Here is a 55823-nt window from a genome sequence, read left to right as displayed (position 1 = left end):
GGTCAGGAGTACGATCAGCGCTACGCCGACGCCACGGTGCACTACGAAGCGCTGGGCCGCATGGCCGATTTCTTTGGGCGCAACATGCCGGTGCATCATCATGACCGCTTCTTCCAGGTGCACTACGTCAAAAGCGGCATGCTGAGGGTCTACCTGGACGACCGGCAGTTTCATCAGCAGGGGCCGATGTTCTTTCTGACGCCCCCGACCGTGCCGCACGCGTTCACCACGGAGGAGGGCAGCGACGGGCATGTGCTGACGGTACGCCAGCAACTGGTGTGGTCGCTGCTCGAGGAGAGCGCGGATCTTGGCAACGTGCAGCACGTGGCCCCCGTTTGCGTAGCGACCGGGCATGTCACCGAGGAAGCGCGCAGTGAGGTGGCGCGTGTCGAACGGCTGTTCGACGAGCTGCGGCTGGAATTCGAGGCCGCTCGTCCGGGACGCGAAGTGGCGTTGACCACGCTGACACGCTTGATCTTCATCGGCCTGTTTCGCTTGTCGGCCAATTCGCTCAAGTCGCAGCACGTTCGTCACGACGAGCTGACGCTGTTTCATCGTTTCAATCGGGAAATCGAAGCGCACTACACGGCGCACTGGACGCTGTCGGAGTACGCGGCGGTCCTCAACGTGACCGAGGCGCGGCTCAACAGCGTGTGTCGTCGTATCGCCGGCGTACCCAGCAAGCGGCTGGTGCACGACCGGCTGGCGCAGGAAGCCCGGCGCCTGCTGACCTTCACGCGGCTGACCATCAACGAGATCGGCTACCGGCTCGGTTTCCAGGATCCGGGCTATTTTTGTCGCTTCTTTGCGCGTCATGCCGGCACCACTCCGTCACGTTACCGCCGTCGCCAGTTCGGTCAGGCCTGACCGGAGCGGGGCAGTCGATCAATCGAACCGCAGCGTCACCTTCCCGAACGGACCGTAGTCCGCCTCGATATCGCTGCCGGACGGACATTCGATCGGGCCGATGAAGGAGCCGGACAGCACGACCTGACCGGCCTCGATCCGCTGGCCATAGGTGGCCATGCGCCGCGCCAGCCACACCAGGCCGACGACCGGGTCGTCGAGCACGCCGGCGCCCAGGCCGGTGGCCACGACATCGGCGTTCTTCTTGACGATCGAGCCGACCCAGCGCAGGTCGAAGGTCTCCGGGGCGTGGCGTTCGCTGCCCAGCACGATACCGGCATTGGCGGCGTTGTCGGACACGGTATCGACGATGGTGCGCTTGCGGCCGCTCCCGGTGTCCTGCCGCACGATGCGGGTATCGAGAATCTCGACAGCCGGTGCCACGTAATCGGTGGCCGCCAGCACATCGTCCCGCGTGACCTCGCCCTCCAGCGGCGCCTTCATGACGAAGGCGATCTCGGCTTCGATGCGTGGCTGAATGAAGTGATTGCCGGGAATGACCACACCGCTGTCGAAGCGCATGTAATCGTAGAGCACGCCGCTGTCGGGCGTGTCGATACCCAGCGCCTCCTGCATGACCTTCGAGGTCAGGCCGATCTTCCAGCCGAGGATGGCGTGGTGGCGCTTCTTCTTGTCGAGCTGCGCGGCCTGGATCGCGTAGGCGTCATCCAGCGTCATGTCCGGGTACCGGAGCGACAGCAGGCCGATCTGCTCGCGGTTTTCTTCCGCTGCAAGCAGGGCATCGGCGGCGTCGGATATCTGGGCATCGGTCAACGGCATTTCTCGTCCTCCACGCCATTGACCAAGGTGCCGATGCCGTCGGCCTCGACTTCGATGACATCGCCCGGCTCGAGCCAGATCGGCGGGTCGAACCGGGCCCCGGCGCCGGTGGGCGTGCCGCAGACGATGACGTCGCCCGGCACCAGGGTGGTGAAGGTCGAGACGTAGTTCACGATGTAGCGGAAGTCGAACATCATCCGCGAGGTCCGGTCCTGCTGGCGTACCTCGCCGTTGACCCGGGTGGTCAGCGCGATGTCGTCGAGCTGGGAGGCCTCGCGAAACGGTACCAGCCAGGGGCCGATGGCGCCGCTGGCGTCGAAGTTCTTGCCCTGGGTGACGTTGAACTTGGCGTGGCGTACCCAGTCGCGGATGGTGCCTTCGTTGCACAGCGTCAGCGCGGCGATGTGCTCGTAGGCCTTCTCGCGCGAAATCCGCCGGCCGCCCTTGCCGATGACGATGGTCACTTCACCTTCGTAGTCGAGCTGCTCGCTCTCCGGCGGGCGTACCAGATTCTGGCGATGGCCGACGAAGCTGCGGGGAAAGCGAATGAACAGCGAGGGTTTGCTCGGTGCCGCCTGACCGTCCTTGTACTCTTCGTTGCGCGACGGGAAGTTGACGCCGACGCAGATCAGTTTCTCGGGGTTGGCGACCGGAATCAGGAAGGTGACGTCCTCCTCGCGGTAGCTCGGGCGGCGCTGCTCGGCGGCACGCATCACCTCGTCGATGGCACCGGCCTCGATCACTTCCTTGAGCCCCTTGAAGCGCGACCCGAATTCCGGCGTCAGGTCGATGAGGCCTTCGTCGGTGACGACGCCGTAGCGGTCGGCGCCGTTGGCGTGGAAGGACGCCAGGCGGGGGGGCAGGGCAGTACTCATGCGATTTCTCCTGAAGGACCCGGTCGTCGCCGGGCCATGTTCGGGTTCCCGAAAGCCGGGGGCTCAAGGGGCGACGATGGGCGTGGCCTTCAATTGCGAGACCCGGGTCGCGACGCCCTCGAACATCGAGCCATGCTCGAACCAGGAGCGCGGTGCCGGCGCCCCCCACAGGGTCTGGCGCTGCGGGTCCTTCAGGTCCCACTTGATCGGCTCCAGGTCGGGATCGACGGTCTGGTAGTCGGAGCAGTAGATCTCGATGCGGTGGCCGTCCGGGTCGAGCACGTAGAGGAAGAAGGCGTTGGAGATGCCATGCCGTCCCGGGCCGCGCTCGATGTTGCCGACATAGCCGGTGGTGGCCATCAGGTCGCAGAGATCGATGATGTTGAGCGGGGTCGGTACCCAGAAGGCGGTGTGGTGCAGGCGAGGGCCTTCGCCATTGGTGAAGGCGATGTCGTGAACGCCGCCCTTGCGATGCATCCAGGCCGCCCACAGATTGCCGCTCTCTTCATCCTCGGTGTACTCGGTGACGCGGAAGCCGATGCGGTTGTAGAACTCGACCGCCTGGTCGACGTTTGCCGAGAACAGGTTGAAGTGATCGATGCGCAACGGCTTGACGCCGTGGTACAGGGCATACTGCTGATGGATCGGCGCCAGGCGCTCCATCCTGAAATAGAACTCGATCGGCGTGTCGAAGCAGTCGAGCGTGCGCAGCGTGCGCCCCTGATAGGGCCGTTCGACCCACTCGACCGGATGACCCTGATCCTTGAACCAGTCGTGGGCCTTGTCCAGCTCCTGCTCGTCGAAGACCTTGAACGACAGCGCCTGGACCGCGGCGGTGTCGCTCTGCTCGAGCACCAGGCAGTGATGGCCGCGCTCTTCCATCGCGCGCAGGTAGATGCGCCGGTCGTCCTCGTCGGTGACCTGCAGGCCCAGCGTGTCGACATAGAAGTGCCGACTCCTGGCGAGCTCGGTCACGCCGAACACGACATGGCTCAGGCGGAGCACATTGAACGGCGGATAAAGCGTGGGAGTGGGTATGGGCATGATGCGGCTCCTTGATTCTTCGGGCGGGGTGGCCTGTCGGCCACCCCTGCGACAATGGTGTCAACCGAGCTTCGGCACCTGATGGACCTTGCGCGGGAAGGCGACGTTGACGGTCTCCATGTAGAAGTCGAACGACCAGTCGCCGCCGTCACGGCCGATGCCCGATGCCTTGACGCCACCGAACGGCGCCGGCAGGTGACGCACGTTCTCGGAGTTGACCCACATCATGCCCGCCTCCAGCTCGTCGGTCAGACGCATGGCCCGGTCGAGGTCGTTGGTCCACAGATAGGCGGACAGACCGTACTGGGTGTCGTTGGCGATCTTCAGCGCCTCGTCCTCGTCCTTGAACGCAATGGCGGTCAGTACCGGGCCGAAGATCTCCTCCTGGGCGATGGCCATGTCGTTGGTGGCCTGGGTGAACAGCGTCGGCCGCACGAAACAGCCGCCGCCTCCGACCTTTTCGCCGCCGGCGGCGATGGTCGCGCCCTGCTCGCGGGCCTTGTCGAAATAGGAGAGCACCTTCTGCTCGTGCTCGGGATGGATCAGCGGCCCGACGACGGTGTCGGGGTCGAGCGGGTGGCCGACCTTGACGTTGTCGGCGATCTCGGCCACGCGGCGGGTGAATTCTTCGTAGATGGTGTCCTGCACCAGCAGGCGGGAGGAGGAGGTGCAGCGCTCGCCATTGAGCGAGTAGATCATGAAGCTCGCGGCGTCGACGGCGCGGTCGATGTCGGCGTCGTCGAAGACGATCACCGGGTTCTTGCCGCCCAGCTCGAAATGGAAACGCTTCAGGGTCGGTGCCGCCTGGGCCATGATCATCTGGCCGGTGCGGCTTTCGCCGACGAAGGCGACCGCCTTGATGCCGGGGTGTTCGGTCAGGGCCTTGCCGGCGTCCTCGCCGAAGCCGTTGACCAGGTTCAGCACCCCCTTGGGCAGCCCGGCTTCCTCGGCGATCTCGACCAGCAGCTTGGCGGTCATCGGCGAGAACTCGGCCGGCTTGTGGACCACGGTACAGCCGGAAGCCAGCGCCGGGGCGATCTTCCAGGTCGACAGCATGAACGGCGTGTTCCACGGCGTGATGACACCCACCGGACCCAACGGGCGCCTGGAGGTGACGTTCATCTGGGTCTCGTTGCGCAGGGCCTGGCCGTCCTCGGCTTGCGGGGCCTTGTCGGCGAAGAAACGGAAGTTGGCCGCGCCGCGGATCGCCGCCTTGGACATGAAGCGCAGCGCCTGGCCGGTATCCATGCACTCGGTGAAGGCGATCTCCTCGGCGCGCGCCTCGATGGCTTCCGCCACCTTGATCAGGATGGCGCGGCGCTCCTTGCCCGGTGTCCTGCTCCAGGTCTTGAAGGCTTCCCGGGCCGCCCCGACGGCACGATCGATGTCGCTGGCGCCGCCCCGGGCAACCCTGGCCAATGGCTCGAGATCGATCGGCGATAGGGATTCGAAGGTCTCGCCCGAGTCGGCGGGCATCGACTCGCCGTTGATGTGGTTCATCACGCCCTGCTCGCGGAACCGCCGCATGTACGCCTGCGCGCGGGCGATGTTCTCGTCCAGAGTGCTCATCGGGAATCTCCTGTAGGTCGGCAAGTCCGTTGTTGCGGAAGGTTCAGTGTTGCGAAAGACGGGTGTGAATCGGGGTGTCCTTCCAGCTCAGCGCGGCATCGATCTCGCGAATCTCCAGCGAGAGCGCGAAGTGGGGGGTGGCCAGCGGCACGGCGAGCGCGTCCCGGACCGCCGCGAAGAGGCGCTCCCCCGCCGCCTCGAGGGCCGCCGTCTCGCGGCCGGCGCCCACGGAGAGCGTCATCGCGACGAAGTCGTTGTCGGGGTGGTCGTCGGCGACGATGCAATGGTCGGCGGCGAAGGCGCGCACGCGGATCCCGGCGAGCGGAAAGAGATCGCTCTCCTTCATGACCGCCCAGGCGGCCCGGCAGACAGCGGCCATGTCCACATGCCGCTCGACGCCGGGTGAATACTCGATATGCAGATGTGGCACGTCGTTCTCCTTGGTGTGGCGGCGTGATGCTGGGCAAGCGCCCCCTCCGTGACATGACCGCGCCATTGCTTCCGGGCGGAGGCATCGGAAAAGCGTCGATTACGTTAACATATTAATGAATTATCTGGCGCAGTCTGTCAAGGGTGTTTCCATCCGCGGTGTATTTTCCCGATCTCCCTGGGGAATGGCGGCAAGGACCAATAACGGTGCCGGCCGGGTGTCCTTGATGAGCTGTCGCTGAACGTATTGTTTATAGATTAATGAGTTTTAAAGGCGAGGGAATGGGGTGTCGACCAAGGTAGGGGTGAAGATTGCGAAAAGTACAATCAAGTCTGTGTAAAACACATCCTCAAGTGCTCGGGGTTTCATCAGCATGGAAAAAACCAACTCGCCCGGTTCGCCGGCATGCTAACGAGGTAATGATCATGCAGTTCCATCACCACGGATACGTCTCTCATAACCCGCGCATCCAGCCCGCGGCCGGGGTGGGTCTGGATCGCTCCGAAACGCTGCCCGAGAGCGTCGATGTGCTGATCGTCGGTTCCGGGCCTGCCGGCATGATCACGGCGGCGCAACTCGCTCAGTTCCCCGGCGTCAGCACGCGTATCGTCGAGCGGCGTGCGGGGCGGCTCGAGGTCGGCCAGGCCGATGGCATTCAGGCACGCAGCGTCGAGACCTTTCAGGCGTTGGGGTTCGCCGGCCGCATCATCGACGAGGCGTACCGGATCACCGAGATGGCATTCTGGAAGCCGGATTCCGAGAACCCGGACCGCATCGTGCGCACGGCGTGCACGCCCGACGACCCCGGAGGTATCAGTGAGTTCCCCCATCTGATCGTGAATCAGGCCCGGGTGCTCGACTATCTCACCGAGGCGGCCGCCAACGGCCCGGCCCGCGTGCGACCCGATTACGGCTTCGAGTTCGAGGGCCTCGAGGTCGATGCCGAGGGCGAGTACCCGGTGACTGTCACGCTCAAGCACACCTCGGGGGGGCAGGAGGGGCAGACGCGTACCGTGCGTGCCAAGTACGTGGTCGGCTGCGACGGCGCGCGCAGCAGGGTGCGCGATGCCATCGGTTGCACGCTCGCCGGTGACCGGGCGAATCACGCCTGGGGGGTCATGGATGTACTGGCCGTGACCGACTTCCCCGATATCCGCACCAAGTGCGCGATCCAGTCGGGTACGGGTGGCAGCATCCTACTCATCCCCCGCGAGGGCGGCTACCTGTTCCGCATGTACGTGGATCTTGGCGAGGTTCCCGCGGAAGGCAGCAATGCCGTGCGCGAGACGTCGATCGAGGAGATCATCGCCAAGGCGAACGAGATCATGCATCCCTACACAGTCGAGGTGCGCAACGTCGCCTGGCATAGCGTCTATGAGGTGGGGCATCGCCTCAGCGACCGTTTCGACGATGTCGAGGATCCCGGGGCGGGCCGGCTGCCGCATGTGTTCATCACCGGGGATGCCTGTCACACCCACAGTGCCAAGGCCGGGCAAGGCATGAACGTGTCGATGCAGGACGGTTTCAACCTCGGCTGGAAGCTGGGGCATGTGTTGTCGGGACGCAGTCCGGCGAGTCTGCTCTCCAGTTACTCGGCCGAGCGGCAAGTCGTCGCCAAGAACCTGATCGATTTCGACAAGCAATGGTCGACGTTGATGGCCAAGCGCCCCGAGGAGTTCGAGGATCCGTCCGAGCTCGAGGACTTCTATATGGGAACCATCGAATTCCTGGCGGGCTTCATGACCGAGTACGCGCCGTCGCTCATCACGGCCGAGGCGCATCATCAGCAACTCGCCACCGGCTTTCCGGTGGGCAAGCGCTTCAAGTCGGCCCGGGTCTCGCGGGTGTGTGACGGCAACCCGCTTCATCTTGGCCACCAGGCGACGGCCGATGGACGCTGGCGTCTCTATGTGTTTGCCGATTCGGCCCCGTCCCATGAATCATCGGCCGTCGACACCTTCGGCGAATGGCTCGCCACGGCGGCAGACTCCCCGCTGAACGTCGGTCCGCGGGATTTCGATCCCAGTGCCTGGTTCGACATCAAGGTGATCTATCAGCAGCCACACGCAGCAGTTGCCATCGCGAGCGTGCCCCAGGTGTTCATGCCGCGGGTGGGCCCGTTCGAGCTCGTCAATTACGAGAACGTTTTCGCGGTCCTGCCCGATGACGATATTTTCGAGGCGCGGGGCATCGACCGCCGTGGCGCCGTCATCGTGGTGCGTCCCGACCAGTATGTGGCCCATGTCCTGCCGCTGTCGGCGACCGACGAACTGGGCGGTTTCTTTCGGCCGATCCTGGCCCCGTAATCGTTTCAAAATTGAAAGTTCGCGGGCAAGCTGCCGGGACTCCCCGGCAGCGCTTCTTGTCGATTCTATCCGGTTCCCTGTCGCGAGGGGTGGCGAGATTCAGACTTCACGCGTGACTTTCTCTGTCTAAAGTCTAATCGTTAATTTATTAACAAATGGCTAGCTTGGTTCGTGATCAGGCGGCTCGTGCTTCGAGCACATGTCCGCCCATGGCATCCGAAACGCACGGGCGACCCCGACACTTCAGCGGTCAAGGCGGTGGCCTGCATGCCACGCAGCGATTGCCCGGCCTGCTGCGCCTTAACCCATGAGCGAGCGGGTGATGCGCACATAAACGCCCACGATGTGGGGCCAGTCATACCGATGGACACCCGTGGAGTTCGCACATGAACAAGTCGTTGACACCCCGCTCCGCCCCCGTGGCGGACTGGGTCGATCTCGAGACGCTCTATCATGACCCGTTTCCGATCTACGAACGCCTTCGCCGCGAGGGTGGTGTTCACTGGGTGCCGAGTGTCAATCGCTACCTGATCACCAGCTACGAGGCCGTGATCACGACCGAGCACGACCAGGAAACCTATTCCGCCAACGAAAAGGACTCGCTGCAGATCCGCGCCATGGGGCATTCGATGCTGCGCCGCGACGACCCGGAGCACTACCGGGAACGCCGGCAGTGGCAGAGCGTTTTCAAGCCCAATACGGTCAAAAACGTCTGGACCCGGACCTTTCACGAGAAGGGGCGGGAACAACTGGCCCGGTTCATCGACAAGGGGCCGGGGGCGGATCTGATCTGGGACTTCTCGGCGCCGTTCGCCGCCGAATGCCTGAAGATGATGCTCGGGCTCTATAACGCCGAGGCCGATGACCTGCAGCGCTGGTCGCAGACGTTGATGGACGCTATCGGCAACTACGGCGACGACCCCGAGGTCTGGGCGGCGGGCAAGCGCTCCTTTGATGAGATCGATGTTGCGCTGGACGAGATGCTCGAGTGGCACCTCCATCATCGCGACAGCTCCCTGATCTCCTCGCTGTTGTCCACGCCCGACGACCGGATGCCGCTGGAAAAGATCCGCGCCAACATCAAGATGACCATCGGCGGTGGCCTCAACGAGCCCCGGGATGCGCTGGGCGGGGCCGCCTGGGCACTGTTGACCCACCCCGAGCAGCGCCGCGCGGTCGAGCGTGACCCCGGGCTCTGGTCGACGGTCTTCGACGAAACCATTCGCTGGGTGGCGCCGATCGGGTTGTACTCGCGTCAGACCACGAAAAACACCGTGCTGGCCGGGGTCGAACTGCCTGCCGGGGCCCGCCTGGGCATCTGCATTCTCTCGGCCAACCGCGACGAGTCGGTGTGGGATCGTGCGGACGAATTCGATATTTACCGCGAGGTCAAGCCGCACCTGGCCTTCAGCAAGGGCACGCATGTCTGCCTGGGCGCCCGGGCGGCGCGGGCGGAGGTGGCCGATGTGGCGCTGCCGCTGCTGTTCGATCACCTGAAGGGGCTCGACCTTCACCCCGACCGCGATCCCTCCGTCGGTGGCTGGGTCTTTCGCGGCATGCTCTCGTTGCCGGTGACCTGGCGCGACGTGCGTCCGCTCGAAGGCAGCGGTGCGTCCGTGTCGGTCAGTGGCCAGGTGGGGTCTGCCGCCGAATCCGAGGCGACTCCGCATGTGGCCATCGTGGGCTCGGGGCCGGCCGGGTGTTTCACCGCCAAGGAAATCCAGCGCCGCATGCCCGGCGCCCGAATCGATCTCATCGACCGCCTGCCGGTGCCCTACGGGCTGCTGCGCTACGGCGTCGCCGGCGACCACCAGGGCACGAAAGCCGTGTCGCGCCAGTTCGATCGCCTGTTCGATTCATCCAATGTGCGCTTTATCGGCAACACCACCATCGGCCAGCACGTCACCGTCGATGACCTGCGGGCTGGCTACGACGCGGTGGTGCTCGCCTCCGGCGTACACGCGGATCGCCGGCTGGAGATCCCGGGCAATGCCCTGGCCCGGGTGTACGGCGCGGGCTGCATTACCCGGCGGCTGAATGGCCACCCGGACGAGACGGCAACGCCGTCGCTCGGGCGGCGTGTGGCGATCGTCGGGCAGGGCAACGTCGCCATCGACGTGCTGCGGCTGTTGTCGATCCGCCCGACGGAACTCGAGGGCAGCGACATCGATGATGCCGTGCACGGCGCGCTGACCCGCGAGATCGACACCCTTCATATCATCGGGCGCTCCCCCGCGCAGCAGGCCCGCTTTGATCCGGTGATGATCCGCGAGCTGGGCCGGTTCAGCGGCATCATCCACCGCCTTCACGGCGTCGATCTCGGCAGTATGCCGGAGGGCAAGGACGCCCGGCTGGACGCGCTGCGTACGCTGCCGGGCGTGGGCCGGGTCGAGGTCGAAGGGACGCCACGCATGACGGTCGAGTGGTGGTTCGAGGCGGTACCCGAGCGCATCGACGGGCAGACGCAGGTCGAGGGGCTGACGCTCGATCACGAGGGGGGCGCCGTGTCACTGGACGTGGACTCGGTGATTACCGCCATCGGCTTCGTGCCCGATCCGAGTGACGCCATTTCCAACGCGCTTTCGGCGCTGCCGAGCGTTACCGAGACCGGGCGTGTTGAGGCCGGGCTCTATCTGGCCGGCTGGCTGCGGCGCGGCGCCCGGGGCACGATCCCCGATCAGCGCACCGACGCCCGGGCGCTTGCCGGCGTGATCGGGGCCGATATCGCCGCCGGCGAGGTGCGCTGCCAGCGCGATGGGCTCGTGCCCCACTCGGAGGCGACCGACATCGACGGCTGGCGCCGGATCGATCATCTGGAGCGCACCGAAACCACGCCGGGGCGGGTGCGCACCAAGCTCTGCACGCTCGAGGCGCTGCTCGCGTCGGCGCGGGACGCGTCGATCGCGATCGAGCGTGACACCCAGGGCGCGGCCGATGAGGGCGAACACCTGGGGGATCTGTCGGTCGGCATCCTGTTCGGCACCGAGTCCGGCAACGCCGAGCTCATGGCCGAAGAGCTCGAGCAGGCACTCGACGGGCGCTGCGCGGTAAGCGTCGCGGATCTCGCCGACACCGACCCGCATTCGCTCGACCCGGAACGGTTCTACCTCATCCTCTGCTCGACCTACGGCGATGGCGAGGTGCCCAGCGGTGCACGCGGATTCTACGAGGCGCTGCGCGATGACGCTCCGGATCTCGCTGGCATTCGCTTCGCCAGCCTTGGGCTGGGGGACAGCAGCTACGCCAAGACCTATTCCCGCGGCAGCGAACTGCTCACCGAGGCGCTGATGGCCTGCGACGCAACGCGGGTGGGGGAATATGGCCGCCACGATGCCAGCGGCGCGCTGGCGGCCTCGGACATTGCCCTGGACTGGGCGGAGGGCGTGCTGGCCCTGCTCGCGGCCGAGGAAAAACTGCCGGCCTGAGGACGCCGGCGTCATACCGGAGGGGCAGGGGCACGACTGGCACCTGCCCGAAGGCCCTATCAACGTCTGATCATTAATTTATTAAAGATCACAATAGCATGCTCGCTCGGAGTTCGGAGGAAACCCAATGCCAATGAAAAGAGCCGGAACCATGATGCACTGCCTGGCACGGGTGTGGGGGCTCTGTCTGGTCCTCGGCTTGACCAGCCAGGCGGCGTCGGCGGCGACCACCCTGCGCATTTCGCATTTCCTGCCGGCGATGTCCAACGCCCAGCAGCACGTCATCGAGCCCTGGTGCGAGGATCTCGAAACGCAATCCGAGGGGGAGCTGCGCTGCCAGATATACCCGTCCATGCAACTGGGCGGCACCCCGGCGCAGCTCGCCGACATGGTGCGCAACGGTGTCGTCGATGTCGCCTGGACGGCACTGGGTTATTCGGCGGGTCGCTTCCCGCGCAGCGAGGCGCTGGAACTGCCCTTCATGCTGCCTGCCGGTGGCGTCGAGGGCAGTCGTATCGCCTGGGAATTCACCCAGGGACCCGCCGCGGCGGATTTCGCCGACTACCATGTGCTTGCCGTGCATAGCGATGGCGGCAGCGTCTTCCATACCCGGGAAACCCCGGTCCACGATCGCGCCGACATGCAGGGGCTGCGACTGCGCGCGCCCACGCGCATGGCCTCGAACTTGATCGACACGCTTGGCGCCTCGGCGGTGAGCATGCCACCGGCCCAGATCGCCGACACGCTGGCCAAGGGCGTCATCGATGGCGCCTCGGCCGGCTGGGAGGTCGTGCCGCCGACCAAGCTCGACGAGGTTACCCGCTACCACATCGAGACGGCGGCCGATCAGGCGACACCGACGGTGACGGTGCTGGCGCTGCTGATGAACCAGCGCAGCTATGACCGGCTACCCGAGAAGGCGCGTCAGGTACTCGATTCGCTGAGCGGAGAGACGCTGTCGGTTCGCTTCGGCCGGGCCTGGGACGAGGCGATCGCCAAGGTCAGGACACGACTGGAAGGCGACCCCGATCAGACGGTGATCACGCTCGACGCCGCCGCCTATGACGACATGCGCGACGCCACCCGCGGCATCGTCGAGGACTGGATCGCCGCCGGCGACGGCGACGGCGATACAGACCGTGGTGCACTGGTCGAGCAACTCGCGTCGGTCGTCGACGAGCATGCCCCCGAACTGCGCCGCGCGGAGTGAATCGATGACCGGATTCATCGCATGGCGTGAAGAAGACGCACGGAGGCCGGCATGACGGGGATCGTGTTGAAACGCGCGGCAATGGCGCTGGCCATGGTCGGTGGCGTGCTGTTGCTGACGGCGATCGGCATGTCGCTGGTCTCGATGATCGGCCGCCGGCTCTTCTCCGCGCCCATCACGGGGGACATCGAGCTGCTGCAGATGCTGGTCGCGGTCGCCGTGGTCTGCTTCCTGCCGCTGTGCGAGGTCAACGACCGTCACATCCGGGTCGATATCGTTGCCACGCTCTTTCCGGCCGGGCTCAATCGCGCCCTGCTGGCGATCTCGCACCTGATGCTGGCGCTGGTCAGCGCGTTGCTGGTATGGCGAACGGCGCTGTTGGCCGTCGACAGCCTCGACTACGGCGCCCAGAGCGTGCAACTGGGCATTCCGCAATGGATCCCCCAGGTCGCCATGCTGCCGGGCCTGGCCCTGCTCGGGGTCTGCGCGCTCCATCAGAGCGTTCTCCGGCTGATCGGGGGCGGCCGAGAAGCGGCAACGGGAGGAGAGAGTCCATGATCGGTGGCCTGGAAGTGGGCGCCATCGCGCTCGGTGTCCTGCTGGTGATGCTGGGCTGTCGCTGGCATGTGGGGGTCGCCATGTTGCTGGCGGGGGCACTCTGCTACTGGCTGGTCAACGACGGCGATACCAGGGCGTTGCTGTTTACCCTCAACAATCTCGTTTACGCCCGATTCTCGAGCTACGACCTGGCGGTCATTCCCATTTTCGTGCTGATGGGGCAGTTCGCGATCCACGGCGGGCTATCGAAGGCGCTGTTCCGCGCCAGTGCCAGCTGGATCGGTCACTGGCGGGGCGGGTTGGCGATGTCGGCGGCGGGGGCCTGCGCCGGTTTCGGTGCCATCTGCGGCTCCTCGCTGGCCACGGCGACCACCATGAGTCAGGTGGCCCTGCCGGAACTGGAGCGTTACCACTACGGCAAGCGCCTGGCCACGGGCACCATCGCCGCGGCGGGGACCCTGGGGATTCTGATTCCGCCCTCGGTACCGCTGATCGTCTACGCCGTGCTGACCCAGGAGTCGATCGCCGCGCTCTTCATGGCGGCGATCCTGCCGGGGTTGCTGGCGGTGGCGGGCTATCTGGTGGTGATCCGCATCGTGGCGACGCGGACCATGCGCGACGTCGAGCGGGCGCCACGCCACGGCTGGGCCGAGCGGCTGGCGAGCCTGGGCGATATCGCGCCGATACTGGTGATCTTCGCCGTGGTCATCTACGGGCTCTACGGCGGCTGGGCCAACCTGACCGAGGCCGCCTCGATCGGCGCCGCTGCCTGCGGTCTCTACGCCGTCTGGCGCGGCGGCATGCGCTGGCAGGGCGTCTACCGCAGTCTGGCGGGCACCGCGGAGGCGACCGCCATGATCTACCTGGTGGTGATCGGCGCCGACCTGCTGAACAGCGGCCTGGCGCTGGGACAACTGCCCACGGCGCTGGCGGAGTGGATCATGGGCAGCGGCCTGGCGCCGCTGACGGTGCTGCTGATCATCCTGCTGATCTATCTGCTGCTGGGCTGCGTGATGGATTCGTTGTCGATGATTCTGCTCACCATTCCGATCTTCTATCCGATCATCCTCGAGCTCGACCTGTTCGGGCTCGACGCCACCGCCAAGTCGATCTGGTTCGGCATCGTCGCGCTGATGGTGGTGGAGATCGGCCTGATCACACCGCCCATGGGCATGAACCTGTTCATCGTGCAGAAGTACAGCCACGGCACCTCGCTTGCCACCGTAAGCCGCGGCATCCTGCCGTTCATCGGCGCGGACATGGTGCGTATCGCCATCGTGGTGTTGGTGCCGGCGCTGTCGCTGGTATGGCTTTGAGACCGCGGTAGCGTATTCCTCCTTTTCCTTCTTGCGGTGACGAAACCGGCCATTGCGCCGGTTTTTCGCGTACGTGGCGTCCAGGACACGCCGGTCGGGCAGGCGCGTCCAGATTTCCGTCAGGCCGAGACAAGCGCGTCTCCGTGCAGCCGGATAGCGTGGCGTATGTCACCCGGCGCATTCCCGGGAAATGCCATAACAACAAGGGACTTTCAGCATGACGTCACGTTATCCACATCTGCTGCCCACGCTGTCCATCGCGGCCGTCGTCACGCTTTCGGCGTCCGGCGGGGCCCGCGCCACGGAACTGTTCGACGATGGCACGACCCGTGTCGACGTCAATATCGAGGGCGTGCTGGGAGCCTTTCACAGCCAGAAGGGCTACGCCCAATCCGCAACCGCCGAATCGGGCAGCCGCGACTGGCAGGAGGGGTTCGTCAAGTACGGGCTCGATGTCACGCACGCGCTGGGCGGTGACAGTGGTTCGCTCTACGCCAACGTGGCCGGGGTCTCGGGCGGAACGTTCGGCCAGGGCGACGCCGCCGGCTTCACCACCGGCGATGAACGGCGCACCCATCTCGAGAATCTCTACGTCGGCTGGAAGTCCGGCGCGCTGTTCCCGGTGCTGGGCCAGGATGGTGTCGACCTGTCCGCGGGGCGTCAGCGCGTCCAGGTCGGCGACGGCTTTTTGATCTCGGGCGATGCGCTCAATTTCGGCGAGGGGGTGCTGGGCGGCGATCTCGACCGTGGCGGCGCCTACTATCTGGCGGCGCGCCAGTCCTTCGAGAATACCGCGGTGCTGCGCCTCGGCGGCGATCGGGGGTGGCGGGGGGACCTGATGTGGCTGAAGTCGGGCAACCCCGCCCAGGCCGAGCCTGAACTCAGCGTCGCCACGCTGGAGCACGTCTCCGACGCGGGAACGCTGGGGGCGACCTACATCGACGTCCTCGACGTCGATGACGACTACGCCTTTCTCTACCCCGAGCGCGAGGATACCCGGGTCTACAGCCTGCGCGGCCAGGGCAACGCCGGCGTCGAGAACCTGTTTCTCGCCGGCCAGTACGCCTGGCAGGAAAACGGCAGCGACGACCACGAGAACGCCTGGTATCTGGAGGCGGGCTGGACCTTCGCCGAGCTGCCCGGCTCGCCTGCCGTGAGCTACCGGTTCAGCCGCTTTTCCGAGCAGTACGATCCGCTGTTCTACGGTAACGGACGCGCGCTCGGTACCTGGTTCCAGGGCGAGGTCGCCGCCAACTACGCCGGCCCCTTCAATACCAATGCCCGGGTGCAGCAGATCAACCTGACGCTGACGCCGTCGGCGAGCGTGAGCCTGGGCGCGATGCTCTACGACTTCGACACCCTCTCCACGGAGGCGGGACCGAATCTCAGCGGCAACGAGATCGATCTGTATGCCGTGTGGGCGCCGAGCGAGCGCTGGTGGGTCATGCCGCTGCTGGGTCGCTACAGCCCCGACGTTTCCGCGAGCGATGGCGGGACCCAGCTTGGCGACAGCGACAGCAACTATTACAGCCAGTTGCTGGTCGGCTTCAACTTTTGAGAAGCCGGCAGCGAGCGTCATGTGGCTGGCAGCAGGGTTCAAGCGGAGCCGGCTCGGAAAGCGCTAGCCTGCGGCCATCGGCGGTGCCGATCGGTACGCATCGAGCCGTGTTCCGCGTCTCGCGGTGCCGCTTCCCGTATCCCAATCAAAGGAGTTTGCGATGAGCTACGACAAGATGTCGGCATCCGAGCCGGTCCAGGCGTTTCTCGAGCGCGCCACCGGCTCTTTCATCGACGGTCGCTTCAGGGCCCAGGGCAATGCCCGCGATGTGCTCGACCCCGCCACCGGCGGGCGGCTGGCGACGCTGGCCGAGGGCGACGGTGCCCTGGCGGACGAAGCCGTCGCGCTGACCAAGGCAAGCTTCGATGACCGCCGCTGGCGCGATCTATCGCCGGCGGTGCGCGAACGGATCCTGTTGCGCTTCGCTGATTTGATCGAGCGGCATGGCGAGGAGCTGGCGCAGATCGAGACCCTGAACCAGGGCAAGTCGATTCATATCGCCCGGGCGGTCGACGTGGGGTTTTCGGTGGATTTCGTGCGCTACATGGCGGGCTGGACCACCAAGCTGGAAGGCAGCACCCGCGAGATGTCGATCGGCATGCCCGAGGGCGCGCAGTTCAACGCCTATACCCTGCGCCAGCCGCTGGGCGTGGTGGCGGCGATCGTGCCCTGGAACTTTCCACTGATGATCGCGTTGTGGAAGGTCGTGCCGGCGCTGGCCGCCGGCTGCTCGGTGGTGCTCAAGCCCGCCTCGGAAACGCCGTTGAGCGTGCTGCGACTGGCGGAGCTGGCGATCGAGGCAGGGGTCCCCCGGGGCGTGTTCAACGTGGTGCTGGGGTCCGGTTCGGTGGTCGGGACGCGGCTGGCCGAACATCCGGACGTACACAAGGTCACCTTCACCGGCAGTACCGCGGTCGGCAAGCAGATCGGCCACGCCGCCGTCGAGCACATGGCGCACTTCTCCCTGGAGCTGGGCGGCAAGAACCCGATGCTGGTGCTCGAGGACGCCGACCTCGACAAGGCGGTCGGCGGCGCGCTGATGGGCGGGTTGCTCAACCAGGGGCAGGTATGCGCGGCGGCGTCGCGCTTCTACGTCCATCGCAGCCTGCACGACGAATTCTGCCGGCGTCTCGCCGAGGCGGTGGACGGCATGGCGGCGGGCCCGGGCATGGATCCGCAGGCCCAGGTCACGCCGCTGGTCTCGCAGCGCCAGCAACGCAGCGTGCTCGACTACATCGACCGCGCCCGCGCCCAGGGTGCCGATATCCATGTCGGCGGGGCGGTACCCAAGGAGGGGTTCTATGTGTCGCCGGTGGTGATCAGCGGCGCCGACCATGGGATGGAGGTCGCCCGGGAGGAGGTGTTCGGCCCCGTGCTGACGGTGATTCCCTTCGATGACGTGGAGGAGGCGATCGCCCTGGTCAACGACAGCGATCTGGGACTTGCGGCCAGTCTCTGGACCGAAAGCCTGTCGCAGGCGATGCGGCTGACACCGCGCATCGAGGCCGGCACCGTCTGGGTCAATACCCATGTCACCCTGGACGCGAGCCTGCCCTTCGGCGGCTTCAAGATGTCCGGCCTGGGCAAGGAGTTCGGCCCCGAGGCGGTCAACGCCTATACCGAGCTGAAATCGGTGTGCATCGCCTATTGAACCATCGCCACGCTCCCGGCGGCGAAGTGAGCCCGGCGGGAGCGCTTCGATGGATGCCCTCTTGTCAGGCGGCCTTCGCGAGCTGCGAGCGACGGTAGTCCCGCGGGGAGCTGGAGAACTCGCGCTTGAACGCACGACTGAAGTGAGCCGAGTCGGTGAATCCCCACTTGTAGGCGATCTGGGTAATCGAACGATCGGCCAGCATCGGGTTGGCGAGCTCTTCGCCGCAGCGCGCGAGGCGCCGGCGTTGGACATAACGGCAGACGGTTTCGTCATGCCGCTCGAAAAGGCGGTAGAGCTGACGAATGGAGACGTGGAACTGCGACGCCAGTCGCTCCGGCCCGAGTTCGTCTTCGTGGAGATGCTGATCGATGAACTGTTGAATGCACAAGTAGAGCGTACTGCCGGCTTGATCGAACAGGGACGGCGTCGCGGCCTGGTGCTGGTAAATGGCGGGCAACAGTGCGATCAAGGAGTTCGCTACGCCGCTCTCCTGCTCCTGGGCGTCTGCGGCGAGTGGCCCCGATACCATGCGGTTGACGATCAACTGCATGATCTGGCCGCTGGTACAGCCGGCGACGATCTTCATGAAGGGTACCGGCTGGCGGCCGAATTGCCGTGCCACCTCGCCACGCGGCAGATGAAAGGACTCGTGCTCGATCAGCCCATGGGGAAATATCTCGCATGCCCTGGCGGAATCCATGAGCAACATCTCGCCTGGCCGCATCGCGATGCTGACGCCGTTCTGCACCAGGGTGGCATGGCCCTGTTTCTGGACGATCAGAAAGCAGTGACGGTCGTCGTCATGTTGGTGAGGCCGGCTGCGCACGACTCTCTCGGCATTGGTGGTGATATCGGCGATCTCGATGCCGCCGACCGATCGTCTCGAGACATCCCCTCGAAAGCTTTGTCGATCCAGCGGGATGGAATCGAAGTTACCGCATACGTCGCGTAGAGCGCTCAACCAAGCATCGAACGACAGTGTCATCGTATCCGTGGATTGCATGGGACCTCCGCGAGAATCTTATTCTATTAATATGTTAATGTTTGTAGGGACAGCTTAGATGAAGGTGCCGATGTATACTACCCTCCGTTAGTCAAGGGGAAGGGGCGCCATCTTTTGCCATAACGATAACAATGCATTCTGGAGGCTTCTCTCATGAGCGTCGCGCTCCATCACTGCGAGGATGTCACCGACCATGCCCAATGGCTGGAGGGCTGGCAGCAGGAATTCGATCAGATCGAGGAGGGGCGTTTCTCGGGCGATATCGTCGATGTCACCGGGTGGGGCGTGAGGCTTTTCCGCGAACGCGCCAACCTCGGCATCTCGCAGTCGATGCACTGGCCGGAGGATCAATGGCACCTGGTCATGCCGCTTCACTGGCCGAACGATGCGCTGTTCGACACCGACGCCATCACGGTGCTGCCGCGCTGCGAGCAGTTCTGGAGCGTGGCGCCCGGACACTACGACCTGCTGGTCATGTCGATCGACCGCAGCCGCCATGCATGGCTGGAGCGAGACGCGTGCCGACTGCGCACGCTGGCGGTGCCGGCGGCATTGCTGGCCGGTGTCAGGGCGCAGTGGCGGGCCATGACGGACTATCTGCTGGCATCGCCGTCACAGGACGACCCCTCGGCGGCGCTGCAGAGCGTGTTCTCGCGGCAGCTCGAGGAGGGTGTCGAGCTGCTGCTGAGCGGCTGCTCGAGGTCGCCGAAGCTCGACGGCGCCTGCTACCGTACCCGGCGCTACATCGTCGATCGCTGCCACGCGCTGACCCGGGCGCGGCCGGACGACCCCCCTTCGCTGATGGAGCTGTGTCGGCAATTGAGGATCTCGCGCCGCACCCTGCAGTACAGTTTCCAGGTGGAAACCGGACAGGCGCCGGTCCATTACCTGCGCGCGCTGCGGCTCAACGCGGTACGTCGCAGCCTGTTGCAGGATCCCTCCCAGCACATCGCCGACGCCGCCGCTCTGCAAGGCTTCTTCCACCAGAGCTATTTCAGCCGTGAGTACCGGCGTCTGTTTCAGGAGCCGCCCTCCACCACCCTGCGACGCGTCCAGCCGTCATAGCCTTCTTCCTGGAGTGCGAGACGGCGCCATCAAGGACTGGCAGCCAGATAACGTTCCGCCTGCTCGCAGGCGCGACGGATCAGGTCGGGGGCCAGCTCGCGCGCAGTATGGGTTTCCTGTCGGCTGCGGATCCAGCCCAGGTAGGTACAGGCTCTCGCGGTCAGGAACAGCTCCAGGCGATCCAGATCGCCGTCCGACAGGGCGCGCCGCTGTCGATAGCCGTCGATCAGCGCCTGCCGGGCGACCGGATAGCAGGGCTCTTCCTGAATGAAGTAGAGGGCCGTGGCCAGCTCGAACATGTGCCACCCGAACCCGGCGTCGTCGAAGTCGATCAGGCGCAGGCGACCGTTATCGGCCATCAGGTTTTCCGGCACGAAGTCGGCGTGAATCAGGCTATAGCGCTGGGGCGAGCGGTCGTACTCCGACAGCTCACGGCTGATGCGGTCACGCGCCGTTTCCAGCAGCCGCCGCTGAGAGTCATCCAGCAGCTCCAGTTCCCAGAAGCGCCCCCAGAAGGGGGCTTCGCCGACCAGGCCCTCGTGGTCCCAGGCGTGTCGCTCGAACCCTTCGGGCAACTCCCACTGGCTCGCCTGGTTGTGCAGCTCGGCGGCGGTCCGACCCAGTTCGGCATACAGCTTGTCGACATGCTCGGCGTTGTCGCCCAGGCCTTCTTCCTCGGATCCCAGGGGCGACCCGTCAATCCAGGCAAACAGATCGACATGGCGAGGCGCCATGATGACCTCGGTGGACTCGCTGACCAGCAGGCGGCCGTCGGTCGTCGGCAGGACCTCGGGGACGGCGATGCCGCTGTCGTTCAGCGCCGCCATCCACTGCAGCTCGGATTGCAGTGCGGCGAGGCTGTGATAGCCGTGACGATGGATGCGCAGGGCGTAGCGCTCACCGTCCCCGGCGGACACCTGGTAGACCGCATTCTCGCGGTATTTCACCAGCGACAGATCGCTGCCTTCCAGCCCCCAGTGACGCAGGGAACGTTGCGCCAGCTCCTTCAGATGAACGCCCTGATGCTCCGGGGACAGGTTGTCGAACGTGCTCATGCGGTCACCTCCTCGGTCAGTTGCGTCAGGGCCTCATCCAGGGTGTGCAGCAGGATATCCGCGTGCTCGGTCTGGAACGGCATGGGGGGGCGCAGCTTCAGGATGGCGTCATGGACACCGATCTTGCTGATCAGCACGCCCTTGTCGCGCATCAGGTTGATGAGGCGACGCGTTTCGGCCTGAGCCGGCGCCTTGCTCGCGCGATCCTTGACCAGCTCCACCCCGAAGAACAGGCCCAGATCGCGGACATCACCGATCAGCTCGTGCTTCTGCTGCAACCTGCGCAGGCCCTCGGCCACATAGGCGCCGGTGGTGACCGCGTTGTGCATCAGGCCGTCTTCTTCCAGGGCATCGAGCACCGCCATGCCGACGGCACAGGCAACCGGCGTGCCGCCGAAGGTGTTGAAGTACATCGCTTCCTTGCTGAACGCCTCGATCATGTCGGGGCGTGCCACCACGCCGGCCAGCGGGTAGCCGTTACCCATGGGTTTGCCCATGGCGACGATATCGGGCGTGACGTCGTACCACTGGTGCGCCCAGAAATGCCGGCCGCTGCGTCCGAAGCCCGCCTGCACCTCGTCGGCGATGAACACGCCGCCGGCCTGGCGGACCTTCGCCACGGCCTTCTCCAGGAAGCCCGGGGGGACGTCGAGCAGGCCTTCGTTGGCGAAGTCGGGGCACACCAGGATGCCGGCCACCTTGATCCCTTCGGCATGGAATTCATCGATCGCCTGCTGGACCCGGTCGGCATAGGCCTGGGCCAGCGCCTCGCCCGCGAGTCCGTCGAGGGGGCGATAGGTGTCCGGGATGGGGAAGGACTTGACGCGCCTGGTGGTCCGGGCTTCGGGCATGAAACCGGTGCCCATCTCGGCCACCGCTTCCGTGTTGCCGTGGTAGGCGAAGTCGCTGACGATGATCCCCTGGGCGCCGGTACAGAAGCGCGCCATGCGCAGCGCCAGCTCGTTGGCTTCGCTGCCGGTGCAGGTCAGCATGGCCATCTGCAGCCCGTCGTCGAAGGTGCCGGTCAGGCGCTCCAGGTAATCGACGATGTTGTCGTGCAGGTAGCGGGTGTGGATGTTGAGGGTGGCGGCCTGACGGCTCATCGCCTCGACGACACGGGGGTTGCAGTGCCCCACGTGGGGAACGTTGTTGTACACGTCCAGGTAGCGGTTACCTTCGCTGTCCCACAGCCAGACGCCCTCGCCGCGCACCAGGTGCAGCGGCTCGTCGTAGAACAGCGGCGTATGGTGCCCCATGACGCGATATCTTCTGGCGAGAAGATCCTGGGTCTGCTTGTCGGCCATATCGATGCTTGCCTCCCTTGCTGGAAACGATCGACGGATTCAGCGGCCAGTATTCGGTTTCAAGCCGCGGGGTGGCATCCATCGAAGGATGGAGATCACCGGTTCAGGTCGCTCATCAACTTGGCGATCAGTTCGCTGCGCCGACCCGCCCCGGTCTTCCGGAAGATATGGTGGAGATGGGTCTTGACCGTCGCCAGCCCCAGCGACAGCTGGCTGGCGATCTCCTTGTTGCCGCTCCCGCGCAGCACGCACTCCAGCACATCCAGCTCGCGATCGGTCAGGGCGTATTTTGCGGCCATCCCCTTGCGCTCCCGGTCGCGCTGCGGCAGGTAGCTCGCATTCAGGGAGAATTCGATGAACGGCTGTACCTTACGCAGCAGAGCCAGTTCCTCCGGCAGAAAATCCCCCATCGATGCTTCGCGCAGGACCGTGAGGCCCGCGATGATCCGGCCCTCGCGACGAAAGAACATGTCTGCCACATAGCGATGGTTATGCGGCACCATGAATTCCTGGTAGTACAGCGTCTGTCGCAGGAAGTGAGGGGCCATGCGCGAGTCCAGCGTCACCACGGTTTCATCGCTGTCGGCGAAGCGCTCGGGGTTGAGCGGATCCAGGGCGCCGTATTCGGTGCGATACGCCCGCTCGGCATTCGGAGCCAGGTTATACAGCAGGGCGCCGCCGTGCTGCATATCCGGATTCACCAGGAAGAACGCTGAGCCGCTCAGGGGCACCAGGCGGCCGATCAAGGCCAGGGTTTCGCGCTGAAAGGGGCTTGCATCCTGGTCTTTATGCATGGTGGCGAGCCCTTGGCGGTCATTCCGCCAGCAGATGGAACCTTCGACTAGAACCTTCCGAACCGGTAAGGCCCTGGGTCGATGATCGGCGTCTTGTTCATGATCAGGTCGGCGGCGAGCTGGCCGGCCGCCGGCGAGGTGCCAAAGCCGTGCCCGGAGAAACCGGTGGCGAGGGTCAGTCCCGGCACGCCGGGCACCGCATCGATGACCGGGTTGGAATCCGGTGTGATGTCGATCATGCCTGCCCAGGACGCTTCGACGGTGGCGTTCTCGAACACCGGCCAGGCCGCGGACAGATTGCGGTGGGCTTGCTCATTGAGCCCCTGGTTGATCGGCGGGTCAATGGTGCGCTCGCGCTCGAAGGGGGAGCGACCGTTTTTCCAGCGCCGTGGCAGCGACAGATCCCGCCAGAAATGCTTGCCCAGCGATATCCGCAAAAGTCCTCGCTGTGAACGCAACGCGCTCAGGTATTTGGAACCGACCAGCAGATGATCCAGCGTCAGCGGCGCGTCGAGGGCGCCGCGCTGGGTCACGATGAAGCCCCCATCCTTGTGCTTTCTGAAGGAGAAATCCGGCCCGCCGACGGCGGCATCGGTAGGGCCTTCCATGGCCCCGGTGCGAAACACCGACAGAATCAGTGGCAGCGTCGGCAGCGAGATGCCGATGTTGCCCAGAAAGCGCCGCGACCCCATGCCGCCGGCCAGCAGCACCTGGTCGCAGCGAATCTCGCCGCGCTCGGTCACCACGCCGCTGACCCGGCCCGCCGAGCGCGTTATGGTACGCACCGCGCAGTGCTCGACGATCACGGCACCCCTGGCCATGGCCGCCCTGGCGATGGCGCTGGAGGCCAGCGTCGGCTCGGCGTAGCCATCGGAGGGGGTATGGATGGCCCCGGCCCAATCGCCGCGACCGCCCGGTACCCGTGCGTCGATCTCCCGCGCACTCAGGATCCGTGAATCCAGCGACAGGTCCGCGACCGACTCGAGCCAGGCTTCGTGCACGGCGAGCTGGTCGGACGTACGCGACAGAAACATGATGCCCGGCTGACGGTAACCCACCTCACTGCCGGTACGCTCGGCCATTTCGGCCCAGAGGCGGTCGGAGGCCAGGGCCAGCGGCACGTCCTCGCCGTGGCGGCTGGTCTTGCGGATCCAGCCCAGGTTGCGCGAGGACTGCTCCCCCGCGAGGCGGCCTTTCTCCAGCACGACCACGGGGATATCGCGTTCCGCCAGGGCCAGCGCCGCCGTCAGGCCGATGATGCCGCCACCGATGATCACCACGGTGGTCGAGGCGGGAAAGTCGCTGGACGTCTGGACGGGCGCTATTGTCGGTGCCATGGCGGTAAATCCTGAAGGAGTCGGGGGTGTCGACGAACCGGGGGCGAGCGGTCCGCCTTACCGGGCGGAGGTGTCGATCCGCACCACCTCGGCGCTGCCGGCACCGCGGTAGGCGGTCACTTCCAGCTCCACCTTGTAGACCTCGGCGCCCAGCGGTGGGCAGGTCACGGTGATGACCGGGTCGACGCCGCGCATGGTTTCGCCGAACTGGGTCATGACCGTTTCGGTATCGGCCGGGTTCTGGATGAAGATCCTCGCCGACACGATGTCGGACAGGCCGCTTTCGACCGCGCCGAGGGCGCCTTCGATGTTGGCAAAAACCTGTTTCAGCTGTTCGCTGACGTCGTCCGGAATCTCCTTGGTCGCCGGGTTGCGCCCGGCGGTGTTGGAGACAAGGATCCAGTCGTCGACGGCCACCACGCGCGAATAGCTAGCGTGTTCCTCGAATCTGGAGCCGGTTTTGACCTTGGTGATCGTAGTCATCGTAGAACGCTCGCTTTTAAGTCGATGAGAGAGCGGGCACCGGTTCGAGATGCGATGCCCGCGGGCAGGGTAGGCGGTCGGCGCTTACTTGAGCGCGGGCTCGTCCCACAGGTTCAGCTTGACGCCGATGCCCTGTTCGACCGCCTTGCGATAGACCACGGTGGCCCAGGCCACGTCCTCGACCGGCATGCCGCCGACCGACATCATGATGATCTCGTCGTCGCTTTTTCGGCCCGGGCTGTCGCCGGAGACGATGGCGCCCAGATCCTCCAGTGCCTCGGCCTCGAGCTTGCCGGCGTGGATCATGTCCATGAACTTGACGCCGACCAGCGGAATCACGTTATGGGCAGGCTTGGGCACTTCCTCGTACCAGGCCTCGTACAGGCCGGTATCATCGAGCACCTTGCGAACGTCGGGCGCTTCCATGCCGGCATCGAAGTTGCAGGGCGCGGGCATCGCCAGAAACGCGCCGGGTTTGACCCATTCACGTTTGACCATCGGGTAGATGTCCGGGTTGCCGACTTCGCCGGAGGCGCAGTAGGTCACGATGTCCGAATCGCGTACCACGGCTTCCTCGGAGTCGACGACCTCGATGTTGGTGACTTGCGGGTAATGCGCTTTCACCCACTCGACAAAGCCGTTGATGTTCTTCTCGCTGCGACCCTTGATCTTGATGGTGTCGATCTCGGGGCAGACCGCCATGAACGCCGCCACGCTGGTGCGTCCCATCACGCCCGGGCCGAGAAGGCCGATGACACGGGAATCCTTGCGCGCCAGATGGCGAGCACCGACCCCCGGTACGGCGCCGGTGCGGTAGGCCGACAGCAGGTTGGCCGACATGTACGCCAACGGCGCGGCGGTGTCCGGGTCGGTCAGCGTGAACATCAGGATGGAACGGGGCAGATCCTTTTCCCGGTTGGCGATGTTGGAGCCGTACCACTTCACGCCGGAGGTGCAGAAGCTGCCGCCCAGGTAGGCGGGCATCGCCATCATGCGGCGGTCGGCGGTCGGTTTCGGCATGGTCGGAAAGGGCGACTCCTCCGGAAACATGATCATCGCGCCGTGGGAGTCGTTGTTGGGCCCGGCCATGCGGTAATCGCCGATGTGCAGCAGGTGGAAGACCTCTTCCATGGTGTCCACGCAGGCCGCCATGTCGGTGACACCGGCACGAATCATGTCCTGTTCGGAGAGATAGATGAAGTCGATTCTTGTATCGTTGGTCATTTCCGAATTCCGGCTTGTTGTTAGGAGTGAATAGCGAGCGTCCTCCATGGTGCGTGCCGGTGGACGCCAGCGTTAGCACAAATCGGCAACCCCGTTGGTGGTGAGTGGTCGATAACGGGTCCAGAAATAATCTTGAGGCGCATATGGGGCGTTTGAATTTCCGGTATACCCGTGGCGGGCTCGCTCTCATGCTGCTGACTCTATTGGTGTCGCCACCGGCCGCCGCCCACCCGCATGGCTGGGTGGATTATCGGGTCACGCTGCATTTCGACGATCGGGAGCGCGTCGTCGCCCTGGAACAGGCCTGGAAGATGGACCCGTTCTACAGCCTGACCCTGACCGAGGAACTGGCCCGCGCCGAAGGCGAGGAGAGCATGGACGAACGGCTGGACATGCTCGGCCAGGAGATCGCCCGGAATCTGAGTCGCTCGAACTACCTGACCCACGTCATGCATGACGGCGAAGATGTCGCCCTGGGGGAGTTGCGCGACTACACCACGCGGCTCGACGAGCAACGGCTGGAATTCACCTTCGTCGTGCCCCTTGCCGAGCCGCTGGCGCTCGACGAGTCCCCCGTGGCCTGGAAGGTCTACGACGACACCTACTATATCGAGTTTCTCTACGACGAGGACGTCGCCGAGCCGATCGTCCTGCGCAATGCGCCCGACGGCTGCACGAGCCGGGTCATCGCCGCCGACCCCGACCCGCAGAAGGTGGCCGAAGCGGCGGCGCTGGACACCGATGCCGACGCCCCGGGCGGTCTCGGTCGATTCTTCGCCGAAACCGGAGAGGCGACATGTCCCGCACGCTAAGCTTGCTGATCGCGCTGTTGCCGCTGCTGGCCCTTGCCGTACTCGCCATGACCGACTGGGGGCAGGCCCTGGCGCAGATCGTCATGGCCGAGGCCCACGACTGGCAGCGCTCGCTGCAGCGCGGCCTGACCCTGTCGACGATGGCCCTGTCGCGGCATCCATCGCTCGATACCAGTCTCAGCCTGATGGCGTTGAGCCTGGGCTATGGCATCTTTCATGCCCTGGGGCCGGGGCACGGCAAGGCGGTGATCACCGCCTACCTGCTGTCGCACCCCACCGCCCTGCGGCGCGGGCTGTCACTGACCGTGGCCGCGGCGCTGCTCCAGGGACTGGTGGCGATTGCGCTGGTGGGTGCGCTGGTCTGGGGCATGGGGCTGCTGACCCGCGATGCCATGGCGCAGACCGGTCAGCTCGAGCGGCTCAGCTTCATCGTCCTGACCGGGCTCGGCGTCTGGCTGACCCTGCGTGCCCTGGCCCGGCTCAGGCAGGCGCTGGGCCCGTTGTCGCGGGAAACCCCGACCGCTGACGCCAGTGCTGCCTCCGTGGCGTTCAAGGGCCTGGCCTTCGAGGCCGTGCCGAGCCATTCGCAGCGGCCCGACGCGGCGGCATGCGATCACTGCGGCGGCCACCACCACGTCGGCCCCGACGCCGCGGGCACGATGCGGGAGAGCCTGGGCGCCCTGCTGGCTATCGGCCTGCGGCCCTGCAGCGGCGCCGTCATGGTGCTGGGCGTCGCCAGCCTGCTGGGTTACTGGTGGGCCGGTGTCCTGGCGGTGCTGGCCATGTCGGTGGGCACCGCGGTGACCACCTCCTGCCTGGCCCTCTTCACCGTCTTCGCCCGGCAGCGCGCGTCGCGCCTGCTGGCGCGCACCACGCCCCATTGGCAGCGCCTGGCCGGCCACGGCATCGCCCTGTGCGGCGGCGTGCTGATTCTGGCGCTGGGGATAGGGTTGCTGATCAGCGTTCCCGGCACCTCGGGCATGACCCTACCGGGTATTCGCTGAGGTGGGTGTCAGCGTGAAGTTGGGTCGTCGAAGAGGAGCAAAGTTAAAATAATGGGCTCGCTATTTTAATTTATGATCAAAAATGAAATAGTGTGGCGGCTTATTTTAACTTCGTGAGAGACACCCATGCACCGTGGGCTGACCGGTCATCATGTTCCCAGCATCGCCGGCGGCGTGAATTGTCAGGCCTTTGTGCCTGCGGCACTACCGCCCGAGCCGCCTTTGTCGCTCGACGACAAGCTCCAGGCGCGTCTGTCACAGGCACATGTCGCCCTGGGGCGACTGGATGGCATCTCGGTTCTGCTCCCCGATGCGCAGCTGTTTCTCTACAGCTATGTGCGAAAAGAAGCGGTGATGTCCTCGCAGATCGAGGGCACGCAGTCGTCACTCAGCGATCTCATGATCTACGAGATGGACGGCATTCCCGGCGTGCCCATGGACGACGTACAGGAAGTCTCCTGCTATGTGCGGGCGCTCAACCTGGGCGTACAGCGCATTCGCGAAGGGCAGCCGATCACGATTCGCCTCGTGCGTGAGCTGCATGACGCCTTGATGACCAACGGGCGCGGCACGTACCGCCGCCCAGGTGAATTTCGCCAGAACCAGGTCTGGATCGGCGGGCACCGTGCCGACGAAGCCGCTTTCGTGCCGCCCCCGGCCAACCAGTTCGCCGACTGCTGGCGTGCCTTCGAGTGCTTTCTCAACGACGAGCCGACAGCGACTGAGCCGGTGATCAAGGCCGCTCTGGCACACGTGCAGTTCGAAACCATCCACCCGTTCATGGATGGCAATGGCCGGCTCGGGCGCTTGTTGATTCCGCTGATTCTGGTGCAGGCGGGCATTCTGCGGGAGCCGCTGCTCTATCTCTCGGTGTTCTTCAAGCGCCACCGGCAGGTTTACTACGAGCACCTCCAAAACGTGCGCCTGACCGGCGATTGGGAAAGCTGGTTGCTCTTTTTCGTCGATGCCATCGCCGATACTGCCAATCACGCCGTCGCCACGGCGCAGGCGCTGAGTACGCTATTGGCCCGGGACAGGGCGCGCCTGGCCGAGCTTGGCCGCCTTGCCGGCTCGGCGACCCAAGTACTGGAGGCGCTGTTTAGCCATCCGGTGGTGAATATTGCCACGCTGCACCGAGAAACCGGGCTGACCCAGGCCACCGTCGGCAAGGTGCTGGAAGGCCTCGAAACGCAATTGGGGTTGGTGCAGGAGTTGACCGGTAACAAGAGGAATCGCGTATTTGCCTATCGCGCCTATATCGAGCTCTTGAATCGGGAGTAGCCACGTCTCCCGTTGAGGTTTTTCGACGTATGGCAGCCATGAAAGGCCACCGACTTACCGTTGATCTTGAGGGTGGGGTGGCCTTCGACGATCGTGCAAACACCGTTATGGCCATCTTTCGGGCACGTAACCTTGTCACCGATGACGGCGACCGGTTTGCCATGAACGATGTAGGTGCTCTGGCCGGTGATGACCTTACCGCCGTGACTAGTGGCGTCTCCCAATCGAATCATGCCATCGCCGGGCTTGAACATTAGGTATCCCTCACTAAATTTGCTGTTCTGGAGTCTATTGCAGGATTGGTGGTAATCACAAAGCGTATGCTGGCGCTTCGTGGCTTGATATCGAATCTCTTACAGAGATTTCAGCGAATCGCGCCAATCTTGAAACTACCGGTAACCATCTTTGCGCCACTCGGGCTGGATAGACAGCGTCCAGCTAACGGAAATGACGACATCTGTTCAGTAGGCCTCGCGCACGCCCGCCCGATAGCTGTTGGGCTCGAGCCATAAATGATCATGCAGATCGCCTTGGAGGCAGAACATTCGCGGCCGCTGCCGGAAGTCGAATAGGCGGAAAAGGTGATAGCGGTCGGCGTAAGAGCGAGAGCAAGCCAGTTCATTGGGTGAGATGAAGAAGGCGCTTTCGATGGCGAATGCCGTCGTTTTGACTTCGATCCATCGCTCCTGACCATCCGACTCGAAAGAAAGTACGTCAAAACCTGCTCCGTCGCCTTGTGTCTCAGCGACGTGTTCGACCTTTTCGGCCAGTTTGTCATGGCCGGCCTGCTTCAAGCGGTGTTGTTCGTAGCTGACCACGAAATGCTCGCCGGCCAGACCGAGCTCGCGGTTTTGTGCCTCGCGCGCCAGATAATCCCGCTTGAGGGGCTTCCGTTCATAGACAGCGGGCTGCTCATTGATCTCTTGTCGCGGTCGTGACGGCTCGGGTGGCATGACGATAATGGCATCGTCGGCAGGCGCAGCCGAATCGACCGCCGGGCGTTCGGCCGCAAAGCGAGCCGCGCGATCGAAGAGTTCACTACCTAATAGTACGTGTTCGACGGCCTCGACCAGCACTCCTTGGTAGTTGCTCAAGGGCTTGTAGCCATCCACGTAAGGGCAGTCGGCATCGCGTAGTACGGCGCTGATATTGCGATGTTTGTACTCGATGGAAGACCTTGAACGATCTTGAAGGCGCTCCATCAGCGCCTGATTGAGCTGGCTCTTGTTGTAGCGCTGCCCACTCAGTTCGGCTACCAGCATTTGCCGGTATGTAGCAACGATGGTTTCGACTTCGGTAACGCTCCAAGGCGCCGCTCGACGCATGCCACTCACTCCAAATTCTGAATCTGCTCGCGCATCTGCTCGATCAGCACCTTCAGTTCCACCGCGCAGCGGGTGGTGTCGGCGACCACCGCCTTGGAGGAGAGGGTGTTGGCCTCGCGGTTGAGTTCTTGCATCAAAAAATCCAGGCGTCGGCCGATCGGGCCCTTCTGCTTGAGCTGACGCTCGATCTCGGCGATGTGGATGTCCAGGCGGTCGAGTTCCTCGTCGACATCGGCCTTCTGGGCGAGCAGGGCGACTTCGGCCTCGACGCGCTGAGGCTCGAGTTCGGCCTTGAGCGCTGCGAGGCGTTCGGCCAGTTGGCTGCGCTGACGCTCGAGGATGGCGGGGAGCAGTTCGCGCACCGTGGCGACCTGCGTGCGTACGCCGTCGAGCCGGCTGCGAATCAGCTCGGCGAGGCGTTCGCCCTCCCGGGCGCGCCCGGCGATCAGGTCGTCGAGCGCGGTGTCGAACAGTGCCAGCGCCTCGCGCTTGACGATCTCGAGATCGGTGCCCTGGACGTCGACCACGCCGGGGTGGTCGAGCAGTGCCAGGGCATCGGGCATCGGCGCATCGGGCAGTTCGGCACGGACCTCGTGCAGCGCGCGGGCCAGTTCGCCGAGCCGGTTGCGGTTGACGCTCAGCGACTCGCCGCCGGCGGCGGGGTCGAAGCGCAGCTGGCATTCGATCTTGCCGCGCGCCAGGCGGGTACGCAGGGCCTCGCGGAAGGCGGGCTCGAGTTCGCGCAGGCTGTCCGGCAGGCGAAAGTGCGGCTCCAGGTAGCGCTGGTTCACCGAGCGCAGTTCCAGTTGCAGGCTGCCCCAGGGGGCATCCAGGGTCTGCCGGGTGAAGGCGGTCATGCTGTATGCCATGCGAGCTCCTCGAGACGGCGATGATGAATACATCCGGCGAGGCGGCACGCCGAACATTGCTCAGTGTAACGGATCGACACCGGGCAAGCGTGTAGAATGAGCGTCCACCGGGAGTTTCGCTCCCCGATGATTTTCCTGCCAAGCGATTGAGAGGTGACATGCGCCCAGCGGCCATACGACCCAGCGGACGACAGCCCGATCAGCCCCGCGAGATCCAGCTGATCCGCGACTATACCCGCCACGCCGAAGGTTCGGTGCTGGTGGCTTTCGGTGACACCAAGGTGCTGTGCAACGCCAGCGTCGAAGCCGGCGTGCCGCGCTGGCTACGCGGCAAGGGCCAGGGCTGGATCACCGCCGAGTACGGCATGCTGCCGCGCGCCACCCACAGCCGCAGCGGCCGCGAGGCGGCCCGCGGCAAGCAGGGCGGCCGGACGCTGGAGATCCAGCGCCTGATCGGCCGCTCGCTGCGTGCGGCGGTCAATCTCAAGAAGCTCGGCGAATTCACCATCACCGTCGATTGTGACGTGATCCAGGCCGACGGTGGCACGCGCACGGCGTCGATCACCGGCGGCTGCGTGGCGCTGGTCGATGCCATCCGCTACCTGCAGCGCGAGAAGCAGATCAAGACCGACCCGTTCAAGCAACTGGTCAGCTCGGTCTCGGTGGGGGTCTACAAGGGCACGCCGGTGGTCGATCTCGACTATCCGGAAGACAGCGCCGCGGGCACCGACATGAACGTGGTGATGACCGAGGAGGGTGGGCTGATCGAGGTGCAGGGCACCGCCGAGACGGCGGCGTTCTCCCGCGACGAGCTCAACGCCATGCTCGACCTGGCCGAGAAGGCCGGCCACGACCTGTTCGAGCACCAGCGCGAGGCGCTGCAGATTCGTCGCTGAGCCTGACGCGGGTTCCATCGCCGCCCTGCGAAAACGCCGGCTCCTGAGCCGGCGTTTTCGTGGGCGCTCGAAGGTGACGGGCGACGCGGACCGAAGACGCCGGTCAGAGCGTCAGGTCGTACTCGACGATCAGCGGGGCGAACTCGGAGAAGGTCGCCTCGCGGTCGATCCAGGCATCGACCACATGACGGCGGAAGTTGGGGCCGACGATCTGGTAGTCGATGCGCCAGCCCTCCTGGCGGCTGCGCGGCACGTCCTGATCGAGCTTGGGCCACCAGGTGTACTCACCGGCGTCGCGGTTGACTTCGCGAAACGTGTCGATGAAGCCGGTGGGCCCGAACATCTGATCCATCCAGGCGCGCTCCTCGGGCTTGAACCCGGGAGTGGTCTGGTTGTCGGCCCAGTTGGCCAGGTCGACGGTCTTGTGGGCGATGTGCCAGGTACCGCAGATGATGTACTCGCGGCGCTTGCGGGCCATCTTGGACAGGTATTCCTGATACTGGCTCATGAACCCCTGCTTGGCGGCATAGTCGCTGCCGTCGGGCATCAGGAAGCTGGCGATGCTGAAGCGGTCGTAATCGGCCTGCAGGAAGCGGGCCTCGTTGTCGCACTGCTCGAAGCCCAGGCCGTACATGATCGCCTTGGGGATCTTGCGACAGTACAGGCCGACCCCGGAGAAGCCGTCCTGCTCGGCGTCGAGGAAGTAGCCCTCGTAGCCTTCGGGATAGAGGATGCTGTCGTCGAGCTCGAAACTCTTGGCCTTCAGGTTCTGCACGCAGACGACATCGACATCCTGATCGGCCAGCCAATCGAGAAACCCTCGCTCGACCGCGGCACGAATTCCATTGACGTTGATGCTGGCGATTTTCATACATGGTCCCTTTTTCGTCGCGCGTGTATGATACCTGAGCTTTCGACGTTTGGGTAAATGACCCGAGGCAATCATTCGTTTAAAGCGCCCTCATGTTCAGGGTAGTCACTGGCGTCGAAGCGTCACCCCGTCGAGCGGTATCTGGAAAGTCAAGCGATTTCTGTACCGTCAAGCAATCCCTAAACAAGAGGAAGCCCCGTGGCCGGCCAGCTGCAAGCCTACCAGCGCGACTTCATCGCCTTCGCCATCGAGCAGGGCGTGCTCAAGTTCGGCGAGTTCACCCTCAAGTCGGGTCGCGTCAGCCCCTATTTCTTCAATGCCGGTTTGTTCAGAAGCGGCGCCGCCCTGGCGCGTCTCGGCCGCTGCTACGCCCAGGCGATCGCCGACAGCGGGCTCGAGGCCGAGGTGCTGTTCGGCCCCGCCTACAAGGGCATACCGCTGGGTACCGCCACCGCCGTGGCGCTGGCCGAGCATCACGGTCGCGACCTGCCGTTCGCCTTCAACCGCAAGGAGGCCAAGGCCCATGGCGAGGGTGGCCAGATCGTCGGTGCCGAGCTCACCGGGCGGGTGCTGATCATCGACGACGTGATCACCGCCGGCACCGCGATCGGCGAGGTCATGGGGTTGATCGAGGCCGCCGGCGCCACGGCCGCCGGGGTGGTAATCGCCCTCGATCGCCAGGAGTGCGGCCAGGCCGACGGCGAGATGACCCGCCACAGCGCCATCCAGGAAGTCGAGGCGCGTTACGCCATGCCGGTGGTCAGCATCGTCACCCTCGATCAGGTGCTCGCCTACCTCGAGCAATACGCCGGCAGCGAGCTTCAGCCGCATGCCGAGGCGATCCGCGACTATCGGGCCCGCTACGGGGTGCTGGCGCGCTGACGGTTTGCAAGCGTCGTTTGAAAACGCTGTTTGAAAACGCCGGTGTTTCTGCCATAGTTGAGTGACAAGCCCACTCGTTACCAGCCTATTCAGTGCAAGGACATGCAGTCATGATCAAGTCATTCGGTTTGGTACTTTCATCCGCCGGGCTCCTGCTGGCCGGTCAGCAGGCCATGGCGCTGAGCGTTTCCGCCAGCGGCGGCCCGCATTCGCAAGGCATCGAAGCCAGCCAGACGGTCTTCCCCACCCTGCGCGCCGGGGTCGGCTATTTCACCTCCGACGACAGCGGCGAGGATGCCGACTTCTATTCCGGCTCGCTGATGTTCACGCCCTACCTGCCGGGCATCGATCTGGCGGTGGGCGGCCGCTACCAGTATCAGGACACGGCCTATGGCGACGGCGGCGGCCTGGGGCTGGGCGGCTCGGCGTTCGTCGACACGCCGATTCCGCTGACCTCGGTGGGTGGCTACGGCTTCTATACCCCCAAAGGGCTGAGCCACGGCGATATCGAGAAGAGCTACGAATACGGCGCCCAGGCGCGCGTCAATATCGTCTCGCAGACCTATCTCTACGGCGGTTATCGTTACTACCGCACGGAGTTCGACGACCGCGGCGAGCATACGCTGCACAGCGGCCCGACGTTCGGCGTCAGCATCGGTTTCTGATGGGCGCCCGGCTGCGCCGGGAGCTGTAAGCCATAAGCTTTAAGCTGGAAGAAAGGTCAAAAAGCCGGATCCATGGCTTCGAGCGCTGGGTCCGGAGCGCTGTAAGGAGTATCTGAGCGCTGGGTTCGGAGCGCCATAAAGAGCCCTCCGGGGCGCCGATTGCGTATCATGCACCGCGACGCGCTACCTTGTTCTCTCCGCCGCAATGGCCCGGGACTTTCATGCTCGATATCGTGCTCTTCGAACCCGAGATTCCGCCCAATACCGGCAACCTGATCCGGCTGTGCGCCAACACCGGGTTCCGCCTGCACCTGATCGAGCCGCTGGGCTTCACCCTCGACGACAAGCGCCTGCGGCGTGCCGGGCTGGATTACCACGAATGGGCGCGGGTGACGGTGCACGCCGACTGGCCGGCGTTCCTGCGCGACATCGCCCCCGAGCGGGTCTTCGCGATTTCCACCCGCGGGCGTACCGGCTACCATGAGCCGGCCTACAAGCCCGGCGATGCGCTGGTGTTCGGGCCCGAGACCCGCGGCCTGCCGCAGGCGATGCTCGACGCCCTGCCGGCGGAACAGCGCCTGCGCCTGCCGATGCTGCCCGACAGCCGCAGCCTCAACCTGTCCAACGCCGCGGCGATCCTGGTCTACGAGGCCTGGCGCCAGCTGGGCTTCGCCGGAGCTGTGGAAGTCTAGCGCCTGATATCAAACCGTACGCGTCATGAACACGCTGTAAGGGTCCTCGACATAGTCGCCGAACGGCGTGCAGTACTCGAAGCCGAATGCTTCATAGAGTCGGCGCGCGGGAGCAAAGACCTCCATCGAGCCGGTCTCCAGGCTCAATCGACGGATGCCACTGGCGCGGGCGGCTTCGATGAGATGGGCGAGAATCGCCCCGGCCACGCCCTTGCGCAGATGAGCGGCATCGGTGCGCATTGACTTGATCTCGGCATGATCGGCGTCGAGCCGCTTGAAGGCGCCGCAGCCGAGCAGTTCCTCGCCTTCCCAAGCGCTGTAGAACTGGACTTCCGATTGCCGCAAGTTCTCGAGATCCAGCGCATGGCGGCTTTCGGGAGGTGAATGGGGCTCCATGCCCTTCAGGTGGGCTTCCAGCAGCACGGCGATTTCCGGGCCGTTCAGATCGTCTCTTATGATGCGCATGGGGTGTATCATTCCCGTTCTGTTGTTCTCTACCTCTGTGATTCTGCCCTCATGTCCGAAATCCGCCAACGCCTCGCCAAGCTCAACCCGCGCCAGCAGGAAGCGGTGCGCTTCATCGACGGCCCCTGCCTGGTGCTGGCCGGCGCCGGCTCGGGCAAGACCAGCGTGATCACCACCAAGGTCGCCTATCTGGTCCAGGAGTGCGGCATGAGCGCGCGCAAGATCGCCGCGGTGACCTTTACCAACAAGGCCGCGCGCGAGATGAAGGAGCGCGTCGGCCAGCTGCTCAAGGGGCGCGAGGGCCACGGCCTGACGGTGTCGACCTTCCATACCCTGGGGCTCAACATCATTCGCGGCGAGCTCAAGACGCTGGGCTACAAGCCGGGCTTCTCGCTGTTCGACCCCGAGGACGCCAAGGCGCTGCTGCGCGACCTGATGCAGAAGGACGCCCAGGTCGACGCCGAGCAGATCAATCGCGTGCAGGGCCAGATCTCCACCTGGAAGAACGACCTGGTGCTGCCCGGCCAGGCGCTGTCGCACGCCGCCGACGAGGACGAGCAGTACGCGGCGCGGCTCTACGAGGCCTATGGGCGCCACCTCAAGGCCTACAACGCGGTCGATTTCGACGACCTGATCATGCTGCCGGTGGTGCTGCTCTCGAACGATCCCGAGGCGCTGGCGCGCTGGCGGCGCAAGATCCACTACATGCTGGTCGACGAGTACCAGGACACCAACATCAGCCAGTACCAGCTGGTACGGTTGCTGATGGCCGAGCGCGGCACCTTCACCGTGGTCGGCGACGATGACCAGTCGATCTACGCCTGGCGTGGCGCGCGCCCGGAGAATCTGGTCACCCTGGGTGAAGACTTCCCGCGCCTGCGGGTGATCAAGCTCGAGCAGAACTACCGCTCGACGCAGCTGATCCTGCGTGCCGCCAATACGCTGATTGCCAACAACCCCCACGTCTACGAGAAGGCGCTGTGGTCGGACAAGGGCATCGGCGCGCCGATCCGCATCGTCGTCAATCGCCACGAGGAGGCCGAGGCCGAGCGGGTGGCCAGCGAGATCCTCACCCGGCGCATCAAGGAATCCGCCGAGTGGCGCGACTTCGCGGTGCTCTATCGTGGCAACTTCCAGGCCCGGCTGCTGGAGTTGAAACTCCAGCACTACCAGATCCCCTACAAGCTCTCCGGCGGCACCTCGTTCTTCTCGCGGGGCGAGATCAAGGACGCCATGGCCTACCTGCGGCTGCTGATCAACCCCGGCGACGACAACGCCTTCCTGCGCATCGTCAACGTGCCGCGCCGCGAGATCGGTCCCGGCACGCTGGAGAAGCTCGCCAACTACGCCACCGAGCGTAGCATCTCGCTGTTCGCCGCCTGCCACGAAATGGGTCTCGAGCAGGTGCTGCCGACCCGCGCCGTCGAACGCCTTGGGCGCTTCACCCACTTCATCGACGGCGTGCGCAAGCGCATGGATCAGGGCGACGCGATCAGCGCGATCCGCGAGATGATGCGCGACATGGACTACGAGGCCTGGCTGTTCCAGAACGCCAGCGCGCCCACCGTCGCCGAGCGCCGCATGGCCAACGTCTGGATACTCATCGACCAGCTCGAGAAGTCGATGCAACGCGAGGCCGGCGACGACGAGGCCAGCGAGGAGACCGACGACGTCGAGTCGGCGATCTCGCGGCTGGTGCTGCGCGACATTCTCGAGCAGCAAGCCGAGGAGGACGACTCCGACCGCATCCAGCTGCTGACGCTGCACGCCGCCAAGGGTCTGGAGTTCCCCCACGTCTACGTCATGGGCCTCGAGGAGGAACTGCTGCCACACCGCAACGCCATCGAGCTCGACACCGTCGAGGAGGAGCGCCGCCTGGCCTACGTGGGCATCACCCGTGCCCGCCAGACGCTGACCCTGACCCTGGCCCGCCAGCGCAAGACCTACGGCGAGCTGATGGACTGCACGCCCAGCCGCTTCCTCGACGAGCTGCCGGCGGACGACCTGGAATGGGAGGGCCGCGCCGACAAGGAAGACCCCGACCGCAAGCAGGCCCGGGGCAAGGACGCCATCGCCGGGCTGCGTTCGCTGCTGGGGTGAGCGGCCGGGCATGATCATGGCGTGAAGTCACTCAGGGCCGCCGCCGGTTCCGTTGGACCGTGGCTGATCGCTTCAGCGGTCTACGACCACGGCGAGTTCGGGGCGCGATTCCTGGCCCCACTCCGCCCAGGACCCGTCGTAGACCGCCATCGGTCCCAGTCCGGCCAGTTCGGCGCCCAGCGCCAGCACCGAGGCGGTCACGCCGGAGCCGCAGGAGCCGACCAGCGGCGTCCCCGGCTCGATACCCGCCTCGCGGAAACGCTCCCGCAGGATAGCGGGCGACCGGTAGCAGCCATCGTCCAGTAGCCGGTCGAAGGGGAGGTTCAAGGCCCCCGGCATGTGACCGGCGCGCAGGCCCGGGCGCGGTTCGGGCTGTTCACCGCTGAAGCGTGCCGCCGAGCGGGCATCCACCACCTGTGCCGTGCGCTTTTCGAGATGCGCGCCGACCGCAGTGGCGTCGGCGAGGCGCTCGGGGTTCAGGCGTGCCTCGAAATCGCCAGGGGTGGCGGCGGGCGGTGGGCCGCTGTCGAGCGCGAACCCGGCGGCCTTCCAGGCCGGCAGGCCGCCATCGAGCACCGCGACGTCTTCATGGCCCATGACCTTGAACATCCACCAGGCCCGCGGGGCGGCGAAGATGCCCTGGCCGTCATAGATCACCACGCGGCTGTCGGCGTTGACGCCGAGTGCCCGCACGGCGGCGCTGAACGCCGACGGGGCGGGCAGCATGTGCGGCAGCGACGACGAGGAATCCTTGATCTCTCGATCAAAATCGAAACGCCTGGCGCCGGGGATATGACCGACGCGATATTCGGCCTCGGGGTCCCGAGAGGCGGTCGGCAGATACCAACTGGCGTCCAGGATCACGAGCCGTGGCAGATCGAGGTTGTCGCGCAGCCAGTCGACGGTGACGAGGTCAGACATTGCCATTTTGCGATTCCTTGGTGTGAAGACGTTGCGCCGCCGGTTTCTTCTGCTAGCCGAAGAGAGCCGGCGGTACCCGCGACAACAGTGCAACGAGCAGGATAAGACCGAAAATGGTTCGTGTCAGAAATGGCTGGGTGGGGCCCCGGCCGCGAGCAGGCCCGGGGCAGGAATGCCATCGCCGGGCCGCGTGCGCTGCTGGGATGAGCGGCGCGGTTCGATGCGGCGAATTCAGGCGGGGTGGGGGGCACCCCGCCATGCCGGTGTGATTCAGGCGGTGCGCTGCTGAATATCCTCCAGACTGCGCCCACTGCCGGTTTCGGGCAGGTATAACCTGACGAACAGCCATGCCACGATGCCGACGCCGGCAAAGATGAAAAAGCTCAGCGAGGCGCTGTAATCCAGCAGCGAAGGGAAGGCCTGCCCCACGACGAAGTTGGCCAGCCAGTTGAGTACCAGAATCAGCCCGGCGGCCGTGCCGCGGATCGAGGAGGGAAAGAGCTCCGAGATGACGACCCGCACGCACACGCCCCAGGAGAGCGCGAAGGCCGCGAAGAAGACCATCATGCCCAGCAGGTTGATCCAGGCGCTCGTCATCGAGGGCTCCGGTCGCATGACGGCATGCAGTCCCAGCAGACCCATGGTCAGCAGCATGACCAGCGCGCCTGTACTCATCAGGCGCTTGCGGGAAAACCGGTCCATGATCAGTACACCGATGACCGTGAAGACCAGGTTGACCACGCCGATGCCCAAGTTGGCAGTGACCGCTGCCGCATCGCCAAAGCCGGCGCGGGAAAGTGTGGTCGGCGCGTAGTAGATGATCGAGTTGACGCCTATGAACTGCACCAGAATGGCTACGGCGGCGGCCGCCAGCGAGGCTGGACGCAGCTTGGGTGCCAGCATCTGCCTGAGCACCGAGCGCTTGGCCGGGCCGTTGATCTCGCCGGCACGATGGGCACTGATCAGCTCGTCAAGCTCGGCATCAACCTCGCGGGGCGCGCGGCCCAGCGTTTTGAGCGCCTGACGCGCCGCGTCAATGCGGTCACGCATGACCAGCCAACGTGGCGTCTCGGGCATGAAAACCTGGCCGATGAGCAGCACCAGCGCCGGAATGGCCGACAGACCGATCATCCAGCGCCAGGCGTGGAAGGGCTGCAGGGCGTAGCCCACCAGATAGGCCATCAGAATGCCCGAGACCACCATCAACTGACCCATGGCACCGACGCGTCCGCGCAGATGGGTCGGTGCCACCTCTACCAGATAAACGGATACCACTACCGCCGAAGCGCCTACGCCCAGGCCCATGATCATGCGCGCTACGATCAGCAAGGCCACCCCGGGCGCCAGCGCGGCGGCCACCCCGCTGACGGCGAAGATCACCCCGGTGAGTACCAGCGCCGGCTTGCGCCCGAGACGGTCGGCCAGCCCGCCCGCCACACCGACCCCGATGGTAGCGCCGAACAGAATGGAGCTGACCACCAGCCCCCGGGTGAACGGGTCCAGCACGAAGTCCTGTTCGATCGAGAGCAGCGCCACGCCGATGATGCCCAGATCATAGCCGAACAGTAGCTCGGCCAGCGCGCCCAGGCCAAAGATCACCATGGGTGATCGTGCGCTGGCGGCACCCGCCAGTGTTGTCGAGGGGGTCATGAGGAAACTCCTGACATTGAGGTGTCGGTGTTCGCCGGTAGCGGCGGTAGCGCATCCATGGCCCGGGTACGGTGCTTCGGGGGGTGTATCGGCCCTTCAAGCAGGGGATCCCGGGTAGTGAGCATCCATTCATCGAGTGCCTTCAGAAGTCGGGTCCGAATATTCTGATATTCCGGCTGATCGAAGACGTTATTGAGCTCGTGCGGATCGACGCGGCGGTCATAGAGCTCGGTCATGTCACGCGCTTCAAGATGGGCGTCGCCCATGCCCTGGCGGGTAGGGCTGTGCTCCAGATCCAGCGACAGTGCAAGCTTCGGCCCCGGCGTGAAATTCCTGATCAGGGCAAAGTCCCGCGTGCGCACGGCTCGCTTGGGATCGTAATTATCGTGATAGGTCTTCTCGGTGAAGATCATCCGGTCGTCGGCCGCTTTGGATTTGGCCGCGGTGAACAGGGGCGCCAGCGAGCGTCCTTCCAGAGACGGATCGGCCGGGCCGCCGGCTACCTCGAGCAGGGTGGGCAGAATGTCGACATGGCTAGCGATGCTGTCGACCCGGGCCGGCGCCTCGCCCCAGGCGGTGGGAGGGCGAACCAGCAGGCTGACTCCAGTGCCGGCGTCATACAGGGTGCTTTTGGCACGCGGGAAGGCCGGGCCGTGATCGGTGGTGAAAATGATCAGGGTGTTCGCCGGGTCGAGATGACTGTCCAGCGCCTCGAACAGGCGTCCCATGGCTTCATCGAGCTGGCGGATCGACCCGTGGAAGGCGGCAATGTCGCGACGCGTCGCGGGGGTATCCGGCAGGAAATCCGGCACTTCCACTTCGGCTGGGTCGGCCGGCGTGTAGTCGCTTTCCGGCCACGGACGATGCACTTCCCACACGCCGATGGCGGCAAACAGCGGGGCGCGCGTATCGCGCGGCGCCTGACCGGCCAGCCAGCCCCGGGCTGCGTCCACCACCTGATGGGCGCGGGGCAGGAAGCCGGCGCCGGCCACCTCGTCATAGCCCAGCACGTCGGGGTCGACATGCTCATGTTGCAGCCCGATCAATGTGGATCGATAGCCCAGCGCTCGCAGGTGCTCCGGGGCAGTCAGCACATTTTCGCGATAGCGCCAGGCATCATGCGCCAGGCCCTGAATGCCGTTCTGATGCGGTGACAGGCCAGTAAACAGGGCGCCCCGGGCCGGGGAGCACAACGGGGCGGCGGCGTGAGCGTTATCAAAGACAGTAGCGTCACGTGCAAAGCGCTCGAGATTGGGACTCGGCACGGAGGGCATGCCGTAGCAGGAGAGCCAGCGCCCCAGATCGTGGCAGTGAATCAGGACAACGTCCGGCCGGGTGCCGTCAGACTGTGTCATGAGGGTCTCCATTGGTGCTTGGGTAGATCGATCTACCCAAGGAGGTTATGGAGACGACCCTGCTTGCACAATCAGCCTTTGGTCTTGCCCCCTGTCGCCAGATTGCAACCGCAGGAGGCACGCACGGCCAGAATCGGATCCAGCCGCTGCTCAGATGGCACGTCCTGACCATCAAGAATGGCCAGTATGCGATGAGCAGCCAGTGCCCCAACCTCTTCGGGGCCGACCGTGACAGTGGTCAGCGGCGGATCGTAAAGCGCGGACTCTTCAAGGCCGTCAAAGCCGATGATCGGCCAGGGGATTTGACCGATTCGTCGACGACAAGCGGCCATCAGCGCAAAGGCGATAATATCGCTGTGACAGATCACACCATCGGTAGCGATATCGCCGTCCAGCCACTGCTCGGCCAGTTGCAGACCGCCCTGAACGCTGGCATGACCGGTCATGTCGGCTACCAGCCGCCCGCCGGCCGCCTTGATCGCGTGGTTGACGCCCTGCACCCGTTCCGTGCGCACCGACGCACCTTCCGGTCCTCCCAGATAGACCAGTCGCCGGCAGCCGTGCACGCGGCTTAAGTGCTCGGCGGCCAGCGCCCCCCCGTGGATGTCGTTCTGGCCGATCCAGGGTGTCTCGATCTGTGGCTGGCGGGTGAGTGCCAGGTCGGGCCAGTAGCCGGCGGGCAGGCCTTGCGATTCTTCGCGCTGGAGTGTCGAGACCGGGACATGGGCCAGCGCATCGACCGGCATCTCGCGCATCGAGCGAATCAGCGAGCGCTCGCGCTCGGGGTTGTCGAAGGTGTTGGCCAGCATGGTCAGATAGCCGGCCTCGGCCAGCGTCTGCTCGAACTGAACGGCCATGGCGGCATGAAAGGGGTTGGAGAGCTGAGTGACCAGAAGGCCGATAACCCCGCTGCGCCGCTCGCGCAGGGCGGCTGCGCCACGATGATAGACATAGCCCAGCGCCTGCATGGACTGTTGCACCCGCTCGCGGGTCTCGGTACTGATGCGTCCTTCGCCACGCATGACCAGCGACGCCGTCGCGCGGGAAACGCCCGCATGCTCGGCCACCTGACTCAGGGTCACTCGTTTCATGGTCCTGCCTTTCCTTTAAGGTGATGATGCGCTTCAGCTCTTGACGCCGTGGCCAGGCCGCTGTGCAGTAAGGGCTTTCCCGAACCCATTGTAGGGTCGTGGCGTGTGGTGTGTACTGCCCTGCGGCCTGCCTGTCCGGAATTGATCATGACTTCAAGACCTTCCTCTCCCTGTTGTGCGGTCTCGCGTCCGTTAGGACAGGACAAGCCGGTGGCCTCCGGCATTGCCCCGCGTCGGGCGCCGGCGGAGACAACCGGTATGTGCGCCCTGGCGGGGGGGCGGTTTCTGATGGGCACCGATGACGTTCAGGGCTTTCCTCAGGATGGCGAAGGGCCGATCCGGGAGGTGGACGTCGCACCATTCCTGATCGATGCCCATGCCGTCAGCAATCGGGCGTTTGCCGAATTCGTCGGGGCCACGGGGTATGTCACCGAGGCAGAACAGTTTGGCTGGTCGTTCGTGTTTGAAGGCCTCGTGGCGCCGGACAATCGCGAGCACACCGTGGGGTCTGTACCGAGCACCCCGTGGTGGTTGGCGATCCAGGGCGCTTGCTGGCGCCAGCCCGAAGGGCCGGGGACGTCAATTGACGGGCGCGACAATCACCCCGTGATTCACGTCTCGCACAATGACGCGCTGGCGTACTGTCGCTGGGCCGGAAAGCGCTTGCCGACCGAGGCCGAATGGGAGTTCATGGCGCGTGGCGGACTGGAACAAAAGCGTTACCCCTGGGGCGACGAGCTGATGCCCGAGGGACAGCATCGCTGCAATATCTGGCAGGGAGAGTTCCCGACCCGCAACACCTGTGAGGATGGCTACATGGGGACCTGTCCGGTCGATGCCTTTCCCTCCAACGGTTATGGCATCTTCAATGTCAGCGGCAACGTGTGGGAGTGGTGTGCCGACTGGTTCGGTATCCATCACCCCGCGCCGGTACCGGCCGATCCGACTGGCCCCTCCGGCGGTCGGGGACGGGTCATGCGCGGTGGCTCCTATCTGTGTCACCACTCCTACTGCAACCGCTACCGGGTCGCGGCGCGTACCGGCAACACGCCGGACTCCTCGTCAGGCAATCTCGGCTTTCGTTGCGCGCTTTCCGTTTGACGCAATCATCCATCCAGGTGCTGGCGGAGCTGCCCGGAGTCATGGACATTCGGCAGCGCTGGAGCCCGTGTCGAAGCGGGTGATCAGGTCGGTGGCATTCGTGCGATCGATGCTTCTGACAGGCACCATTGCCGCCACGCATGCCATCGCCGGCTCGATAGCCGGCGATGGAGCGCGTGGCGGGCTCGGATTCGATAGACTCGTCAGAGTCAGGCCTGATCGTAGCGCAGGACCTTCTCCAGTTGGGCGTCGATGGCCGCTGCCTGTGCAGCGCTCGTCACCGGCATCGGCATTCTAGGACGTCCCGTCGCCACCCCCTGCTTGGAGAGCACATACTTTACGTTTGCCGGCAGGTTGTCCGCGAAGATCGTGTTCCAGAATGCCAGCAGCGCTTCGTGAATCTCCTTTGCGCGCTCGTGATCGCCGCTTTGGACGGCATCCCAGAGACTGACGCAAACGCCCGGTACGGCCGCCGGGTTCGCCGCGATCGTGCCGTGGGCGCCAATGGCGAAGGAGGGATACAGCAGCGCATCGACGGCGGTGAACACCAGGCGACCCTGGGGAACGCTGATCATCAGGTCGGCCATCAGTTTCAGGTCGCCCGCACTCTGCTTGACGCCGATGACACCAGGCAGCCCCTCCATGATGCGCACCAGGAGTTGCGGTGAGAGGTAGTTCCAGGGCACGACGTTGTAGATGATGATCGGAATGTCGACTTCCGATGTCAGGCGCTCGAAGTGCGCATAGGTCGCATCTTCGGTCGGCTTGAACACGTAGTGAACCGGGGTGATCTGCAGCGCGGCAACCTCGAACTTCGACACCGCCTTGGCCGCGGCGATGGCATCCCGCGTGCTGTTGGCGATAATGCCGGCAACGACGGGAATGCGACCCTCGACCTCTTCACAGGCAATCTCGATCGACCTGGCCAGCTCTTCCACGGAGAGCGTGTGGCCCTCCCCGGTGCTGCCTCCCAGGCAGATGCCGTGCACGTTCTTCTTCAGCATGAATCGCACATTTTCCCGGAGTGCTGCTTCGTCGAGCATTTCGTTGTCGTCGAACGGCGTGACCAGCGGCGGAATTATTCCTTTCAGATCGTGCTTCATTATCGCGTTTTTCCTGTTGGGTATCGGGTTGGCAAATTTCATTGTCCAGGGAGGGAGGCTCTATTGGCGCAGTTCACCCAGCACGCGTTGCGTTTGTGCTTCGTGCTCGGCCATGAAGTCACCCAGTTCCCGAGCGTTCATCCAGACGGCACCGAATCCACGGTCGGCCATGCCCTGCTGGAATGCCTCGGAATCGAAGGCCTTCTTGACCTGTGCCTGGATCGCTTTGACGAGTTCCGGCGACATGCCCGCAGGACCTGCGACGCCGCGCCACGTACCACCGGTGACGTCTTGACCGACGGCTTCCTCCACGGTCGGCACATCGGGATAACGTTTGAGACGCTCATCCGCGAAGACCGCCAGGTTCTTGACCAGGCCGGCTTCGCGCAGCGAATCGGTTTCCGGCAGAGAAGAGAGAACGACGTCCATGCCGCCGGAGATCAGCTCCTGCAATCCCGCCGCGGACCCTTTGGCCGGTATGAGATTCAGTGCCGCGACATCCACGCCCTCGTCCAGCATCAGCGAGACGAAAGGAATGTCCCAGCTGGCGTTGCAGGTTCCGCCGCAGGAGATCGTCAGGCTGGCGGGGTCCGCCTTGAGCCGGTCGACGATATCCTGCAATGAGTGCAGGTCGGAGTCGGCGGCGACATGCACGGCAGCAGGATCCATGTTGACCAGGGCAATGGGACTGAAGCTGTCGCTGGTGAAGTCGGCCTGGTCCAGGAGCCGGTACTGAGCGAAAGGCGACATCTGTCCCAGCGTGTAGCCATCGGGAGCGGCCTGGGTGTAGGTCGTCATGCCGACTACCCCGCCACCTTGTGCCTGGTTGATGACGCTGAACGGCTGGCCTGTATTCTGTTCCAATTCTCGGGATAAAAGGCGGAAGACATAATCGCTGCCTCCCCCTGCTCCGGCGATCACGACCATTTTCACGGGCTGTGTCGGCCAACTATCCTCGGCTGCGACCATGGGCGACATGGCCAGGCTCATCAGTAATCCGGCGACCGCTGACTTGAACTTCATGGCGTTCTCCTTTGGGGCTCGGTCGTTTCTCGGTAAAAACACGTGGCAAGGTCGATGATCGAGCCTTTTTCGGGATAATGAAATTGGACTATCGTATTGTCCCGTTATTTGGAATATGGGTTTCGATGGTTACGGCGAGCCAGTGCGGGCCAGGCTTGAGCGCCAAGGGCCAGAACCCAGGCCAGGATCGTCACGACGCCCAGCACGGCGCCGATCTGGCGATCGAAGAAGATACCCAGGTCGCCCTGCGACTTGAGGATGGTCGTCATGAAGGTCTCTTCGATCATGGGGCCCAGGATCAGGCCCAGGATGGCCGGTGCCAGCGGGATGTCATTGGATTCCATGACATAGCCCAACAGCCCGAAGACAGCGATGAGGCCGACCGCGAACAACGTGTTCTCGACGGAAAAGGCGCCCAGGATGCAGAACAGGAGAACGACGGGAGACACATAGGCCCTTGGAAGCCGCAGGATATAACCAAACCCCCTGATGCACAGGATGCCCAACGGGATCAGCAGCAGGTTGGCGATGAAGAAGATGCCGAAGATGGTGTAAATGACTTCAGGCTTGTTGAGAAAGAGCGTAGGGCCTGGATTGATACCCTTGATGAACATGACCGAAATCACGATGGCGGTAATGGCATCGCCGGGGATGCCGAAGACGGTTGCCGGGATATAGGCGCCCCCCAGGCTGGCGTTGTTCGCCGAGCTGGCGGACATGATCCGCTCGGTAGCGCCGTGGTCGTCGTCACGCCGCCCGGCTCGACTGCCGCGACGGGCAATGGCGTAGGATATCCAGGCCGCGATATCCGACCCCGCACCGGGTAGCGCACCGGTCATGGTCCCGATCGCGCTGCCACGAAGCGTGCCCAACCGATGCCGCCACAGGTTGGAAAGACTGGGTATCAGTATCGATCCCGTCGTCTTGGGTAGCGCATCGGCGTGCGGTGGATTGGCCGCGTTGCGAAGCAGTTCGGATATCGCGAACAAGCCGATGAGGACGGGAATCAGCCCGAACCCGCCGAGCAAGTTGGGAGAACCCAACGAGAAGCGTGGAATACCGCTGATGGGGTCCATGCCCACCGTCGCCAGAGACAACCCCAGGAAGAGCGATGCCAGCCCCTTGAAAAGCGAACCGCCGGCGACGAAGGTGGCGCAGCTCAACCCCAGTACGCCGAGCCAGAAATATTCCACGGAACTGAAGACCAGGGCGATCTTGGCCAGCGAGGGTGCCGCCAGGGACAGAATGACAGCGCTGACCAGCCCGCCCAGCGACGAGGCGATCAGGCCGGCACCGAGTGCCGCGGCGCCCTTGCCACGGCGAACCATGTCGTTGGCCTCATTGGCATAGGCGGCGGAGGCAGGCGTTCCGGGCATTCGCAGCAGTGCGCCAGGAATGTCGCCGGCGAAGATGGCCATGGCGGAAGCGGTGATGATGGCGGCCACGGCGGGGAGTGGTTGCATGAAGATGACGAAAGGAACCAGCAGGGCGCTGGCCATGAGAGCCGTCAGACCCGGGATGGCGCCGATGACCAGCCCGTATACCGCCGAACAGAAGATGACCAGCAGTAGATACCCGTCGGTCAACTGGGACATGACGTCGGATAACATCACCATATCAGCCACCCCGAGACGTTCGTCAGCGGGCCCCAGGGCAGGGGAACATGAAGCAGTGAGGCGAACAGCACATTGATCGACGCCGCCGTGACGATGGCGGTCGGCAAGGCACGGCTCCAAGCGACGGCGTTGGCCACCATCATGGAAAACAGCACGATGGTGGCTGTCAGCAGGAATCCGAGGGTATCGACGCACAAAAGATAGCCGACGATGAGCAAAGGGATCAGCCAGAAATTGAGTGCGATGTTCCGATGGCTCATCCATTCCGGCTTGTGGAAAAGCGGTTGTCCCCGACGCTTTAGCCAGCCGGAAAGGCCAATGATGGAGCCCGAAATGGCCAGACCACTACCCGTCAGTGTCGGAAAGAGCCCTGGACCGAAGGCGACGTTGCCGGGGTGAGGTAGGAAAGAAGCCCAAAGGCAGAGGCCCAGCCCTGTCAGCAGGATCAAGGGCCCCATCACGACGTCATGGATTCGCACGGCGCATCTCCCTGTGATTGTGGGAACGACCGGCGGCTCGCATTGCCACTACTGGAGCCGCTGTGTCACTGATAGGGAGATTACGGCGTTTTTCTATGCTTGCAATCCGACATTCGGATTAAGGGTCTTTTTATTTTGGACAAATCCCTTTTTATCCGTTCCAGCTCAGTTCCCGGGCGATATTGTCGGCCGTGCGCATTACTGTCGGGGCGAGGCCGTCCTGTCGGAAAGCCGGGAGGCGTTCGGCGGGCCCCGAGACACTGATCGAGGCGAAGACTCGGCCCCGGCTGTCGTGGATCGGCGCGCCGACACAGCGAATGCCTAGCTCGTTCTCCTCGTCGTCCCTGGCGTAGCCTCTGTCGCGGATACGCTGCATTTCCTCGCGCAGGGCGGTGATGTCGGTCAACGTGTTGGGGGTGCGGGATTCGAGTCCCTCTTCCTTGACGATGCGAGCGATCAAGGCGTCGTTCTGAAAGGCCAGAAAAGCCTTGCCGACGCTGGTGCAATGGATGGGGGCCGCTTCGATGGTCGTCAGGGTCGTGAGGCGTGTCTCGCCCATTTCCTCGCGTTCGATACAGACCATCTGGCTGCCATCGAACATGTGCAGGTGAACGATCTCTCCGGTGATCTGGTGCAGCTCCATGACATGAGGCCGCGCGTGCCGGTTGAGATCCAGATTCGCCAGCACGGCGCTGCCGTAATAGAACATGCGCAACCCCAGGCGGTAATCCCCACGGCGATGGTCCTGGTCGATCATCCCAATCTCGCGCAGTGACGCAACGATCCTGTGCACGGTCGTTCTCGGCAGGCCCGTCATCTCGACCATGTCGGTAATCGATAAATGCCCTCGAGAGCGGGAAAAACAGTCGAGTACCGTGGCCATCTTGTAAAACGACTTGGCGCCCGAGTCGCGGCCTTCCTGTGTCGTTGATCGTGGAATGTCGTTCATGGGTTTCCTCGTATGGCTTGCCAAAAGATCGCATTTTCCGCGACTTGGATCAATGTAGTCCGCCGCCACCCGCATTCCGATTGAATGAAGAGGTTCCGTATGGGGGGCTTCTTGTTACCCAAAAGTGGATATTGACTTATTGAACGGTAAGTTATTCCGTATAACGGAATCCAAGCGGTGGGGTGGTAATGAAAAAGCTAATCAATGATCCGAGGCATGTCGTGCGTGAGCTGCTGGAGGGGTTGGTCGACAGCAATCCGCGGCTGGCGTTACTGGCCGAGGAAGCCGTCGTCGTTCGTGCCGATCTCCCGGAAACGCCTGAAGAGAGGGCGGTTGCCGTCATCGCGGGGGGCGGTAGCGGCCATGAACCGGCCCATGCGGGGTTCGTCGGGATGGGCATGCTGACTGCCGCCATCGCCGGCGATGTTTTCACGTCACCGAGTGTCGATGCCGTCTACGCGGCCATCCGCGCCTCGGCCGGTCCCAATGGCGCGTTGCTGGTGGTCAAGAATTATACCGGCGATAGGCTCAATTTCACGTTGGCGGCCGAAATGGCGCGAGCCAATGGCATTCCCACCGAGATCGTCATGATTGCCGATGACGTGGCACTGCGAGAGAGCCTGCCCAGAGACCGGAGCCGTGGCCTGGCCGGAACCGTGCTGATCCACAAGATCGCAGGCGCTGCAGCGGCGCGGGGGGAGTCGCTGAAGGCCGTCACGGCTCTCGCCGAGGCGGCTGCGGCGTCGCTCGGGACCATGGGAATCGCCCTGGGTTCCTGCATCGTGCCCACCGCCGGGAAAGCCGGTTTCGAGCTGGGTGAGCGCGAAATCGAGTTCGGGCTGGGCATTCACGGCGAGAAGGGCGCCAGAAAGGCCGAACTGATGCCAGCCGCCGCTATCGTGGACCAAATGCTCGATGCCATCCTCGAGGAAATCGGCCCTGCCGCTGACGGCCTGGGGGTGCTGATCAACGGCCTGGGTGGCACGCCACCCATGGAACTGGCAATCGTGGCGCGGGAAACCCTGGCGGGCCTGCGCTCGAGGGGCCTGCGTGTCGACATGATCTGGACCGGCGAGTTCATGACCGCACTGGAGATGCCGGGGTGCTCGATTTCGCTGATCCCCTTGAGCGACGAGCGCCGCGAACTACTGAATGCACCGACCGAGGTGCGGGTCTGGCCGCGCTCGGCCGATGTTCCTGCGACTCGCCGCGTCGTTGCCCTGCCCGTCGCCGGCACGGCAGTCGATGCGCCGGTCGGCGGCGACGGCGCGGAGGACCCGGTGCTGCGCCGAGCGCTCGACGCCATTGCCGAGCGTCTCATCGCGAGCGAAGAGACCTTGACGCATCTCGATGCTCAAGCCGGTGACGGCGATCTCGGGGCGAGCATGACCCGTGGTGCACAAGCGCTCCGCCAGCTTCCCGGTGGTGTACTGCATTCCCCTCGCCAGTGTCTGCTGGCAGTGGGGGATGCGCTTCGTCGCGCCATTGCCGGCAGTTCCGGCCCTTTCTATGCCACGGCCCTGTTGCGTGCCGCCCAGGTGATGCCGACGCACGACGCTACCCCCGAGGACTGGATGAATGCCTTCAGTGCCGCCCGGTTCGCCGTCTCCGAGATCGGTGGTGCAGCGCCGGGGGATCGCACCATGGTCGACGCGCTGGCCCCCGCCCAGGAGGCGTTTGTCGCGGCGATTCAGCAAGGTGCGGCGGGCCTGGCGGCCCTCGACGAAGCGGTTCGAGCCGCCGAGGAGGGCGCGCGGTCCACGGCGCAGTTGCAACCCAAGTTCGGCCGTGCCGCCTATCTTGGTGAACGCGCGCTAGGCACACCCGATGGCGGCGCGGTCGCGGTCGCGATCTGGCTGGCCGCGCTGCGGGACTCGCTGGATGCCAGCGGTGATTGAGCCACTGATATTCGCTGCCTCGAGAGGAGTCGAGATATGGCTTACATGCAAACTGGCTGCTTCCCTGGCCTCACGGCTGGCTCGCCATGCGATTGCGCTGGGAGGGACCTGCACCGGTGAGCATGGGATCGGCTTCGGCAAGACCCCCTACATGATCGAGGAGTTCGGAGAATCCGGCGTTGCGTTGGTGCGCACGCTGAACATGCACTCGATCCGCAAGGGATTCTGAATCCGGGCAAGATCCTGCCCGCGGAGGAGTGACTGGCAAGGGCCGCGCTGCGGTCAATCGAAAAAAACAACAGGAGTCGTCGACATGAAACGCTTGCTCATCATCGCGCTTGGCCTCTTTTCAACCGTCGTGCAGGCCCAGGGCTTTCCCGATCGTCCATTGACCATCATCGTGCCGGCTGGCGCGGGAGGCGGCGGCGATACCACGACACGTTTGTTGGCCAGAGGGCTAGAGGAGGAGCTCGGGCAACCCATTACCATCGTCAATCAGGGGCAAGGCGGCGGCGTCGTCGGCCTGACGTCGATCAAGAACGCCAAACCCGATGGTTACACGGTAGGCTTGCTGTTTCCCTATGCCGGCTACCACTACACCGGGCAGGCGGATTTCTCGTTGAGCGATTTCACGCCGATCGCCAACTTCAACGGTGACAGCTCGGCCTTGTTCACCGCCGCGAATTCCGATTTCGATGACGCGTCGCAAGCGGTCGATGCCCTCAGGCAGTCGCCTGCGGATTACACCACGCATTGCAGCGGGGCCTGCGGCAGCGTCTGGGACGTACCGGTAGCCAGCTTGCTCCTCGATGAGGGGGTCGACGTGGCCAGGATCCGCTGGATTCCCGGTAAGGGCGCTGCCAGTGGCTTGTCCGAGCTCGTATCGGGGGGCGTCGATTTTCTGACTGCCTCGCTGCCGGAAGCGAGTTCCATGATCGATGCCGGTCTGGTGCGCCCGCTGACCGTTCTCAGCCCGGAGCCCGTCGACGGTTTCACCTCAGTCCCGCTGGCCGGCGAACTCACCGGAAGCCCCGTCGATGGCGGGACGTGGCGTGCGCTCGGCGGTCCCAAGGGCATGCCCGAAGAGGCCGCCAAGGTGTGGGAAGAGGCCGTCCTTGCAGTGACCGATTCGGAGGCGTTCAAGAAGGCCATGTCCCAGGCGGGGTTCGGCGTTCGTCCGTTTGACGCCGAAGGGCTGCGCAACTTGATGAAAACGCATGAAGAAGATACCGCACGCGTCATGCGAGCGCTGGGCTACGGCAAGTAGTCGCGTTTCGCGGTGAATGCGGAAGATCCCGACAGGAAGCAGGCCCGCGGCAAGGATGCCATCGCGGGCCTGCGCTCGTTGCTGGGGTGAATAGCATGCACGCCCATGTCGCGGGGCGCGAGCGAGTCTCAGGCAGTCAGCAAGCGTCGAAATCGGCCGACTGCCCGCGCCACAGGGCCGCTTCCTGACGCAGGGTGCTGGCGAACAGCGCGATGTCGTTGGGGCCGGCAACGAAGCGGTAGCCGCTATCGGTCAGGGTGGCGACGTCGCGCCCGGGGCCGGTGATGGTGCCCATCAAGCGCCCGCTGGCGGTGATGCGCCGCTCCAGGTCGCCGATCAGCTCGCGTACCCGGCCGTCCTCCAGTTGCTCCAGCCGTCCCATGGAACCCGCTAGGTCGTTGGGGCCGATAAACAGCATGTCGATGCCCTCGACCCCGGCGATCGCCTCGACGTTGTCGGCCGCATCGACATGCTCGATCTGAGCGATCAACAACAGGTCGTCGTTGGCCTGACGAGCATAGTCGCCGAAGGCACCGTAGCCCGAGGCGCGCACGATCGGCGCCGCATAACCGCGCTGGCCCTGGGGAGGGTAGCGGCAGGCATCGACGACGGCGCGGGCCTGTTCGGCGCTGTTGACCATCGGCACCATGATCGAGCGCACGCCCATGTCGAGGACCTTCTTCAGATAGGCCGGATCGTTGGCGGGGATGCGCAGGACCGCCTCGCCACCCGCGGCTTCGATGGCGCGGACCAGGTGCGCGGTATGTTCGAGGCTCGATACGCCGTGCTCGTTGTCGATCAGGATGGTCTTCCAGCCGGCCCAGACGGCCACTTCGGCCAGTTCGGGGCTGGCGCTTTCCAGCCACAGGGCGCTGACGGTCCGGCCCTGCTGCAGGGCGAGTTTGGTGCGGTTGCGTGGGCTCATGAAGAGGTATCCGTTTGCGAGGTGGTCGAGGAATCGGGGTGGCGTCGGCGGCGGACGCTCTCGTGGATGCCACGGGTCAGCAGCAGCGCCCAGAGCAGCAGGGTCAGAATGCCCAGCGCCGCCGCCCAGGGACGCTCGAAGAAGGCCAGCAAGTCGCCCTGGGCTTTCATCATCGAGGTCATGAAGTTTTCCTCGACGATCTCGCCGAGGACGATGCCGAGGATGGCGGGCGCCAGCGGAAAGCCGTTGGCCTCCATGGCGTAGCCCAGGATGCCCAGCGCCAGCACGGTCCAGATGGCAATCACCGAGTTGGTGATGGCATAGGCACCCACCAGCGAGAACAGCAGCACGATGGGCATCAGCACCCGGCGCGGGATACGCACCACCTGGCTGGAAATCATGATCACCAGCAGGCCCGCGGGGATCATGGCGAGATTGCTCAGCGCGAAGGCCCCGTACAGGGTGTGTACCAGTTCCGGCGAGTCGGTGAATATCTGCGGCCCGGGCGACATCCCGTTGAGCAGCAGGATGCCGATGGCGATGGCGGTGACGCTGTCGCCGGGGATGCCGAACACCAGCGCCGGCGTCCAGGCCCCGCCAATGGCGGCGTTGTTGGCGCTGCCGCCATCGGTCACGCCCTCGATGTAGCCCGTGCCGTAGCGTTCGGGATGGCGCGAGAAGCGCCGCGAAACCGCATAGCAGATCCATGCGGCGATGTCCGCCCCTGCGCCGGGCAGCGCGCCGATCAGGGTGCCCAGCACGCTGGAGCGGGCGATGTTGCGCTTGAAGCGACGCAGCGTGCGCCCTGCCTCGCGCAGCGCCTGGGCAAACGGTTCCTGGGCAGCGTTGACGGCTTGCTCGCCGCGCCGTGCCTGGGCGCTGCGCAGGATCTCGCTGAGGGCAAACAGGCCGATGATGGCGGGTATGAAGCTGACCCCGTCGAACAGTTCGTAATAGCCGAAGGTGAAGCGCGGGTGGCCGACGGCCACGTCGATGCCGATCGTGGCGATGAACAACCCCATGAACAGACTGGCGAAGCTCTTGGCCACGCTGCCGTTACTGGTCAGTACCGCGCAGCTCAGCCCCAGGCAGGCCAGCCAGAAGGTTTCGAAGCTGGAAAACTGCACCGCGACACGCGCCAGTTGCGGGGCGATGAGCGCCAGCAGGGCGACCCCCACCAGCCCGCCGATGCAGGCGGCGAACAGCGACACCATCAGCGTCGAGCGCGAGCGTCCGGCGCGGGAAAGCCGGTGGGCGTCCTCGACGTAGGCCGCGGAGGCGGGCGTGCCGGGGATGCGCATCAGGGTGCCGGGGACATCGCCGGCGAAGATCGCCGTGGTGGTGGTGGCGACGATGGCGCTGATCGCGATCAGCGGATCCATGAAGTAGGTGAACGGCACCAGCAGGGCCACCGCCATGGTGGCGGTCAGGCCCGGCATGGCGCCGATGAAGGTGCCGTAGAGCGTGCAGGCGGCGATGACCGCCAGGGACGCGGGGCTGAACAGGGCGGCAAGGGTCGAGGCGCTCATGGAATCACCAGGCCAGTGGCGTCAAAAGGCCCCAGGGGAGCGGGACGCGCAGCAGTGAATAGAACAGCAGGTGCACGCCGATCACTAGGGGCAGGGCCAGCAGCGCGGCACCCGTGACACGCAGCCCGAATACCCGGCCCGTGGCGAAAACCGCCAGGAATGAGGCGATATGAAAGCCCAGGGGGTCGAGCAGCAGGCCGTAGCCGAATACCACGACCAGCAGGGCCAGGGGGCGTGCCGCCGCCCACCGGCCCGATGGCCGGGCCGGCTCGGTCGGGGTGCTCTGTGCCGGCCGCCGGCTCCGCGGCCCCAAGCCGATCGCCGCGCCGCAGACCATCAGGCCGATCGCCGCGATGGCGGGAAACAGGCCGGGGCCATACTCCAGCCCGGCCAGGGTCGGGAAGGTCGAGGCGCGCCACAGCACCAGCGCGCCGAACAGGACCAGCAGGCTCCCCGACAAGCGATCATTGCGAGACATGGATACCTCCGTGAGCGATGCGCCGCGCTCACTGGGCGAGGCCGATCGCCTCGATGACTTCACCCAGTTGGCGGTCGGCCTCGGCGAGGGTTTGGGCGGTCTCGTGGCGATCCTCGAACACCACCTGGGTACCGCGGCTGCGCTTGAACTCGGCCCAGGCCTCGCTGTTCACGGCGGTCTCGATCGCCTGCTCGTAGGCGCAGGCGATCTCGTCCGGCAGACCGCCGGGACCGCTGACCGTCACGAAGGCACTCAGCGTCCAGCCGCTCTCCAGGGTCTCCGCGGTCAGGGGCACCTCGGGTATCTGCTCCATCGGCGTATCGCTCATGTAACCCAGCGCCTTGAGCTCCCCCTGTTCGACCAGGTTGCGGGCTTCGGCGAGCGCCGGTGTGGCGACATCGACGCCGCCCGCCATCAGCTCCTTGAGTGCCGGTCCGGCCCCCTGGCTGGGGATCCAGCGAATGGCGTCGGGCGCCAGCCCCTCGGCCTTGAGCATGCCGGCCAGGGCGAGGTGCCAGATGCCGCCCTGGGCGGTTCCCGAGGCGGTCAGCTCACCGGGGTTCCGGCGTGCCTCGTCGAGCAGGGCCCCGAGCGAGTCGTAGGGCGAGCCTTCCTGCACCAGTACCCCGGGCGAGCTGCGGTTGATCAGGGCGATGGGCGTGATGTCCCGGTACGTCAAC

51 protein-coding genes (2 of these 51 cut by a window edge) are annotated in these 55823 nt (G+C 64.9%); 21 read left to right on the top strand and 30 right to left on the bottom strand.

The genetic code is table 11. The features are described 5' to 3' along the window. A protein-coding gene (gene hpaA, locus HR9077_RS03955) for a 4-hydroxyphenylacetate catabolism regulatory protein HpaA (RefSeq protein ID WP_136065343.1) crosses the window boundary here: on the top strand, nucleotides 1–867 show its 3' portion. 33 nt of this gene lie to the left of the window's left edge; the window shows 867 of its 900 coding nt (coding positions 34–900); its start codon lies beyond the left edge, outside the window; the stop codon is at nucleotides 865–867. Nucleotides 868–885: 18 nt separating this feature from the next. On the opposite strand, the gene HR9077_RS03950 is transcribed toward hpaA, so the two are convergent. From HR9077_RS03950 to HR9077_RS03930, 5 genes are all read right to left on the bottom strand, one after another. After that, the gene (locus tag HR9077_RS03950; protein WP_136065341.1) at nucleotides 886–1686 is read right to left on the bottom strand and encodes an FAA hydrolase family protein; all 801 of its coding nucleotides are present in this window, start codon (nucleotides 1684–1686) and stop codon (nucleotides 886–888) included. Next, on the bottom strand, nucleotides 1677–2561 hold the full coding sequence (locus HR9077_RS03945) for a fumarylacetoacetate hydrolase family protein (protein WP_136065339.1): 885 nt from the start codon (nucleotides 2559–2561) through the stop codon (nucleotides 1677–1679). Before HR9077_RS03945 ends, HR9077_RS03950 begins: the two co-directional genes overlap by 10 nt. Nucleotides 2562–2624: 63 nt before the next feature. Continuing rightward, nucleotides 2625–3605 carry a 3,4-dihydroxyphenylacetate 2,3-dioxygenase gene (hpaD, locus tag HR9077_RS03940; protein WP_136065337.1) on the bottom strand — a complete coding sequence of 327 codons (981 nt, stop codon included), beginning with the start codon at nucleotides 3603–3605 and terminating at the stop codon, nucleotides 2625–2627. Between the two features lie 60 nt (nucleotides 3606–3665). Further along, on the bottom strand, nucleotides 3666–5174 hold the full coding sequence (gene hpaE, locus HR9077_RS03935; RefSeq protein WP_136065335.1) for a 5-carboxymethyl-2-hydroxymuconate semialdehyde dehydrogenase: 1509 nt from the start codon (nucleotides 5172–5174) through the stop codon (nucleotides 3666–3668). Nucleotides 5175–5217: 43 nt separating this feature from the next. Next, nucleotides 5218–5604, bottom strand: a complete 387-nt coding sequence (locus HR9077_RS03930; protein WP_136065333.1) for a 5-carboxymethyl-2-hydroxymuconate Delta-isomerase — start codon at nucleotides 5602–5604, stop codon at nucleotides 5218–5220. A 425-nt stretch (nucleotides 5605–6029) separates the two neighbouring features. Between HR9077_RS03930 and HR9077_RS03925 the strand changes: the two genes are divergently transcribed. From HR9077_RS03925 to HR9077_RS03895, 7 genes are all read left to right on the top strand, one after another. Then, on the top strand, nucleotides 6030–7910 hold the full coding sequence (locus HR9077_RS03925) for an FAD-binding monooxygenase (protein WP_136065331.1): 1881 nt from the start codon (nucleotides 6030–6032) through the stop codon (nucleotides 7908–7910). A 386-nt stretch (nucleotides 7911–8296) separates the two neighbouring features. After that, on the top strand, nucleotides 8297–11335 hold the full coding sequence (locus HR9077_RS03920) for a cytochrome P450 (protein WP_136065329.1): 3039 nt from the start codon (nucleotides 8297–8299) through the stop codon (nucleotides 11333–11335). A 127-nt stretch (nucleotides 11336–11462) separates the two neighbouring features. Then, nucleotides 11463–12545, top strand: a complete 1083-nt coding sequence (locus HR9077_RS03915; RefSeq protein ID WP_244613024.1) for a TRAP transporter substrate-binding protein — start codon at nucleotides 11463–11465, stop codon at nucleotides 12543–12545. A gap of 51 nt (nucleotides 12546–12596) precedes the next feature. Then, nucleotides 12597–13103, top strand: a complete 507-nt coding sequence (locus HR9077_RS03910; protein WP_136065327.1) for a TRAP transporter small permease — start codon at nucleotides 12597–12599, stop codon at nucleotides 13101–13103. Continuing rightward, nucleotides 13100–14419: a TRAP transporter large permease gene (locus tag HR9077_RS03905; RefSeq protein ID WP_244613022.1), complete on the top strand. Its 1320-nt coding sequence runs from the start codon at nucleotides 13100–13102 to the stop codon at nucleotides 14417–14419. The genes HR9077_RS03910 and HR9077_RS03905 overlap by 4 nt, the downstream gene beginning before the upstream one ends. Before the next feature lie 217 nt (nucleotides 14420–14636). Further along, nucleotides 14637–15977, top strand: a complete 1341-nt coding sequence (locus tag HR9077_RS03900; protein WP_136065325.1) for an alginate export family protein — start codon at nucleotides 14637–14639, stop codon at nucleotides 15975–15977. A 160-nt stretch (nucleotides 15978–16137) separates the two neighbouring features. Next, nucleotides 16138–17628, top strand: coding sequence for an aldehyde dehydrogenase family protein (locus tag HR9077_RS03895; RefSeq protein ID WP_210725851.1), 1491 nt, complete (start codon nucleotides 16138–16140; stop codon nucleotides 17626–17628). A 64-nt stretch (nucleotides 17629–17692) separates the two neighbouring features. On the opposite strand, the gene feaR is transcribed toward HR9077_RS03895, so the two are convergent. Then, nucleotides 17693–18634, bottom strand: a complete 942-nt coding sequence (gene feaR, locus HR9077_RS03890; protein WP_136065323.1) for a transcriptional regulator FeaR — start codon at nucleotides 18632–18634, stop codon at nucleotides 17693–17695. 153 nt (nucleotides 18635–18787) lie between these two features. Between feaR and HR9077_RS03885 the strand changes: the two genes are divergently transcribed. Next, nucleotides 18788–19699, top strand: coding sequence for a helix-turn-helix domain-containing protein (locus HR9077_RS03885; RefSeq protein WP_136065321.1), 912 nt, complete (start codon nucleotides 18788–18790; stop codon nucleotides 19697–19699). Nucleotides 19700–19728: 29 nt separating this feature from the next. Here HR9077_RS03885 and HR9077_RS03880 read toward each other — a convergent pair whose 3' ends face one another. From HR9077_RS03880 to HR9077_RS03855, 6 genes are all read right to left on the bottom strand, one after another. Continuing rightward, nucleotides 19729–20754 carry a phosphotransferase enzyme family protein gene (locus HR9077_RS03880; RefSeq protein ID WP_136065319.1) on the bottom strand — a complete coding sequence of 342 codons (1026 nt, stop codon included), beginning with the start codon at nucleotides 20752–20754 and terminating at the stop codon, nucleotides 19729–19731. Next, nucleotides 20751–22058: an aspartate aminotransferase family protein gene (locus HR9077_RS03875; RefSeq protein ID WP_136065317.1), complete on the bottom strand. Its 1308-nt coding sequence runs from the start codon at nucleotides 22056–22058 to the stop codon at nucleotides 20751–20753. The genes HR9077_RS03880 and HR9077_RS03875 overlap by 4 nt, the downstream gene beginning before the upstream one ends. A gap of 95 nt (nucleotides 22059–22153) precedes the next feature. Further along, nucleotides 22154–22852, bottom strand: a complete 699-nt coding sequence (locus HR9077_RS03870) for a helix-turn-helix transcriptional regulator (protein ID WP_136065315.1) — start codon at nucleotides 22850–22852, stop codon at nucleotides 22154–22156. A gap of 47 nt (nucleotides 22853–22899) precedes the next feature. Beyond that, complete coding sequence (locus tag HR9077_RS03865) at nucleotides 22900–24189, bottom strand: NAD(P)/FAD-dependent oxidoreductase (protein WP_136065313.1); 1290 nt, start codon at nucleotides 24187–24189, stop codon at nucleotides 22900–22902. 57 nt (nucleotides 24190–24246) lie between these two features. Continuing rightward, nucleotides 24247–24672, bottom strand: a complete 426-nt coding sequence (locus tag HR9077_RS03860; RefSeq protein ID WP_136065311.1) for a Rid family hydrolase — start codon at nucleotides 24670–24672, stop codon at nucleotides 24247–24249. Between the two features lie 84 nt (nucleotides 24673–24756). Then, on the bottom strand, nucleotides 24757–25896 hold the full coding sequence (locus tag HR9077_RS03855) for a tyramine oxidase subunit B (protein WP_136065309.1): 1140 nt from the start codon (nucleotides 25894–25896) through the stop codon (nucleotides 24757–24759). A 188-nt stretch (nucleotides 25897–26084) separates the two neighbouring features. Here HR9077_RS03855 and HR9077_RS03850 point away from each other — a divergent pair, with 188 nt between their 5' ends. The 3 genes from HR9077_RS03850 to HR9077_RS03840 all read left to right on the top strand — a co-directional run bounded on the left by HR9077_RS03850 (nucleotide 26085) and on the right by HR9077_RS03840 (nucleotide 28993). Next, nucleotides 26085–26708, top strand: a complete 624-nt coding sequence (locus HR9077_RS03850) for a DUF1007 family protein (protein ID WP_244613020.1) — start codon at nucleotides 26085–26087, stop codon at nucleotides 26706–26708. After that, on the top strand, nucleotides 26693–27712 hold the full coding sequence (locus tag HR9077_RS03845; RefSeq protein WP_136065305.1) for a nickel/cobalt transporter: 1020 nt from the start codon (nucleotides 26693–26695) through the stop codon (nucleotides 27710–27712). Before HR9077_RS03850 ends, HR9077_RS03845 begins: the two co-directional genes overlap by 16 nt. A gap of 126 nt (nucleotides 27713–27838) precedes the next feature. Continuing rightward, complete coding sequence (locus tag HR9077_RS03840) at nucleotides 27839–28993, top strand: Fic family protein (RefSeq protein WP_136065303.1); 1155 nt, start codon at nucleotides 27839–27841, stop codon at nucleotides 28991–28993. Here HR9077_RS03840 and HR9077_RS03835 read toward each other — a convergent pair. The 3 genes from HR9077_RS03835 to HR9077_RS03825 all read right to left on the bottom strand — a co-directional run bounded on the left by HR9077_RS03835 (nucleotide 28966) and on the right by HR9077_RS03825 (nucleotide 31187). Beyond that, nucleotides 28966–29247, bottom strand: a complete 282-nt coding sequence (locus HR9077_RS03835; protein WP_136065301.1) for a PAAR domain-containing protein — start codon at nucleotides 29245–29247, stop codon at nucleotides 28966–28968. The two genes, HR9077_RS03840 and HR9077_RS03835, sit on opposite strands and share 28 nt — an antisense overlap. A 207-nt stretch (nucleotides 29248–29454) precedes the next feature. Further along, nucleotides 29455–30318: a protein NO VEIN domain-containing protein gene (locus tag HR9077_RS03830; protein WP_136065299.1), complete on the bottom strand. Its 864-nt coding sequence runs from the start codon at nucleotides 30316–30318 to the stop codon at nucleotides 29455–29457. Nucleotides 30319–30323: 5 nt separating this feature from the next. Next, a complete protein-coding gene (locus HR9077_RS03825) occupies nucleotides 30324–31187 on the bottom strand; it encodes a YicC/YloC family endoribonuclease (protein ID WP_136065297.1) in 864 nt (287 codons plus the stop codon). 158 nt (nucleotides 31188–31345) lie between these two features. Here HR9077_RS03825 and rph point away from each other — a divergent pair, with 158 nt between their 5' ends. After that, entirely contained in the window at nucleotides 31346–32083 is a 738-nt protein-coding gene (gene rph, locus HR9077_RS03820; protein ID WP_136065295.1) for a ribonuclease PH, read from the top strand. Nucleotides 32084–32186: 103 nt separating this feature from the next. Here the strand turns inward: rph and HR9077_RS03815 are convergent, their stop codons facing one another. Continuing rightward, nucleotides 32187–32954: an exodeoxyribonuclease III gene (locus tag HR9077_RS03815; protein ID WP_136065293.1), complete on the bottom strand. Its 768-nt coding sequence runs from the start codon at nucleotides 32952–32954 to the stop codon at nucleotides 32187–32189. 198 nt (nucleotides 32955–33152) lie between these two features. On the opposite strand from HR9077_RS03815, the gene pyrE reads away from it, so the two are divergent. From pyrE to trmL, 3 genes are all read left to right on the top strand, one after another. Further along, the gene (gene pyrE / locus HR9077_RS03810) at nucleotides 33153–33836 is read left to right on the top strand and encodes an orotate phosphoribosyltransferase (protein WP_136065291.1); all 684 of its coding nucleotides are present in this window, start codon (nucleotides 33153–33155) and stop codon (nucleotides 33834–33836) included. A 110-nt stretch (nucleotides 33837–33946) separates the two neighbouring features. Beyond that, the gene (locus HR9077_RS03805) at nucleotides 33947–34501 is read left to right on the top strand and encodes a YfaZ family outer membrane protein (RefSeq protein WP_136065289.1); all 555 of its coding nucleotides are present in this window, start codon (nucleotides 33947–33949) and stop codon (nucleotides 34499–34501) included. A gap of 221 nt (nucleotides 34502–34722) precedes the next feature. Continuing rightward, a complete protein-coding gene (gene trmL, locus HR9077_RS03800) occupies nucleotides 34723–35193 on the top strand; it encodes a tRNA (uridine(34)/cytosine(34)/5-carboxymethylaminomethyluridine(34)-2'-O)-methyltransferase TrmL (RefSeq protein ID WP_136065287.1) in 471 nt (156 codons plus the stop codon). Nucleotides 35194–35202: 9 nt separating this feature from the next. On the opposite strand, the gene HR9077_RS03795 is transcribed toward trmL, so the two are convergent. Beyond that, nucleotides 35203–35658 carry a GNAT family N-acetyltransferase gene (locus tag HR9077_RS03795; protein ID WP_136065285.1) on the bottom strand — a complete coding sequence of 152 codons (456 nt, stop codon included), beginning with the start codon at nucleotides 35656–35658 and terminating at the stop codon, nucleotides 35203–35205. Nucleotides 35659–35709: 51 nt separating this feature from the next. On the opposite strand from HR9077_RS03795, the gene rep reads away from it, so the two are divergent. Continuing rightward, the gene (gene rep, locus HR9077_RS03790) at nucleotides 35710–37758 is read left to right on the top strand and encodes a DNA helicase Rep (RefSeq protein ID WP_136065283.1); all 2049 of its coding nucleotides are present in this window, start codon (nucleotides 35710–35712) and stop codon (nucleotides 37756–37758) included. 72 nt (nucleotides 37759–37830) lie between these two features. Here the strand turns inward: rep and sseA are convergent, their stop codons facing one another. The 4 genes from sseA to HR9077_RS03770 all read right to left on the bottom strand — a co-directional run bounded on the left by sseA (nucleotide 37831) and on the right by HR9077_RS03770 (nucleotide 42775). Further along, the gene (gene sseA / locus HR9077_RS03785; protein WP_136065282.1) at nucleotides 37831–38685 is read right to left on the bottom strand and encodes a 3-mercaptopyruvate sulfurtransferase; all 855 of its coding nucleotides are present in this window, start codon (nucleotides 38683–38685) and stop codon (nucleotides 37831–37833) included. A gap of 264 nt (nucleotides 38686–38949) precedes the next feature. Continuing rightward, the gene (locus HR9077_RS03780; RefSeq protein WP_136065280.1) at nucleotides 38950–40329 is read right to left on the bottom strand and encodes a sugar porter family MFS transporter; all 1380 of its coding nucleotides are present in this window, start codon (nucleotides 40327–40329) and stop codon (nucleotides 38950–38952) included. Further along, complete coding sequence (locus HR9077_RS03775; RefSeq protein WP_168380884.1) at nucleotides 40326–41684, bottom strand: sulfatase family protein; 1359 nt, start codon at nucleotides 41682–41684, stop codon at nucleotides 40326–40328. Before HR9077_RS03775 ends, HR9077_RS03780 begins: the two co-directional genes overlap by 4 nt. Before the next feature lie 71 nt (nucleotides 41685–41755). Further along, the gene (locus HR9077_RS03770; protein WP_136065276.1) at nucleotides 41756–42775 is read right to left on the bottom strand and encodes a LacI family DNA-binding transcriptional regulator; all 1020 of its coding nucleotides are present in this window, start codon (nucleotides 42773–42775) and stop codon (nucleotides 41756–41758) included. Nucleotides 42776–43033: 258 nt separating this feature from the next. On the opposite strand from HR9077_RS03770, the gene HR9077_RS03765 reads away from it, so the two are divergent. After that, entirely contained in the window at nucleotides 43034–43876 is an 843-nt protein-coding gene (locus HR9077_RS03765) for a formylglycine-generating enzyme family protein (protein ID WP_244613018.1), read from the top strand. Between the two features lie 209 nt (nucleotides 43877–44085). Here HR9077_RS03765 and HR9077_RS03760 read toward each other — a convergent pair whose 3' ends face one another. The 5 genes from HR9077_RS03760 to HR9077_RS03740 all read right to left on the bottom strand — a co-directional run bounded on the left by HR9077_RS03760 (nucleotide 44086) and on the right by HR9077_RS03740 (nucleotide 48980). Beyond that, nucleotides 44086–44979, bottom strand: a complete 894-nt coding sequence (locus HR9077_RS03760; protein ID WP_136065272.1) for a dihydrodipicolinate synthase family protein — start codon at nucleotides 44977–44979, stop codon at nucleotides 44086–44088. A gap of 60 nt (nucleotides 44980–45039) precedes the next feature. After that, the gene (locus HR9077_RS03755) at nucleotides 45040–46002 is read right to left on the bottom strand and encodes a Bug family tripartite tricarboxylate transporter substrate binding protein (RefSeq protein ID WP_136065270.1); all 963 of its coding nucleotides are present in this window, start codon (nucleotides 46000–46002) and stop codon (nucleotides 45040–45042) included. 104 nt (nucleotides 46003–46106) lie between these two features. Further along, entirely contained in the window at nucleotides 46107–47618 is a 1512-nt protein-coding gene (locus tag HR9077_RS03750; protein WP_136065363.1) for a tripartite tricarboxylate transporter permease, read from the bottom strand. After that, nucleotides 47612–48097 carry a tripartite tricarboxylate transporter TctB family protein gene (locus HR9077_RS03745; RefSeq protein WP_136065267.1) on the bottom strand — a complete coding sequence of 162 codons (486 nt, stop codon included), beginning with the start codon at nucleotides 48095–48097 and terminating at the stop codon, nucleotides 47612–47614. The genes HR9077_RS03750 and HR9077_RS03745 overlap by 7 nt, the downstream gene beginning before the upstream one ends. Nucleotides 48098–48248: 151 nt before the next feature. Next, nucleotides 48249–48980, bottom strand: a complete 732-nt coding sequence (locus HR9077_RS03740) for an IclR family transcriptional regulator (RefSeq protein WP_280178405.1) — start codon at nucleotides 48978–48980, stop codon at nucleotides 48249–48251. A 254-nt stretch (nucleotides 48981–49234) separates the two neighbouring features. Here HR9077_RS03740 and HR9077_RS03735 point away from each other — a divergent pair, with 254 nt between their 5' ends. From HR9077_RS03735 to HR9077_RS03725, 3 genes are all read left to right on the top strand, one after another. Next, complete coding sequence (locus tag HR9077_RS03735; protein WP_136065264.1) at nucleotides 49235–50944, top strand: dihydroxyacetone kinase family protein; 1710 nt, start codon at nucleotides 49235–49237, stop codon at nucleotides 50942–50944. Then, on the top strand, nucleotides 50937–51173 hold the full coding sequence (locus HR9077_RS03730) for an FAD-linked oxidase C-terminal domain-containing protein (RefSeq protein ID WP_210725849.1): 237 nt from the start codon (nucleotides 50937–50939) through the stop codon (nucleotides 51171–51173). Before HR9077_RS03735 ends, HR9077_RS03730 begins: the two co-directional genes overlap by 8 nt. A gap of 84 nt (nucleotides 51174–51257) precedes the next feature. Next, nucleotides 51258–52211: a Bug family tripartite tricarboxylate transporter substrate binding protein gene (locus tag HR9077_RS03725; protein ID WP_136065262.1), complete on the top strand. Its 954-nt coding sequence runs from the start codon at nucleotides 51258–51260 to the stop codon at nucleotides 52209–52211. A 136-nt stretch (nucleotides 52212–52347) separates the two neighbouring features. Here HR9077_RS03725 and HR9077_RS03720 read toward each other — a convergent pair whose 3' ends face one another. The 4 genes in view from HR9077_RS03720 to HR9077_RS03705 are tightly spaced (at most 28 nt apart) and all read right to left on the bottom strand, a layout consistent with a single transcriptional unit that may run on beyond the window. Then, nucleotides 52348–53136: an HpcH/HpaI aldolase family protein gene (locus HR9077_RS03720; protein ID WP_136065260.1), complete on the bottom strand. Its 789-nt coding sequence runs from the start codon at nucleotides 53134–53136 to the stop codon at nucleotides 52348–52350. Continuing rightward, nucleotides 53133–54665 carry a tripartite tricarboxylate transporter permease gene (locus tag HR9077_RS03715; protein WP_136065258.1) on the bottom strand — a complete coding sequence of 511 codons (1533 nt, stop codon included), beginning with the start codon at nucleotides 54663–54665 and terminating at the stop codon, nucleotides 53133–53135. Before HR9077_RS03715 ends, HR9077_RS03720 begins: the two co-directional genes overlap by 4 nt. Before the next feature lie 4 nt (nucleotides 54666–54669). Then, nucleotides 54670–55143, bottom strand: a complete 474-nt coding sequence (locus HR9077_RS03710) for a tripartite tricarboxylate transporter TctB family protein (protein WP_136065256.1) — start codon at nucleotides 55141–55143, stop codon at nucleotides 54670–54672. A gap of 28 nt (nucleotides 55144–55171) precedes the next feature. Continuing rightward, nucleotides 55172–55823, bottom strand: the 3' portion of a protein-coding gene (locus tag HR9077_RS03705; RefSeq protein ID WP_136065254.1) for a tripartite tricarboxylate transporter substrate binding protein. Its footprint extends 347 nt past the window's final position; 652 of the gene's 999 nt are visible here — the last part of the coding sequence; its start codon lies beyond the right edge, outside the window — the gene reads right to left on this strand; its stop codon occupies nucleotides 55172–55174.

It is taken from the genome of Modicisalibacter radicis, from assembly GCF_900961225.1.
In the GTDB taxonomy this organism is placed as follows: domain Bacteria; phylum Pseudomonadota; class Gammaproteobacteria; order Pseudomonadales; family Halomonadaceae; genus Modicisalibacter.
The sequence above is the reverse complement of the archived record's forward strand: the minus strand, read 5'-3'. Positions and strand labels throughout refer to the sequence as shown.

What these genes read in the sequence shown, in the direction of transcription:
- HR9077_RS03950 (WP_136065341.1), bottom strand. Translation starts at nt 1,686, where the DNA reads ATGCCGTTGACCGATGCCCAGATATCCGACGCCGCCGATGCCCTGCTT.
- HR9077_RS03945 (WP_136065339.1), bottom strand. Translation starts at nt 2,561, where the DNA reads ATGAGTACTGCCCTGCCCCCCCGCCTGGCGTCCTTCCACGCCAACGGC.
- hpaD (WP_136065337.1), bottom strand. Translation starts at nt 3,605, where the DNA reads ATGCCCATACCCACTCCCACGCTTTATCCGCCGTTCAATGTGCTCCGC.
- hpaE (WP_136065335.1), bottom strand. Translation starts at nt 5,174, where the DNA reads ATGAGCACTCTGGACGAGAACATCGCCCGCGCGCAGGCGTACATGCGG.
- HR9077_RS03925 (WP_136065331.1), top strand. Translation starts at nt 6,030, where the DNA reads ATGCAGTTCCATCACCACGGATACGTCTCTCATAACCCGCGCATCCAG.
- HR9077_RS03920 (WP_136065329.1), top strand. Translation starts at nt 8,297, where the DNA reads ATGAACAAGTCGTTGACACCCCGCTCCGCCCCCGTGGCGGACTGGGTC.
- HR9077_RS03915 (WP_244613024.1), top strand. Translation starts at nt 11,463, where the DNA reads ATGCCAATGAAAAGAGCCGGAACCATGATGCACTGCCTGGCACGGGTG.
- HR9077_RS03910 (WP_136065327.1), top strand. Translation starts at nt 12,597, where the DNA reads ATGACGGGGATCGTGTTGAAACGCGCGGCAATGGCGCTGGCCATGGTC.
- HR9077_RS03905 (WP_244613022.1), top strand. Translation starts at nt 13,100, where the DNA reads ATGATCGGTGGCCTGGAAGTGGGCGCCATCGCGCTCGGTGTCCTGCTG.
- HR9077_RS03900 (WP_136065325.1), top strand. Translation starts at nt 14,637, where the DNA reads ATGACGTCACGTTATCCACATCTGCTGCCCACGCTGTCCATCGCGGCC.
- HR9077_RS03895 (WP_210725851.1), top strand. Translation starts at nt 16,138, where the DNA reads ATGAGCTACGACAAGATGTCGGCATCCGAGCCGGTCCAGGCGTTTCTC.
- feaR (WP_136065323.1), bottom strand. Translation starts at nt 18,634, where the DNA reads ATGCAATCCACGGATACGATGACACTGTCGTTCGATGCTTGGTTGAGC.
- HR9077_RS03885 (WP_136065321.1), top strand. Translation starts at nt 18,788, where the DNA reads ATGAGCGTCGCGCTCCATCACTGCGAGGATGTCACCGACCATGCCCAA.
- HR9077_RS03880 (WP_136065319.1), bottom strand. Translation starts at nt 20,754, where the DNA reads ATGAGCACGTTCGACAACCTGTCCCCGGAGCATCAGGGCGTTCATCTG.
- HR9077_RS03875 (WP_136065317.1), bottom strand. Translation starts at nt 22,058, where the DNA reads ATGGCCGACAAGCAGACCCAGGATCTTCTCGCCAGAAGATATCGCGTC.
- HR9077_RS03870 (WP_136065315.1), bottom strand. Translation starts at nt 22,852, where the DNA reads ATGCATAAAGACCAGGATGCAAGCCCCTTTCAGCGCGAAACCCTGGCC.
- HR9077_RS03865 (WP_136065313.1), bottom strand. Translation starts at nt 24,189, where the DNA reads ATGGCACCGACAATAGCGCCCGTCCAGACGTCCAGCGACTTTCCCGCC.
- HR9077_RS03860 (WP_136065311.1), bottom strand. Translation starts at nt 24,672, where the DNA reads ATGACTACGATCACCAAGGTCAAAACCGGCTCCAGATTCGAGGAACAC.
- HR9077_RS03855 (WP_136065309.1), bottom strand. Translation starts at nt 25,896, where the DNA reads ATGACCAACGATACAAGAATCGACTTCATCTATCTCTCCGAACAGGAC.
- HR9077_RS03850 (WP_244613020.1), top strand. Translation starts at nt 26,085, where the DNA reads ATGCTGCTGACTCTATTGGTGTCGCCACCGGCCGCCGCCCACCCGCAT.
- HR9077_RS03845 (WP_136065305.1), top strand. Translation starts at nt 26,693, where the DNA reads ATGTCCCGCACGCTAAGCTTGCTGATCGCGCTGTTGCCGCTGCTGGCC.
- HR9077_RS03840 (WP_136065303.1), top strand. Translation starts at nt 27,839, where the DNA reads ATGCACCGTGGGCTGACCGGTCATCATGTTCCCAGCATCGCCGGCGGC.
- HR9077_RS03835 (WP_136065301.1), bottom strand. Translation starts at nt 29,247, where the DNA reads ATGTTCAAGCCCGGCGATGGCATGATTCGATTGGGAGACGCCACTAGT.
- HR9077_RS03830 (WP_136065299.1), bottom strand. Translation starts at nt 30,318, where the DNA reads ATGCGTCGAGCGGCGCCTTGGAGCGTTACCGAAGTCGAAACCATCGTT.
- HR9077_RS03825 (WP_136065297.1), bottom strand. Translation starts at nt 31,187, where the DNA reads ATGGCATACAGCATGACCGCCTTCACCCGGCAGACCCTGGATGCCCCC.
- rph (WP_136065295.1), top strand. Translation starts at nt 31,346, where the DNA reads ATGCGCCCAGCGGCCATACGACCCAGCGGACGACAGCCCGATCAGCCC.
- HR9077_RS03815 (WP_136065293.1), bottom strand. Translation starts at nt 32,954, where the DNA reads ATGAAAATCGCCAGCATCAACGTCAATGGAATTCGTGCCGCGGTCGAG.
- HR9077_RS03805 (WP_136065289.1), top strand. Translation starts at nt 33,947, where the DNA reads ATGATCAAGTCATTCGGTTTGGTACTTTCATCCGCCGGGCTCCTGCTG.
- trmL (WP_136065287.1), top strand. Translation starts at nt 34,723, where the DNA reads ATGCTCGATATCGTGCTCTTCGAACCCGAGATTCCGCCCAATACCGGC.
- HR9077_RS03795 (WP_136065285.1), bottom strand. Translation starts at nt 35,658, where the DNA reads ATGCGCATCATAAGAGACGATCTGAACGGCCCGGAAATCGCCGTGCTG.
- rep (WP_136065283.1), top strand. Translation starts at nt 35,710, where the DNA reads ATGTCCGAAATCCGCCAACGCCTCGCCAAGCTCAACCCGCGCCAGCAG.
- sseA (WP_136065282.1), bottom strand. Translation starts at nt 38,685, where the DNA reads ATGGCAATGTCTGACCTCGTCACCGTCGACTGGCTGCGCGACAACCTC.
- HR9077_RS03780 (WP_136065280.1), bottom strand. Translation starts at nt 40,329, where the DNA reads ATGACCCCCTCGACAACACTGGCGGGTGCCGCCAGCGCACGATCACCC.
- HR9077_RS03775 (WP_168380884.1), bottom strand. Translation starts at nt 41,684, where the DNA reads ATGACACAGTCTGACGGCACCCGGCCGGACGTTGTCCTGATTCACTGC.
- HR9077_RS03770 (WP_136065276.1), bottom strand. Translation starts at nt 42,775, where the DNA reads ATGAAACGAGTGACCCTGAGTCAGGTGGCCGAGCATGCGGGCGTTTCC.
- HR9077_RS03765 (WP_244613018.1), top strand. Translation starts at nt 43,034, where the DNA reads ATGTGCGCCCTGGCGGGGGGGCGGTTTCTGATGGGCACCGATGACGTT.
- HR9077_RS03760 (WP_136065272.1), bottom strand. Translation starts at nt 44,979, where the DNA reads ATGAAGCACGATCTGAAAGGAATAATTCCGCCGCTGGTCACGCCGTTC.
- HR9077_RS03755 (WP_136065270.1), bottom strand. Translation starts at nt 46,002, where the DNA reads ATGAAGTTCAAGTCAGCGGTCGCCGGATTACTGATGAGCCTGGCCATG.
- HR9077_RS03750 (WP_136065363.1), bottom strand. Translation starts at nt 47,618, where the DNA reads ATGGTGATGTTATCCGACGTCATGTCCCAGTTGACCGACGGGTATCTA.
- HR9077_RS03740 (WP_280178405.1), bottom strand. Translation starts at nt 48,980, where the DNA reads ATGGCCACGGTACTCGACTGTTTTTCCCGCTCTCGAGGGCATTTATCG.
- HR9077_RS03735 (WP_136065264.1), top strand. Translation starts at nt 49,235, where the DNA reads ATGAAAAAGCTAATCAATGATCCGAGGCATGTCGTGCGTGAGCTGCTG.
- HR9077_RS03725 (WP_136065262.1), top strand. Translation starts at nt 51,258, where the DNA reads ATGAAACGCTTGCTCATCATCGCGCTTGGCCTCTTTTCAACCGTCGTG.
- HR9077_RS03720 (WP_136065260.1), bottom strand. Translation starts at nt 53,136, where the DNA reads ATGAGCCCACGCAACCGCACCAAACTCGCCCTGCAGCAGGGCCGGACC.
- HR9077_RS03715 (WP_136065258.1), bottom strand. Translation starts at nt 54,665, where the DNA reads ATGAGCGCCTCGACCCTTGCCGCCCTGTTCAGCCCCGCGTCCCTGGCG.
- HR9077_RS03710 (WP_136065256.1), bottom strand. Translation starts at nt 55,143, where the DNA reads ATGTCTCGCAATGATCGCTTGTCGGGGAGCCTGCTGGTCCTGTTCGGC.